A 57,671-nucleotide genomic window follows, 5' to 3' on the forward strand; every position below is an offset into this window, starting at 1 on the left:
CCACCGTGGGGCGGCGCGCGAACAGTGATGGCACGATGGTCTGCGCATGCCGGTTCGGCAGCCAGAGCGGTGCGCGGTACAACGACTCGACGGCTGCGGCCACGACACGCGCCGCGCCGGACGACATGGGCGCTGAATTGGTCAGAGTTTCCGCCGGCTCAGGATCGGGAGAATGCTTGCGGGGCGTGCTCATACCGGCTTCGAAGACAAAAGAACCAAGCCGAGCCGCACCTCAGTGCAGCGACCCCTGGCCGTGCCGCATCTTGGTGGCGAACTGGCTGGCGGCCTCGTTCGGCATGGGGCTCGCGTGAATGTGCGCGATGCGCCATTCGCCGCGTTCGTGAACCATCACGTAGGTCGTGAAAACCATGGCGGGCGTGGCCTTCGGGTCGGCCGGGCGGTGCGCTTCGGCGATTGCGTAGACGACCGTGCCGAGGCTGTCGTAGACGCGAATGTCGAGCGGTTCGATCGTGACGCGTGCGGTTTCGAGCTGGATCTGCAAGCCGGCGCGAATGCTGTCGAGGCCATGCAAATGGGAGCCGTCGGCGCAGATGCAACTGACGAACTCCTCATCGATCCACAGGCCCATCAAGCTGTCGATATTGACCTCGGAAATGGCCTGATAGTAGGCGTTGAGGGTATCGGCGGCGGCTTCGAAGATATGGGCAAAACGTGGCATGGCTCGTCAGTCTCTTGTGCGCGGCGCGCGGTTGCGGGGCAGCGGTCAGCGGGACGGTCCGGGACACCGGACCATCGCACCCGAGCGCCAGATTGCCCGCGCTGCAAGGCGCGAACATGACGCGACGCGCTCAGGGGCGTGCGGTGTTGCGTGCAAGTGTCAATCGGTCTCCGATGGATCTTCGATCGGCTCAGCGCTGCGTGAGCAGCATGCCGCGCAAATCGCTGAAGACCTGCTCGGCGCTCAACTGCTTCAGGCAGTTCAGGTGACCGAGCGGACACTCGCGCTCAAAACAGGGGCTGCATTCGAGATGAAGCCATTGTACCTTCGCGAGCTCGGACAAGGGCGGCGTATGGCGCGGATCGGTCGAACCGTACACGGCCACCAGCGGCCGGCGCAGCGCGGCGGTCACGTGCATCAGGCCGGAATCGTTCGTGACGACCGCGTTGGCCCGCGAGATCAGCGCGCAAGCCTCGCCCAGCGCGGTCTGGCCGCACAGGTTGCGCACGTTCGGCGCGCGTTCGGCGATGGCCTGCGCCAGCGGCGCGTCTTTCGGCGAACCGAGCGCGACGATCTGCGTGTACGGGAACGACTGGCCGACCATTTGCGCGAGCGCGGCGAAATGCTCGGGCGGCCAGCGTTTGGCGGGACCGTACTCGGCGCCCGGACAGAACACCAGCAGCGGCACCCGCGTATCCAGATTGAAGCGTGCCGATACCCGAGACGCTTCGTTCAGATCGGCGTCGAGGCGCGGCATCGGCAGGTCGTCGGGGACCTTGGCGCCGGGCGCGTAGGCGAGCGCGGCGTACTGGCCGACCATCGGCGGACGCTCGTCTTTACGCGGATTCGCGTGACGTACGTTGAGCAGGCCGTAACGGCTCTCGCCGGTGTAGCCGATGCGCAGCGGCACGCCCGCCAGCCACGGAATCAGCGCGGATTTGAGCGAATTCGGCAGCACGTAGGCCGCGTCGTAGCCGACATCGCGCAGATCGCTCGCCAGTTGCCAGCGGCGCAGCATTTGCAGCTTGCCGTGCGCGAGGTCGGTGGCGTAGACGTCGCGGATTTCCGGCATGCGTTCGAGCACGGGCGCAACCCACGAGGGCGCGACCGCATCGATCACGATGCGCGGATGCAATTTCACGAGGCGCGCAAACAGCGGCTGCGCCATCAATGCGTCACCGATCCAGTTCGGTGCGATAACCAACGCGCGACGCATCAGAGTGAGGTTCCGGTGTCGAAACGAAGCGCCGCGCGCGGGGTGCGCGTGGCGTTCGGGTGTGTCAAAGGGGAAGGGCCGCTAGCCGCATGGCGCGCTGCCGGTGTGGCCCGACGCGCCGCGGTGGCGGCCGTGCTGCGGGGTACCTGCCTGCATGCTGGTGTCATTGCGGCCTGCCGGCGCGCAATGAATGGGCAGGCAACACCGGCAAACATCGCCGACGAACAGCGTCGGCAAATAGCATCGGCAGACAGTGCCGCAATCGATCAGTGCTCAGCGGGACGGGTTCAATGACCCTTGACCACTTCGCCGTCACGCAGCTTGTAACGCGTGCTGCAATACGGGCAACGCGCTTCGCCGTGCGTGACGTCGATAAAGACGCGCGGATGCGCGCTCCAGCGCGGCATGGCCGGGTTCGGACAGTACGCCGGCAGGTCTTTCGCCGACAGTTCGACCAGCGGCATTTCCTTGATTTCGCTCATGGGACGTTCTCGTTGTATGCAGGGTTCGTGCGTTGCGCCTCAACTCGCCAGCGAGAGCCGGCGGACTTGGCGCAGCGCGCGTTAAATCTTGGTGAGCCAGTGCGCGTACTTGTCGCTCTTGCCGTTCACGATATCGAAGAAGCCCGATTGCAGCTTCTCCGTGATCGGGCCGCGCGTGCCCGAGCCGATCGTACGGTTGTCGAGTTCGCGGATCGGCGTGACTTCGGCGGCGGTGCCGGTGAAGAACGCTTCGTCGCAAGTGTAGACCTCGTCGCGCGTAATGCGCTTTTCGATCACCTCGATGCCCGCGTCGCGCGCCAGCGTGATGACGGTGTCGCGCGTGATGCCGTCGAGGCACGACGCCAGATCCGGCGTGTACAGCTTGCCGTTGTTGACGAGGAAGAAGTTCTCGCCCGAGCCTTCCGACACGTAGCCGTCCACGTCGAGCAGCAGCGCTTCGTCGTAGCCGTCGGTGATGGCTTCCTGGTTGGCGAGGATCGAGTTCACGTACCAGCCCGACGCCTTCGCGCGGACCATGGACACGTTCACGTGATGGCGCGTGAACGACGACGTCTTGACGCGAATGCCCTTGGCAATGCCGTCTTCGCCGAGGTAAGCGCCCCACGGCCACGCCGCGATCGCCACGTGGATCGTGTTGCCCTTGGCCGACACGCCGAGCTTTTCCGAACCGACCCAGATGATCGGGCGCAGATAGCAGGATTCGAGCTTGTTTTCGCGGACCACTTCGCATTGCGCGGCGGCGAGCGTTTCGTGGTCGAACGGCACGTCCATCTGGAAGATCTTGGCCGAGTTCAACAGACGCTTGGTGTGTTCCTGCAGGCGGAAAATCGCCGTGCCGCCGTCCGCCGTCTTGTAGGCGCGGACGCCTTCAAAAACGCCCATGCCGTAATGCAGCGTGTGGGTAAGCACGTGGATCTTGGCGTCGCGCCAATCGATGAGCTTGCCATCCATCCAGATCTTGCCGTCGCGGTCGGCCATTGACATACGATTCTCCAGCGGGTGCGTTGTGAGTCCCCAAACCCGCCGCCTGGCGGCAGGCCCACGAGGGCGCAAGACAACCGGCGGTCGGCCCGGCGGTTTGTCGTGGGGTGGGGCGAAGAGCGTCATTTTAGCGTCTTTTGCACACGAAACGGGCATTCGGGCGCAGGTCGGACGCTATAATCCAGCGCACGCATAATTCATCTCCGGATGCGCCAGCGGGTGCTTGACGACCTGGCGCCGACTTCCCACCGCAGCGGCGTTCTTTGGCGCCCTCGTATCGCCTCTCATGCTCGCTCGTCTGTCTGATACCGATCGCCGTGCCTTCCGTGAGGGCGCGCGCGATTATTCGCCGACGCTGATGGCGATTTTCTCGTGGGGTCTCGTCACCGGCATTGCCATGAGCAAATCGGTGCTCACGCTGCCGCAGGCGCTCACCATGTCGCTGCTGTGCTACGCCGGTTCGTCGCAACTGGCGGTGCTGCCGCTGCTCGCCGCCAAACTGCCGATCTGGACCGTGCTGCTCACCGCGGCCATGGTCAACACGCGTTTCGTGATCTTCAGCGTCGGCCTCGCGCCGCACTTCTCCTATCTGCCAATGTGGCGCCGCATCGTGCTCGGCTACTTCAACGGCGACGTGATCTATCTGCTGTTCCAGAAGAAGAGCTTCCCAGCCGGCTACCTGCCGGGCAAGGAGGCGTACTACTGGGGCATGGCGCTGTGCAGCTGGTTGTCGTGGCAGGTCTCGTCGATCGCGGGGATTCTGCTGGCGAGCCTGATTCCGGACAACTGGGGGCTCGCGCTGGCGGGCACACTCGCGTTGCTGCCGATCATGGTGTCGGCGATCGCGAGCCGCTCCACGCTGGTGGCGGTCAGCATTGCCGGCGTGGTGTCGCTGCTCGCATTCGACCTTCCTTACCGGCTCGCGTTGCCGCTGGCGGTGATCGCGGCAATCGTGGCCGGCAGCGCCGCCGACCTGATGGTCGAGCGCGCCGACTTGCGCCGCATCCGCAGCAGCGCCGGAGATTCCCGATGACCTCCACCCAGATCTGGCTCGCCATCTTCGGCATGACCTTCGTCACCGCGGTGACACGCGCCATGTTTCTAATCGGCGGCGAGCGCACGGTGTTGCCGCCGCGCGTGCAGAAGATGCTGCGCTACGCGCCGGCCGCGGCGCTCGCGGCGGTGGTGTTGCCCGACGTGCTGGCGACGCCCGACGGTCTGTCGTTCGCGCCCTCCAACCACGAGTTCTACGCGACGCTGGCGGGTCTCGGCTGGTTTTTATGGCGGCGCAGCATGCTCGGCACGATTGTCGTCGGCATGCTTGTGTTCACGTTGTTACGCCTCGTGCTGTAGCGGGCGGCCAGAAAAATGCTGCATTGCCGCATTCAACGGGCATTCAGCGCGCATTCTCCAAATACGGGACATTCGCCCGCTTGCGGGTCAGGAGGCAGTGTGGATCAGTTAAAATGCTTGTTTCCGGGATAAGCGCGCGGGTGCACGGCGCGCGAGCCGCGGCTTTGCCGCCGGCGCCCGATTCCGTGGAGCCGCAGCCGTGCCTTAGCGCTGGAGTTCGCCGCGCTGGGAAACGATAGCGCGCCGTCCGCCACCGCCTTCTTCTCAACTCGCACACAAACGCCCATGAACAAGGTATTGCGTCTCTCTGATCTGAACGCCGAAGGCAAGCTTTCCGGCAAACGCGTGTTCATCCGCGCCGATCTGAACGTGCCGCAGGACGATCAAGGCAACATCACCGAAGACACGCGCATCCGCGCCTCCGTGCCGGCCATCAAGGCCGCGCTCGACGCCGGCGCCGCCGTGATGGTCACGTCGCACCTGGGCCGCCCGACCGAGGGCGCTTTCAAGCCGGAAGACTCGCTCGCGCCGGTCGCCAAGCGTCTGGCCGACCTGCTCGGCCGCGATGTGCCGCTGGTCGCCAACTGGGTCGAAAACGGCGTGAACGTCGCGCCGGGCTCGGTCGTGCTGCTGGAAAACTGCCGCGTCAACAAGGGCGAAAAGAAAGATTCCGACGAGCTCGCGCAGAAAATGGCGAAGCTCTGCGACATCTACGTGAACGACGCGTTCGGCACCGCGCACCGCGCGGAAGCGACCACCCACGGTATCGCCAAATACGCGCCCATCGCGTGCGCCGGCCCGCTGCTGGCAGCTGAGCTCGAAGCGCTCGGCAAGGCGCTCGGCGCGCCGAAGCGTCCGTTGGTGGCGATCGTCGCCGGTTCGAAGGTGTCGACCAAGCTGACCATTCTGAAATCGCTCGCCGACAAGGTCGATCAACTGATCGTCGGCGGCGGTATCGCCAATACGTTCATGCTGGCCGCCGGCTTGAAGATCGGCAAGTCGCTCGCCGAACCCGATCTGCTGGACGAAGCCAAAGTCATTATCGAAGCCGCCAAGGCCCGCGGCGCCTCGGTGCCGATCCCGATGGACGTGGTCACGGCCAAAGAGTTTTCGCCGACCGCCAAGGCCGAAGTGAAAGCCGTCGCCGACGTGCAAGACGACGACCTGATCCTCGACATTGGACCGGAAACCGCCAAGGTGCTCGCCTTGCAACTGGAAAAAGCCGACACGATCGTGTGGAACGGCCCGGTCGGCGTGTTCGAATTCGATCAGTTCGGCAACGGCACGAAAACGCTGGCGGACGCTATCGCCAAGTCGTCGGCGTTCTCGATCGCAGGCGGCGGCGACACGCTCGCGGCGATCGCCAAGTACGGCATCCAGGACAAGATCAGCTATATCTCGACCGGCGGCGGCGCCTTCCTCGAGTTCCTCGAGGGCAAGAAACTGCCCGCTGTCGAAGTTCTGGAATCGCGGGCTTAACGTGACGGCGCGCTCCCCCATGACAAAGTCTGCAAAAACGCGTGGCGCCAAGGCGCCGCGCAACACCGAAGCAGCACAGGCAGGGGAGCGTGCAGCGCGCTCCGCGGCCACCCAGGCTGCGGCGGACCCGACCGCGGTGAACACCGCGGAAACGCCGCAACCCGAAGAATCCGGCTCGCCCCTCGCGCACGCGGAGTTGACCACTACCGGCGAAGCAGCGGACTTGTCCACCGGACAAGCCGCGCAATCGCAGGCAGAACTCCTGGACGACGAGGTCGCGCTCGCCGAACCGCCAGCACGCCCCGTGCTGGTGTCGAACACCGCTTCACCCCATAAAGCGACGCTGGTTTCAACCGGCGCGCAGCCCCCGGCAGCATCTTTCGGTGCGCAGCCTCCGCATCCGACTCGCAGCGCTATTCCCAGCGATCTCACCCAGACGAGGAGACTCATGCATCGCGCCACCAAGATTGTCGCCACCATCGGACCGGCTTCCAACACGCCGGAAATCCTGCTGCAAATGATTCAGGCAGGACTGGACGTGGTGCGGCTCAATTTCTCGCACGGCACCGCCGACGACCACCGCCAGCGCGCCGAATTCGTGCGCGAGGCGGCCCGCCAGGCCGGCCGTGAAGTCGCCATCATGGCTGACCTGCAAGGCCCGAAGATTCGGGTCGGTAAGTTTGAAAACGGCAAGATCATGCTGGTCGCCGGCGAGCCGTTTATCCTCGACGCCGAATGCGAACTCGGCAACGAGCAGCGCGCCGGTCTCGACTACAAAGACCTGCCGCGCGACCTGAAACCGGGCGACGTGCTGTTGCTCAACGACGGCCTGATCGTGCTGGACGTCGCGCGTGTGATCGGCAGCGAGATCCATACGATCGTCAAGATCGGCGGCGAGCTGTCGAACAACAAGGGCATCAACCGCCAGGGCGGCGGCCTGTCGGCGCCCGCGCTGACCGCGAAAGACATGGAAGACATCCGCACGGCCATGTCGCTCGGCGTCGACTATGTCGCGGTCTCGTTCCCGAAGAACGCCACCGACATGGAAATGGCTCGCCAACTGGCGAACATCGCCGGTGCGCCGTACGGCATCAAGCCGAAGATGATCGCCAAGATCGAGCGCGCGGAAGCGATTCCGGCGCTGCAAGGCATTCTCGACGCGTCGGACGGCATCATGGTCGCGCGTGGCGATCTGGCCGTGGAAGTGGGCAATGCCGCAGTCCCGGCGCTGCAAAAGCGCATGATCCGGATGGCGCGTGAATCGAACAAGTTCGTGATCACCGCGACCCAGATGATGGAGTCGATGATCTACGCACCGGTGCCGACCCGCGCTGAAGTGTCGGACGTCGCCAACGCGGTGCTGGACGGCACCGACGCGGTGATGCTGTCGGCGGAATCCGCGGCCGGCAAGTACCCGGTGCAGACCATCGAAACGATGGCGGCGATCTGTGTCGAAGCCGAGAAGTCGGAGCAGTCGGAACTGGACAAGGATTTCCTCGACCGCACGTTCACCCGCATCGACCAGTCGATCGCGATGGGCGCGCTCTTCACCGCCTACCACCTGGGCGCGAAGGCGATCGTGGCGCTGACCGAATCCGGTTCCACCGCGCTGTGGATGTCGCGTCACTGGACCCACGTGCCGATCTTCGCGCTCACGCCGCGGGTCGGCAGCGAACGCGCCATGGCGCTGTACCGCAACGTGACCTCGCTGCATCTGGACACCAACACCGACCGCGACACCGCGTTGCAACAGGCGCTGGAAACCGTGGTGAGCAAGGGTTACGCGTCGCGTGGCGACATGGTGGTGCTGACCGTCGGCGAGCCGATGGGTCAGGCCGGCGGCACGAATACGTTGAAAATCGTGCGAGTCGGCGAGCCGTATTGATTTGATTTGGCAGCCACTGTCCGGCATGGGACGAGAGCCGGCGCCGTAGGCGCTCACTCTCGTCGACAGCAGGCAGACTGCCCGATCGGCACGGAGAGGATTTAAGCGAAGCAGCTGCATGCCCCGCGAGAGGCGGCGCACTCGCTCCAATCGCGCATGGCGGCGTCCAGGAACGCCCGGCGCTTTAGGGCAGGTGTGGACAGGTGTACAGCGGGTATGCGGTTTGCTTCGCGATAAAATCGCCCAAAAGATGCCGACGGCACAAGAATTCGTTTCAATCTAAGGAGTTAAGCATGCCTCTCGTATCAATGCGTCAACTGCTCGACCATGCCGCCGAAAACGGCTATGGCTTGCCGGCATTCAACGTGAACAATCTGGAGCAGGTGCAGGCGATCATGATGGCGGCCGACAAGGTCAACGCGCCGGTCATCATGCAGGCTTCCGCCGGTGCGCGTAAGTACGCGGGCGAGCCGTTTCTGCGCCATCTGATCGAAGCCGCGGTCGAGTCGTATCCGCACATTCCGGTCGTGATGCACCAGGACCACGGCCAGTCGCCGGCGGTCTGCATGGCCGCGATCCGCAGCGGTTTCACCAGCGTGATGATGGACGGCTCGCTCGAAGCCGACGGCAAGACCGTCGCCTCGTACGAGTACAACGTCGAAGTGTCGCGCCGCGTAGTAGACGCCGCGCACTCGATCGGTATCACGGTGGAAGCGGAACTGGGCGTGCTCGGTTCGCTGGAAACCATGAAGGGCGACAAGGAAGACGGTCACGGCGCTGACGGCCTGATGACTCGCGAGCAACTGCTGACCGATCCGGAGCAGGCCGCCGACTTCGTCAAGCTGACGCAATGCGACGCTTTGGCGATCGCGATCGGTACGTCGCACGGCGCGTACAAGTTCAGCAAGAAGCCCACGGGCGACATTCTGTCGATCCAGCGCATCAAGGAAATCCACCAGCGCATTCCGAACACCCATCTGGTGATGCACGGTTCGTCGTCGGTGCCGCAGGAACTGCTCGCGGAAATCCGCGAATTCGGCGGCGACATGAAGGAAACCTACGGCGTGCCGGTCGAAGAAATTCAGGAAGGCATCAAGAACGGCGTGCGCAAGATCAACATCGACACCGATCTGCGTCTGGCGATCACCGGCGCGATCCGCCGCTACATGGCGACCAACCCGGGCAAGTTCGATCCGCGCGATTACCTGAAGCCGGCGCGCGACGCCGCCATGAAGGTCTGTATCGAGCGTTACACGCAATTCGGCTGCGAAGGCCAGGCGGGCAAGATCAAGCCGGTTTCGCTTGATAAAATCGCGGAGAAGTACAAATCGGGCGAGTTCGCGCAAGTCGTGCGCTAAGCCCGTTAAGTCCGCTAAGCTGATATCTGGCCCGACGCCCAGGCTTTATGCCTGGCCATCCGGCCAGGTTGTGGTTAGACCGCCGTTCCCGCATCATCCGGGGAACGGCCTTTCCCTTTTGTTCCGGTCACACTTTTTGCCCCACTTTTAGCGAACCACGACGATGTCTACCCTCTACGAATCCACGCTCCGCTCGCTGCCGTTGCTCGGCCGCGGTAAAGTCCGCGACAACTATGCGGTGGGCAACGACCAGTTGCTGATCGTCACGACCGACCGTCTGTCGGCGTTTGACGTCATCATGGGCGAGCCGATTCCGAATAAGGGACGCGTGCTCAACGAAATGGCGAACTTCTGGTTCGACAAACTCGCGCATGTAGTGCCGAATCACCTGACGGGCGTGGCGCCCGAATCCGTGGTGGCGGCTGACGAAGTCGAGCAGGTGAAGGGCCGTGCCGTGGTGGTGAAGCGCCTCGAGCCGATCCTCGTCGAAGCCGTGGTGCGCGGCTATCTGGCCGGCAGCGGCTGGAAAGACTACCAGGCCACCGGTTCGGTATGCGGCGTGGAACTGCCGGCGGGTCTGCAAAACGCGCAGAAGCTGCCCGAGCCGATCTTCACGCCGGCCGCCAAGGCCGAAATGGGTCATCACGACGAAAACATCACGTACAACGAGATGGAGCGTCGCATCGGCACCGAACTGTCGGCCACGATCCGCGACATCTCGATCAAGCTGTACAAGGAAGCGGCGGATTACGCGGCGACCCGCGGCATCATCATCGCGGACACCAAGTTCGAGTTCGGTCTGGACAACCATGGCAAGCTGTATCTGATGGACGAAGCGTTGACCGCGGATTCGTCGCGCTTCTGGCCGGCGGATCAGTATCAGGTCGGCACGAACCCGCCGTCGTTCGACAAGCAGTTCGTGCGCGACTGGCTCGAAACGCAAACGTGGAAGAAAGAACCGCCGGCGCCGAAGCTGCCGGACGAAGTGGTCACGAAGACGGGCGAAAAGTATCAGGAAGCGCTCGAACGCCTGACTGGCCAGAAGCTCGCCTGATTACGGTTTGCACGGATCGAGACACAAGGAAGCCGTAACATGAGTGAAGCTCAAACCGCCCATACGCATGGCGCGCCGGTTGTCGGCGTGCTGATGGGCTCCAGTTCCGACTGGGAAGTGATGAAAAACGCCGTGGCGATTCTGCAGGAATTCGGCGTGCCGTACGAAGCGAAGGTGGTGTCCGCGCACCGCATGCCCGACGAAATGTTCGCCTATGCTGAAAGCGCGCGCGAGCGCGGGATCCGCGCGATCATCGCGGGCGCGGGCGGCGCGGCGCATCTGCCGGGCATGCTGGCGGCCAAGACCACGGTGCCGGTGCTCGGCGTGCCGGTGGCGAGCAAGTACCTGAAGGGCGTCGATTCGCTGCATTCGATCGTGCAGATGCCCAAGGGCGTGCCGGTCGCCACGTTCGCAATCGGCGAAGCGGGCGCGGCGAATGCGGCGCTGTTCGCGGTGTCGATTCTGAGCGGCACGAGCGCCGAGTACGCAGAGAAACTGGCGGCGTTCCGCGTACGCCAGAATGAAGCGGCTCATGCGATGGTATTGCCGGCGCTGTAAGCGCCGAGATTGACCTTATAAAGACGTCCCCTGTCGACCAGAGTTAGCGCTTTGGCGCTTGCTCCGGTCCATACACTTGTTGCGGTCGACCGGCGTTAGCGCTAAGCACTGACTTTGGTCTCATGCAAGAAAGTTATTGTCCGAACCCCGGCCGGGTGCCTGCCTGTCTGTCCTAAGGCAAGCCCCCCGGCCGCGACCGACCACTAAGATGAACCCAGACAACACACCGGTTTCACCGATTCTGCCCGGCGCATGGCTTGGCATGGTCGGTGGCGGCCAGCTCGGCCGTATGTTCTGCTTTGCCGCTCAGGCCATGGGCTATCGCGTCGCCATACTCGACCCGGACGAAAACAGTCCGGCGGGCGCCGTGGCCGACCGCCATCTGCGCGCGGCTTACGACGACGAAGCGTCGCTGACCGAACTCGCGCGATTGTGCGCGGCGGTGTCGACCGAATTCGAGAACGTGCCGGCGGCGAGCCTCGATTTCCTCGCCAAGACCACCTTCGTTAGCCCGGCCGGCCGTTGCGTCGCCGTGGCGCAAGACCGCATTGCCGAGAAGCGCTTTATCGCGTCGTCGGGCGTGACGGTGGCGCCGCACGTGGTGATCGAATCGTCGGACGCGCTTGCCGCGCTCGACGACGCAGCGCTCGAAGCCGTGCTGCCCGGCATCCTCAAAACGGCCCGCATGGGCTACGACGGCAAAGGCCAGATTCGCGTGCGCAACGCGGAAGAAGTGCGCGAGGCGCATGCGTCGCTCGCCGGCGTGCCGTGCGTGCTCGAAAAGCGTTTGCCGCTGAAGTTCGAAGTCTCTGCGCTGATCGCGCGTGCGGCGAGCGGTGCGTCGGCGATTTATCCGCTCGCGCAGAACACGCATCGCGACGGCGTGCTGTCGCACACCATCGTGCCGGCGCCGGACGCGAGCCCGACGCTCGTCGAACAGGCGCAGCAGGCCGCGTTGCAAATCGCCGAGAAGCTCGGCTATGTAGGCGTGCTGTGCGTCGAGTTTTTCATTCTCGAAGACGGCTCGCTGGTGGCCAACGAAATGGCGCCGCGTCCGCACAATTCCGGCCACTACACGGTGGACGCCTGCGCGACCAGCCAGTTCGAACAGCAGGTCCGCGCCATGACCGGCATGCCGCTCGGCGACACGCGCCAGCACTCGCCGGCGGTGATGCTGAACATTCTCGGCGACGTGTGGTTTCCGGACGGCCCGAAGGGCGCGGCGGTCACGCCGCCGTGGCACGAAGTCGCCGCCATGCCGGCGGCGCGTCTGCATCTGTACGGCAAGGAAGAAGCGCGTTGCGGCCGCAAGATGGGCCACGTGAACTTCACGGCGGCGACGCTCGAAGAAGCCCGCACGGCCGGGCGCGATTGCGCGCGGCTTTTGCACATTCTCACGAGCTGACGCGCGCGCCATGCCGGATCAACCGAAACCCGCTGAAGCCGAAGGCGCCGCGAGCGTCTTGCCCGTGAGCGCCGCGCAGATCGAGCACGCGGCCGCGTTGCTCGACGCGGGCGGGCTGGTCGCGTTTCCCACGGAGACGGTGTATGGCCTCGGCGGCGACGCCGAGAGTCCGGACGCGGTCGCCCGCATTTACGCGGCGAAGGGCCGGCCGGCGAATCATCCGGTGATCGTGCATCTCGCACCGAATGGCGATCCGAACTACTGGGTCGAGCATTTACCGGCCGACGCGCAACGTCTGATCGACGCGTTCTGGCCGGGCCCGCTCACACTGATCCTGAAGCGCGCCGCGCATATCGATCCAGCCGTCAGCGGCGGCCAGGATTCGGTGGGCTTGCGTTGCCCGTCGCACCCGGTGGCGCAAGCGTTGTTGCAAGCGTTCAGCGCATTGCGCGGCGGACATGGCGGCGTGGCCGCACCGTCGGCGAACCGCTTTGGGCATGTCAGCCCGACCACCGCGCAGCATGTGCGCGACGAGTTCGGCGGGGCGATTCATGTGCTGGACGGCGGCGCGTCGGACGTCGGCATCGAATCGACGATTGTCGATCTGTCGCGCGGATTCCCAGCGCTGTTGAGACCGGGCCGCGTCACCCCGCAAGATATCGCCGACGTGCTCGGCGAAGCGCCGCGTCTGCCGGATGGATCGGACGCCACCGCGCCGCGCGCTTCGGGCACGTTGAAGGCGCATTACGCACCGCGCACGCCGCTGGCGCTATTGCCGTTCGGCGCGCTCGAGCCTCTGCTCGCTGCACGCGACGCGGGCGAGCGGGTCGCGCTGGTAGCGCGGGCATCGCGAGCGGGCCATTGGGCGGATGCCGAAGGCGTGCATTTCATCGCCGCGCCGGAAGATCCGCATCTCTATGCGCGCGAGTTGTATGGCTTGCTCAGAGCGCTGGATCGCGCGAACGTCACGCGTATTCTGATCGAGAAGCTGCCCGACACGATTGAATGGATCGCTGTCAATGACCGGTTAGGAAGAGCCGCCGCGGCATTCGAAGCGCAGGGGTAAGCGGCGGGTTTGATGCAAGCGGCTGCTTGCTCAGTGCCGAATAGCGCAGGGCTTGCACGGCGCACGAATCGCACGGCGAACACAAGCATGCACACACAAGCATGCTTTTCCACCCAGCCCAGCCCGCCAACCCAAGCACCAACAAAAACGCCCGGCTTGATCGCCAAGCCGGGCGTTTTCACATCTGCATCCATCATCGCCGCTACACGGCGACCGTCAACTTACTTGCCCAGACCCGTCGCCGCGATCTGTTGCGTGACGTACTGCGCGAACAACGCGTGCAGGTGCGTGCTCGGGTGAACCAGATCCGCGAACATGTAGGTCTGGTCAGCGCCGGCCACCGTATAGGTCTGCGGCGAGCAGAACAGCGACGAGCCGAACTGCGAACCGTACTGAGCCGGCGTCAGGCCGTTCGTGGCGCTCGGGTTCGCGGTTGCGTACGCGGTTGCATTCGCCACCATCGACGACAGGTTACACGCCGTGCCCGTGTTGGACACCGTGAAGCCCAGCGCCTGGTAGTTCGGCAATTGCTGGTCCAGCCACGTGAACGCATCGGCCACGATGACCTTGCCCGTACCCACCAGACCACGTGCCTGCAGGTTCTGCAGCAGGATGCCGTTATACGCCGCGGTAATGCCCGTCAGCAGTGCAGCCGCGCCGGGCGAGGCCGCGTTGGCCTGAACGCCTTGCGGCGTGTTGCCGATGTCCGGCACCGTCGAGACCACCACGTGCGTCGCGCCCGAGCCGACGATGGTTTGAATCTGCGCGGCGAGTTGCGCGGCCGCCGTAGCGATCTGCGGGTTCGGCAACTGCTGCAGGTAGCCGGCGATGAACGTCACCTGGCCCGCCGGCGTGTTCGGCAGTTGGCCCGCCGCGACGAGTTGCGGATATTGCGTAGCCAGCGCGGTGGCGAGCGCCGTCAGATTCGCCGTGGTGCCGGCGAATTGGAAGATGTCGTTCGCGCCGCCGTTGATCAGCACGAGCTGGTTCGCGTTGAAGCTCGTGTTCGCGCTCAGGTAGTTGGCCACCTGGGTCACGACCGGCACCGTCGTGGCTGCCATGCTGTTCGGCGCCCAGCCTTCGCCTTGCGGGTTGACGACGTCGGAGCCGCCTTGCGCGTAGCCGAAGCCGCCGGCTGCCACCAGCGGTTTGCCGAAGCCGCCCAGATACGCGGCGCTCAACGTGCCGCCGTAGTATTCCGCGACCTTCTGCGTCCACACTTCGCCCGGGTTGGTCGTGAAGCGGCCGCCGCCGAAGCTCGACTGGATCACCGGTGCGTACGTGCCGACGTCCGACAAGCTGTCGCCGAACGACACGACCTGCAGTTTCACGCCGCCCGCCGGCGTGCTGCTGGCGTTGTTGTTGTTGTCGCTGCCGCCGCCGCAAGCGACGAGCATGGCAAACGCCGTGCTGGCCATGGCGATCTGCGTGACGCGCAACCAGGCTTGTTTCTTCGATGTTGTTTGTTTCATGTTGACTACATCTCCTCGTATGTGTGGCCCTTGCGCCATGTGTTGCAGGCAGCGCCCACCGCGTCGGCGGCGTGACGACAGCTTACAGAATCTTCTACGGCCTGCGCGGCGTTTCAAACGCAGCCGTATGGTTTTCCTCTACCTCCGCCATGCGGCTCGAAGCGGCTGAGCCCGCGACGCGGCGCGCATGATAATCCGCGGCCCACGCGGGCGGCGCAAACAGCGCGCGCCACTTGTTGCGCCAGCCACGCACGCTCGCGAAGTCGGCGGCCATCGACGTCCATTCGTGAAACGTCGCCTTCAGCGGGTTGTAGGTGTGCAGCGGTTCGACGATGCCGTACACCGGCGCCTCGTGCGGATCTTCTTCCACGTAGCTGCCGAACAGGCGATCCCAGATCACCAGCACGCCGGCATAGTTGCGGTCGATGTAGCGATCGTTGCGCGCGTGATGCACGCGATGAATCGACGGTGTGTTGAACACGTATTCGAGCCAGCCGAGCTTGCCGATCGCCTGCGTATGAACGAAGAACTGGAAGCCGAGATTGATCAGCACGATCGCGACGATCTGCTTCGGCGGAAAGCCGAATACGGCGAGCGGAATCCAGAACAGCCACATGCCCGCGATCGGGTACATCAGGCTCTGGCGGAACGCGGTCGAAAAATTCATCCGCTCCGACGAGTGATGCACGACATGCGCGGCCCACAACCAGCGCACGCGATGGCTGCAACGATGGAACACGTAGTAGAGCAGATCCTGCGCGATGAACAGCACCACGAACGAGACCCAGTTGGCCTGCCACGTGGTGACGCGGTAGTGATCGTAGAAGAACGCGTAGACGGGAATGATGGCGAGCCACGCGAGCTTGTCGGCGGCTTGCTGCATCAGCGCGAGCGCGGCGTTGCAGAACGTGTCGCGCCAGCTATAAAGCTGCGCGCCCGGGCGTGTGCGCCGCAGGTGCCACGCCTCCCAGCCGATGCATGCGAGAAAGACTGGCGCCATGGCGAGCAGCAGCAATTCCGCATCGAATTGCATCGTGTCTTCCTCCGTGGTCCCTGGCCGCTGCGCGATACGCAGCGGGTCGTGTCGTTATCGTTTGATTAGGCCACGCGACCGCTACGGATGCATGGCTTGCGCGCCACGCGAGCGTTTTACGCGCACCTCAAACACTGCCCGACAGCGTACACGCTTGGGAGCATTGCGGCGCGCGGCTTCGCTAGAAGGAAACCTCAGTGGGCCGCGCGCTGGTGCGGGTTTTTCCTGGGCTTGCTGGTGCGGCTGCTGCGCGGTTCCGCGACGGGATCGGACACTTTCGTGAAGCCCTGGGACGGACCCTGGTAGACCCATTCGAGCAATGCGTCATGGGCCGCGCGCGCGGCTTCCGAATGCGGATCGTTGATCAGGCTGACGACCACGTAGCTGTTGCCATCCGCCGACGCCACGTAGCCGGCGATCGCACGCACGTCGCGCAAGGTGCCGGTCTTGATGTGCGCGTTGCCGCCCGCGCCCTGGTTGGTGAGGCGGTTGCGCATGGTGCCGTCCACGCCAGCGATGGGCAGCGACTCCACGAACACCTGGGCGACCGGACTCGCATTGGCCCGCTGCAACAGATCGGCGAGCGAGAGCGCGGTGACGTGCTCGTCGCGCGACAGACCCGAGCCGTTGTCGAGCGTCAGGTATTCCATGTCCACAGCGTCGCGGCGCAGAAACGCCTGGATCGCGCGCGCGGATTTGGCGGGCGTCGCAGGCGGCTTTTCTTCGGCGGCGCCGATGGTCAGGAACAGATTGCGCGCCATCGTGTTGTTGCTGAACTTGTTGATGTCGCGAACGATGTCGGCCAGCATCGGCCCGTCGTGCGTGGCGACCAGTTTGGCGCCGACCGGCACTGCGCCTTCGCGGGTCGCGCCGTTGAAGGTGCCGCCGGTTTGCTGCCACAGCGCGAGAAAGCCGCCCGCGAAAAACGCTGAATGATCGAGCACCGCGACGTTGATCGTGCGCGGGCCGCAGCGCACCGAATAGTCGCCGCTGAACGACGCGACGACCGTGCCGTTCGGCTGCGGCGTGACGCTCGGCGAGACCGTCGACGCATCGCCACGGCATGGGCCGTTGACCGCGTGCATCTGATTGTCGATCTGCAATTGCGCGAGCGCCGGCAGCACGTCGATCGCGACGCTGCCGTCGGGCGACGGCGTGAGCGTGAACGACAGCGATTTGAATGCATACAGCAGCGGATCGGGGCCGACGTTGTACGGTGCGGTGGCGTCGTCGTCGAACGGCGGCAGGTCGCGCGTGGACGGATCGAAGTAGCGCTTGTCGAGCACCAGCGCGCCATCGATTCCAGTGATGCCCGCCTTGTGGATCTTCTGCACGAGGTCGATCAATTCTTCCGGCACGAGCTTCGGATCGCCCGTGCCCTGAATGTAAAGATTGCCGTGCAGCACGCCGTTGGCGTCGACGTTGCCGTCCGCGTACGCACTGGTGCGCCAGCGATAATCGGGGCCGAGAATCGACAGGCCGGAATAGGTGGTGACGAGCTTCATCGTCGAGGCGGGCATCATCGGTTTGCCGGCGTTCAGTGCGACGATCGGCGTGCGGTCGCCGACCTTTTCGACGACCACGCTGATCGACGACAAGGGCACGTGCGCGCGCTGCAAGCCGAGCATGACCGACTGCGGCAGCACGGTGGTGACGTTGACGCTCGGATGCGTCGCCTTGACACGCGCCTGCGCGGCGAGTGGCAACGAAGCGGCCGCACCGCTACCGAGTAGGGCGCAGGCGAGCATCCACCCGGCCGCGGTCCGCTGCACGAAACGGCGCGGCATGCGGGCCGAAGCGGAAGCAGAAGCAGTAGCGGGAACAGGAGAAGAAAACCAGCGCGAGCGCAGCGCGACACGATGCAGGCGGCGTGCGAGAGAAGACAGAAAAGCGTGCGTCATGGACGGGCGAAAAAGCAAAATGTCAGGGCGTGGGGCACGCGGTAATCCGGGGATGCATCGAGGTGCGTCGCATACCAGCGCCGCGCGACGCAAAGCGCCCATTGTAGAGACATGCCGTGAGGCTGCGGTGAAAAAAGCGTCAAGCGGCGTGCACGGTGATGGCGGGCGCTAGAATGCGGCATCGCTTAACGTTTCGGAACGGATAACCATGCGCATCTTGCTAGTCGAAGACGACCGGATGATCGCCGAAGGTGTGCGCAAGGCGCTGCGCGGCGAAGGCTTCGCGGTCGACTGGGTGGAAGACGGCGAAGCGGCGCTCAGCGCGGCCGGCTCGCAACCTTACGATCTGGTGCTGCTCGATCTCGGTCTGCCCAGGCGCGACGGTCTCGACGTGTTGCGCACCCTGCGCGCGCGCGGCCATGCGCTGCCGGTGCTGATCGTCACCGCGCGCGACGCGGTGGCCGATCGCGTCAAGGGCCTCGACGCCGGCGCCGACGATTACCTTGTCAAACCTTTCGATCTCGACGAACTCGGCGCCCGCATGCGCGCGCTGATCCGCCGTCAATCGGGCCGCAGCGATTCGACGATTCGCCACGGCAATCTGACGCTCGATCCCGCGTCGCATCAGGTCACGCTCGACGGTGCGCCGGTGGCCTTGTCGGCGCGTGAATTCGCGCTGCTGGAAGCGTTGCTCGCGCGTCCCGGCGCGGTGCTGTCGAAGAGCCAGCTCGAAGAAAAAATGTACGGCTGGGGCGAAGAGATCGGCAGCAATACCGTCGAGGTCTACATTCACGCGCTGCGCAAAAAGCTCGGCGCGGAACTGATTCGCAACGTGCGCGGCCTCGGCTACATGATCGCGAAGGACGCCTGAGCCGATGCGTTCGATTCGTCGTCAATTGCTCATTTGGCTGCTTGCGCTGGTGTTGCTCGGCGTCGGCATTGCGGGGTGGCTGATTTACCGTCAGGCGCTGGCGGAAGCCAACGAACTGTTCGATTACCAGTTGGAGCAGATTGCCGCGGCGCTGCCGTCGGAACCGTTCTCGCAGGTGCTCGGTTCGCGCGATACCGGCGACGAAGGCATCGTGCTGCAGATCTGGAATCGCAACGGCGTGCTGATGTACTACTCGCGTCCGCGCGCGCCGCTCGCGCCGCGCGCCGAGCTGGGGTTTTCGACCGAGCACACGGAGCGTGGTGACTGGCGCGTGTATGGCGCGATCGTCGGTGATAACGTCGTGCAACTGGCGCAGCCGGTGTCGGTGCGCAACCGTCTCGCCGCGAGCGTCGCGCTGCGCACGCTGTGGCCGCTGATCGTGCTGCTACCGTTGATGGGCGTGGCGGTGTGGGTGATCGTCGGGCGCGGACTGAAGCCGCTACGGCGTGTCACCAGCGCGCTCGACACGCGCCATCCCGAAGCGCTCGATCCGTTGCCCGACCAGCGTCTGCCGCTTGAGGTGCAGCCGCTCGTGCGAGCCTTGAACGGCCTGCTCGAACGGCTCGCCACCGCGCTCGACATTCAGAAAGCATTCGTCGCCGATGCCGCGCATGAATTGCGCACGCCGCTCGCCGCCGTGCAGATTCAGGCGCAACTGGTGGCGCGCGCGAAAGACGACGCCTCCCGCAGCGAAGCGCTGACCGATCTGCAGGCGGGCGTGACGCGCGCCACGCGTCTCGCCGAGCAACTGCTGGCGCTCGCGCGCTCCGAACCGGACGGCCTCGCCGCCACCGACGCGATCGATCTGCGTGCGTTGCTGCAGGACTGCGTGGTGAAGTACGCGCCGCTCGCGCAGAATCGCGGCGTCGATCTCGGCATCGAAGCGAGCGAAGCCGCCACGGTGATCGGCGACGCCGACGCGTTGCGCGTGATGTTCAACAACCTCGTGGACAACGCAACCAAATACACGCCGCGCGGCGGCCGGGTGGACGTCAGTCTGCATGTCGAGGAAGGGCACCCCACCGTGCGGATCGCCGATAGCGGTCCGGGCATCGAGCCGGCCGAACGCGATCGCGTGTTCGACCGTTTCTATCGCGCGGGCGCCAGTGCGAATCGCGTGCGCACCGATGTCGCGGGCAGCGGCCTGGGACTGGCGATCGTGCGCCGGATCGCCACGCAACACCATGCGGCCGTGTCGCTCGACGAGTCGCCTGCGGGCGGCTTGCAGGTCAACGTGCGCTTCTGAAGAAGCTGAGGCTTTCTGTTCGTAAAGTGGCTTAAACGGGGCTTAAAGCTGCCCTAACGAGGGGCTTGAAGCGATCTGGCGCTGCTTAAGACTCTTTTAAGCGATGCCCCGTACGCTTCGAGTCATCCAGTAGCCTCTTTCTCCCAGTCAGGAGTACACGATGAACGCGAAAACCTTGTCCCGCAGCGCTGTTGCAGTAGCTGTCGCCGTGGCGCTGTCCGCCGGCTATGTGGCGGGGCATCGCGACGTGCCCGCGCCGCAGGTGATCACGCCGGCGCAAGCCGCGATGATGCCCGCTGAAGCCGCGGCCAAAACCGGCATTCCCGACTTCTCGGGCCTGGTCGAAACCTACGGCCCGGCCGTCGTCAACATCAGCGCGAAGCACGTGGTCAAGCAGACGGCGCTGCGCGGTAACGGCAACGGCGGCAACGCCGGCGGCAATCAGTTGCCGATCGATCCGAGCGATCCGTTCTACCAGTTCTACAAGCACTTCTTCGGCGGTATGCCGGGCATGCAAGGCGGCGACGGCGGCGATGCGGCCGATCAGCCGAGCGCAAGCCTGGGCTCGGGCTTTATCGTCAGCAGCGACGGTTACATCCTGACCAACGCGCATGTGGTGGACGGCGCCAACGTCGTCACCGTGAAGCTCACCGACAAGCGCGAATTCAGGGCCAAGGTGATCGGCGCCGACAAGCAGTCCGACGTCGCCGTGCTGAAGATCGACGCGAGCAATCTGCCGACCGTGAAGATCGGCGATCCGCGTCAGAGCAAGGTCGGTCAGTGGGTGGTCGCGATCGGCTCGCCTTATGGTTTCGACAACACCGTGACCTCGGGCATCATCAGCGCGAAGTCGCGTTCGCTGCCCAACGAGAACTACACGCCGTTCATTCAGACCGACGTGCCGGTGAACCCCGGTAATTCGGGCGGTCCGCTGTTCAATCTGGAAGGCGAAGTGATCGGCATCAACTCGATGATCTACTCGCAGACTGGCGGCTTCCAGGGGCTGTCGTTCGCGATCCCGATCAATGAGGCGATCAAGGTCAAGGACGACATCGTCAAGACCGGCCACGTCAGCCGCGGCCGTCTCGGCGTCGCGGTGCAGGGCATGAACCAGACGCTGGCGAATTCGTTCGGCCTGCAGAAGCCGCAAGGCGCGCTGGTGAGCTCGGTCGATCCGGGCGGTCCGGCCGCGAAGGGCGGCTTGCAGCCGGGCGACGTGATTCTGTCGGTGAACGGCGAGACGGTCGGCGATTCGACGGATCTGCCGGCGCAGGTCGCGGGTCTGGCGCCGGGTAGCTCGGCCACCGTGCAGGTGTGGCGCGACAAGGCCACCAAGGATCTGAAGGTGACGATCGGCTCGTTGTCGGATGCGAAGGTCGCCGCCGACAAGGTGGATCAGCCGACCCAGTTGCAGGGCCGCCTCGGCGTGGCGGTGCGGCCGCTGACGCCGGAAGAGAAGAGCGGCGCCTCGATCTCGCACGGTCTGCTGGTGCAGCAGTCGGGCGGCGCGGCGGAAAGCGCCGGCATCCAGCCGGGCGACGTGATTCTCGCGGTCAACGGCCGGCCGATCACCACGGTCGATCAGTTGAAGCAGATGATCGCCAGCGCCGGCAGCAGCATCGCGCTGCTGATCCAGCGCGACAACGCGCAGATCTTCGTGCCGGTGGATCTGGGCTGATCGTTGGGCGGGCAGGGCGTGGCCGTGTCGCGTCCTGCTGACCGATCGGTTGACGGACTGGCGGACCGGTTGGCCGATTTGCCCCGGGAATTGAAGTAACGCTTGCCGGTCCTTGCACTTACTGCCTGCGGACCGGCATTTTTTATCCGTCTTTATCGCTGTTTTTATCGCGGGTTTTACCCGTCAAGCAGTACCGAAGCAAGGCGCTGTGCGCCGTGCAGTGCGGCGCGACAGCGGTTTCCGGACGACGCGATCTGCCTTGTGGCACGCAGGTTGCGTCTGCCTTGGTCCGGGCCGTCGCGGGACGGCGCCGGAAGGGATACGACCTCAACAAGGAGCGAACCGATGAAAACCCAACGCAATCAGCGAAGGATCGTAGCCGCCGCGCTGTGCGCAGCGCTCACGCTCGGTCTGGCGGGCGGCGCGTATGCACAGCAGTCGAACGGCACCACCGGCGGCACGACCACCGACGACACCAGCGCGGGCAACGACAACGGCGGCGGCATGCCGCAAATCCAGCACAAGGGCGACGTCGCGTTCGTGTCGGGCGGCGTCGGGCAGGACGAATCGAAGGCGCTGCAGCATGCGCAAAGCCAGTGGCCGTTGTCGTTGCGCTTCACGGGCCCAGGCTCCGACTTTCTCGCGGACGTTCACGTGCGAGTCGTTGACGCGCATGACGGCGAGGTGCTGAGCGCCACGTCGCGTGGACCGTACATGCTGGTCAAGCTGCGCCCGGGCCGCTACACGGTGCATGCACAGTACAAGGACCGCGACCAGAGCAAGGCGGTGACGATCCCGGCCAAGGGCTCCGCGAAGGCGGACTTCTACTGGACGACGCAGTAAAGCGGGCGATCGGACCGCCCGGCGGGGAGATCGCCCCGGGAGACAGCTCAGTTGCGCGACTCAGGAAGCTCGCGCACTTGTCGGAAGTTTGGTCGATAATGAAGCCACGGGCGCGCCCCGTGGCTTTTCCGTTTGTACGACCCGTTTGTGCGACCCGTTCGTACGACCGCACCTCATCACGGAGCCGGGACATGAGCGATGCCTTGACACCTCACGGAAGCCCCGGCGCGGGCGCGGGCGGACATGCCATCTCGATCACCGGCAACAGCCACCGGGTGCGGATGATTCACGGCGGCGTTACCATGGCCGATACCCAGGCCGGGCTCACGCTCTCGGAAACCGGCCTGCCGGACGTGTTCTATTTCCCGCGCGCGGACGTGAACATGGCCCGCCTCGAACGCTCCACGCATACTTCGCACTGCCCGTTCAAGGGCGACGCGTCATACTTCCATCTGCGCACCGAAGACGGCCTGATCGAGAACGCCGTCTGGAGCTATGAAACGCCGCTCGAGCCGGCGCAACAGATCAAAGGGTATCTGGCGTTTTACGCATCGCGCGTGGATCGCATCGATCAGACTTCCTGATCGGGCCGCGCGTTTATCGGGGAGGCTGCAATGGAATTGAACGACGCGTTAAGAATTCCGCTTGGCGCCTCCGACGTCTGGGAAGCGCTGCAAGACCTCGCGCTGTTGCGCGCCAGCCTCGATAACTGCGAGTCGTTCACGCGCCTCGCCCACGGCGAATACGAACTGGTGCTGACGGTGCCGCTCGGGCCATTGCGTGCGCGATACGAAGCGCGTGCTCACGTGGCGGGCCAGGATTCGGGACCGGCGGACGCGCAGCGCCGCACCATCAACTTCAAAGCCCGTGCCGAAGGCATCGGTGCGTTGCGCGGTCAGATCGAAGTGCGTTTGCGCGCGGACGAAAGCACGCTCGGCGCCGGCAAACAGCGCGGCACGCGAATCGATTACACGATCTGGGCGACCTCGTCCGGACCGCTCGCCGAACTGCCGACGCGCCAGCTCGAAAACGCGCTGCATCAGTTGGCGGATGATTTCTTCGCCGAATTCGACGCGGTGGTGCGGGCGAAATATGGAGAAGGTCCGAATCGTGCGCGAGGGTCGGCGGCGCGTCGGCAGCATGTGTTTTTGCGGCCGATCAACCTCGGCGGCATCGCGCGGCGCACGCGTGCGGATCACAACACGCTGACCGGGCGGGCGGCGAGTGCGTCGCATGGCGCATCGCACGGGGCGTCGCATGGGGTCTCGCGGCATGAGTCCAGTCCACATGCGCTGCCGTATTGGGCCTGGGCGGCGATGATTTTTCTGGTCGCGTTGTTGTTGTATGTGGCGCGCTGGATTAGCGAGCATTGAGGGGTGGGTTTTTCGTTTGGGTTGTCGTTTGGGTTGTCGCGCCGACGCGACTACGAAATCCAGGCGGCTGACTACGAAACGCCGTTGGCGGCGTGGGGTCTCGCACGTCGCCGGATCTGCGGTCTACCTCTTCACACGCTCCTGCTTCGCGATAATCTTCCGGCCTGCTGGAAACGAAGCGAGCACTTTCCGCGATCGGCTTGAGCCGCGTTCAACCTTCCCCGCCTTCACGCTCCGCGAAACTCCCGCCGCCAGGCGGACGGCGACGTGCGAAACGCTTCCGCGAAATGCTGCCGTAACGAAGCGGTCGAACCAAACCCCGCGATCGCCGCGATCGCTTCCACCGATTCATCGCTGCTCTCCAGCAGTTGCTGCGCGCGCGCGAGCCGTTGCGCCAGCAGCCACGCGCCGACGGTCGCGCCGGTGGCGAGCCGGAAACGTCGTGTGAAGGTGCGGCGGCTCATCAACGCACGCGCGGCCAGCGTGTCGAGCGTGTGCGGCGCGTCCAGATTGCCGCTCACCCAATCGAGCAGGCCGGATAGCCGGTCGCCGCGCACGTTCGGTGGAATCGGCTGCTGGACGTATTGCGCCTGACCGCCTTGCCGATGCGGCGACACCACCAGCCGGCGCGCTACGTAGTTCGCCACTTCCGCGCCGCACATCTTGCGCAGCACGTGCAGACAACAGTCGAGGCCGGCGGCGGTGCCGGCGGAGGTCAGCACGTTGCCGTCGTCGACGTAGAGCACGTCGGGGTCGAGCCGAACCCGCGGGTAGCGGCGCGCGAAGTCGTCGGCGCAGGCCCAGTGCGTGGATGCCGGTCGGCCGTCGAGAATGCCGGCGGCAGCCAGCACGAATGCGCCCAGACATAGTCCGACCAGTTGCGCGCCGCGTGCGTGCGCCGCGCGCAGGGCGGCGAGCAACTCGGCGGGCGGCGTCTCGTCCGGATCGCGCCAGCTTGGGACGATGATCGTGTCGGCATCGGCGAGCGCTTCGAGTCCATGTGTGACGGCAATCGAGAAGCCGGCGGTCGTGGTGAGCGGGCCGGTTTCGGCGGCGCAGACGCGAAAATCGAAATCGGGCAGGCCGCCGTCGCTGCGGTCTTCGCCGAATACCACGCAGGGCACGGACAGGTGGAACGGGCTGATGCGGTCGAACGCGACGACGGCGACGACGTGGCGAGGTGGAGTGGCCGAAGCCGAAGCCAAACCGGACGCGAGAACAGAAACCGCCATCAATCACCTCGAAAATTCGACAATGGCCCGATTCTATCGATTCCTGTCATCCGGGTCACTGTCATGAAACACCCCGCCGACCAACAATGCAGTCATCGCCGCCACTCATGAAGCACCGCCCACCCGGGCAGGCGCCAGCGGTGCGAATAATTGAACCCCCGAACCCTTTCCGACAGGAGTCTTGCCATGACCACACCACGCCGTGCGCTGATCGTTATCGACGTGCAGAACGAATACGTGACCGGCGATCTGCCGATCGAATATCCGGACGTGCAGACCTCGCTCGCCAACGTCGGCCGTGCGATGGATGCGGCCCGCGCCGCCGACATCCCGGTCGTGGTCGTCCAGCACTTGTCGGCGGCGACCTCGCCGCTGTTCGCCCGCGGTAGCGGCGGGGCGGAACTGCATCCGGTGGTGGCCTCGCGGGCTCGCGATCACCTCGTGGAGAAGTCGATGGCGAGCGCGTTCACCGGGACCGACCTCGCCGACTGGCTGGCCGCGCGGCAGATCGATACGCTGACGATCGTCGGATACATGACGCATAACTGCGATGCGTCGACGATCAACCATGCGGTCCACGCCGGTCTGGCCGTCGAATTCCTGGAAGACGCGACCGGCTCGGTGCCGTACGAAAACAGCGCGGGTTTTGCCAGCGCGAAGGACATTCACCACGCGTTCAGCGTGGTGTTGCAGTCGACGTTCGCGGCAGTGGCGAGCACGGACGCGTGGCTCGCGGCAGTGAAGAACGGCACGCTGCTGGAGAAAGGCGATATCTATTCGTCGAACCAGAAGGCGCGGGCGCGCCGCAACGCGGCGTAAGCAGGCGGGCGTAAAAAAGCGGCCGGGTTTGCTCACCCGTCCGCTTTTTTGCATCGCCCGTTACGCGCTTCTTAATTAGCGAGCTGGCCCATCCGCCAACTTACCTGGCTGACTCGTCCGCCAACCCTTCCACCGGGGTCTTCAACAACGCCGGACTCATCCGCAACGCGTCGAACATGCCATCCACCATGCGCTGCGCGTAAGCACCGAAATCCGTCGCGTCGGGCAGGAACAGCATGTCGCGCAACGACCCGCTGACGAACGCATGCACCATCGCCGCCGCGAGGCGCGTATCGAGTTCCGCCGGCATTTGTCCTTTGGAGATCGCGTTGCGCAGACCCCCTTCGATTTTCATCAGCCCTTCGCGCATGTTGGTCTGATAGCGGATCCGCACCGGGCCCATGTCCTCGACCAGCTCGCATTTCAGGAACAGGATGTCGAACACGCGACGGCGGTGTGGGTCGTTGGCGGTGTCGCGCAGGCAGACCACGCAGATTTCCATCAGACGGCCAAGCGGATCGGGCTCGTTGGGGTCCAGCGACGCGGCTTTGAGTTCGTCCAGCGGCAGCAGCACGCGGTCGAACATTTCAGTAAACAGATCGCTCTTATGCGCGAAGTGCCAGTAGATCGCGCCGCGCGTGACGCCCGCCGCCTGCGCAATGTCGGCCAGCGACGTGCGCGATACGCCCTTCTCGAAAAAGACCCGCTCGGCTGCGTCGAGAATGCTGGTGCGCGTCTCAAGCGCCTCTTCTTTGGTTCTTCTGACCATATTCGTGTGACTCGCCGTGATTGTGGGGTTTTCCCGAGGGCTATTAAGTCCGTGGGATGACAATCTGTCTGCCGTTAAGCGAATTGCGAAGCGTTCCTGCAGGCCCCCCGCCCACAAGAGAAGTAAACGCACTTATACATGCATTCGTGAATGTATATATAATAGCATCCCACGATCGGATAGCCCAAGCCGTGACGACCGGTTAATATCCGTCACTGTTGCCTTTCAAAACGCTCTTGCGCCGTGCCTGGATGGGCGGCGCCGTGCGGCATTTCCCAGGTATGGCGCATTTTGCTCAGGGTGCCCAGCAGCTTCGGTTTGCATTCACGGGCTTTCGGTCAAGCGTCGCAAGACGCATGTGTGCGCTGTCGTCCCCGGGGTAGGGATGCGCGCACTTTTTCATTCTCAGTCTTTGACAGAGGTCGCTCCATGCGCGTCGAACGGGTTCCATTCCGCTTAATCAGTGCCGCGACGGCTGCCGTATTGCTGGCAGCGTGCGGACCAAAACAATCTGCCCCGCCGCAACAAACGCCCGAAGTGGGCGTCATCACCGTTCAACCGACTTCGGTACCCGTCGTCACCGAGCTGCCCGGCCGCACCAGCGCCTTCCTCGTCGCGCAAGTGCGCGCACGGGTCGACGGCATCGTGCTGCGCCGCGAGTTCACGGAAGGCGGCGAGGTCAAGGCGGGTCAGCGTCTGTACAAGATCGATCCGGCGCCGTACATCGCCACGTTGAACAATGCGAAGGCCACGCTGGCCAAGGCGCAAGCCAACCTCGTATCGACCACCGCGCAAGCTAACCGCTACAAGGTGCTGGTGGCCGCGAACGCAGTCAGCAAGCAGGACTACGACAACGCGGTCGCCTCGGAAGGCCAGGCAGCGGCGGACGTCGCCGCCGGCAAGGCAGCGGTCGACACGGCGCAGATCAATCTCGGCTATACGGACGTGACCTCGCCGGTGAGCGGCCAGATCGGCGTGTCGCAAGTCACGCCGGGCGCGTATGTGCAGGCGAGCGCCGCCACGCTGCTGGCTACCGTCCAGCAACTCGATCCGGTCTATGTGGACTTGACGCAATCGAGCCTCGACGGTCTGAAGCTGCGCCGCGAAGTGCAAGAGGGCAAGCTGAAGACGAGCGGCCCGGACGCTGCCAAGGTCTCGCTGATTCTCGAAGACGGCCGCACGTATTCGGAAAAGGGCAAGCTGCAGTTCACCGACGTCACGGTCGACCAGAGCACCGGCTCGGTCACGGTGCGCGCGCTCTTCAAGAACGCGGACAAGGTGTTGCTGCCGGGCATGTTCGTGCGCGCGCGGATCGAAGAAGGCGTCAACGATAACGCGCTGGTGGTGCCGCAGGTCGGCGTCACGCATGACCAGAAGGGTCAGCCGACCGCGCTGGTCGTCGGCGACGACAACAAGGTCGCGTTGCGTCAGCTCGTCACGTCGGGCACGTACGGTTCGAACTGGGTGGTCGAAGGTGGCCTGAAGGCTGGGGACCGCGTGATCGTCGCGGGCACCGAGAAGGCGCGTCCGGGTCAGCAGGTCAAGCCGGTTGCCGCGCAACTTCCCGCCACACCCGCTTCCGACGCATCCGCTCAGGGTGCGCCGGCCGCCAGCGGTGCTGCACAGACGGCTCAACCCGCCTCTGCGGCATCGGGCGCGTAATAACAGGGAGCCCGCCTCATGGCAAAGTTCTTTATTGATCGCCCAATTTTTGCATGGGTGATCGCCATTATTCTGATGCTCGCGGGTATCGCGTCGGTCTTCACGTTGCCGATCGCGCAGTACCCGACGATCGCGCCGCCGGCCGTGCAGATCAGCGCAACGTACCCGGGCGCCTCGGCGAAGACGGTGGAAAACACCGTCACGCAGGTGATCGAGCAGCAGATGAGTGGTCTCGACCATTTGCTGTACCTGTCGTCCACGTCGGACGACTCGGGTACGGCAACCATCACGCTGACGTTCGCGGCCGGCACCAATCCTGACATTGCGCAGGTGCAGGTGCAGAACAAGCTGCAACTGGCCACGCCGCTGCTGCCGCAAGCCGTGCAGCAGTTGGGCACCAAGGTCACGAAGTCGAGCAGCAGCTTCCTGATGGTCCTCGCGTTCAACTCCGAAGACGGCAGTATGAACAAGTACGACCTGGCGAACTACGTCGCGTCGAACATCGAAGATCCGCTCAGCCGGATCGACGGCGTGGGTACCGTGACGCTGTTCGGCTCGCAGTACGCCATGCGGATCTGGCTGGACGCGAACAAGCTCACCAACTTCGGCTTGACGCCGGTGGACGTGCAAACCGCGTTGACGGCCCAGAACGTGCAGGTCGCGGGCGGTTCGCTCGGCGGCACGCCGTCGGTGCCGGGTCAGGTGCTGCAGGCCACCATCACGGAAGCCACGCTGCTGAATACGCCTGAACAGTTCGGCAACGTGCTGCTGAAGGTGAACCCTGACGGCTCGCGAGTCCGTATCAAAGATGTGGCCCGCATCGAGCTGGGTGGCGAAAACTACAACTTCGACACCAAGTACAACGGCCAGCCGACGGCAGGCTTCGGTATTCAGCTCGCGACCGGCGCTAACGCGCTGGCCACCGCCAAGGCCGTCCGCGCGAAGATCGACGACCTGTCGAAGTACTTCCCGCACGGCCTGGTCGTGAAGTATCCGTACGACACCACGCCGTTCGTGCGCCTGTCGATCGAAGAAGTGGTCAAGACGCTGCTCGAAGGTATCGTGCTGGTGTTCCTGGTCATGTACCTGTTCCTGCAGAACCTGCGCGCCACGCTGATCCCGACGATCGCCGTGCCGGTGGTGCTGTTGGGCACGTTCGCGGTCATGGGTCTGGTGGGTTTCTCGATCAACACGCTGTCCATGTTCGGGCTCGTGCTGGCCATTGGCTTGCTGGTGGACGATGCGATCGTGGTGGTGGAAAACGTCGAGCGGGTCATGCAGGAGGAGGGCTTATCGCCTCGAGACGCGACCCGCAAGGCGATGGACCAGATTACCGGCGCGCTGGTCGGCGTGGCGCTCGTGCTGTCGGCGGTGTTCGTGCCGGTGGCGTTCTCGGGCGGCTCGGTCGGCGCGATTTACCGGCAGTTCTCGCTGACCATCGTGGCGGCCATGGTGCTGTCCGTGCTGGTTGCGTTGATTCTGACACCGGCGCTGTGCGCGACGATTCTCAAGCCGGTCGAAAAGGGTCACCAGGAACGCACCACCGGCTTCTTCGGCTGGTTCAACCGCAACTTCAACAAGAGCCGCGACAAGTATCACTCGGGCGTGCACCACGTGATCAAGCGCTCGGGCCGTTGGCTGATCATCTATATGGTGGTGATCTTCGCGGTCGGCCTGCTGTTCGTGAAGCTGCCGAAGTCGTTCCTGCCTGACGAAGACCAGGGCACGATGTTCGTGCTGGTGCAAACGCCGTCGGGCTCGACGCAGGAAACCACGGCGCGCGCGCTGAAGGACGTGTCGGACTACCTGTTGAATACCGAGAAGGACATCGTCGAATCGACCTTCACGGTGAACGGCTTCAGCTTCGCCGGTCGCGGTCAGAACGCGGGTCTCGTGTTCGTGCGGATGAAGGACTACTCGGTGCGTCAGCATACGGACCAGAAGGTGCAGTCGCTGGTCGGCCGTCTGTTCATGCATTTCGGCGGCTACAAGAATGCGCTGGTGTATCCGGTGAATCCGCCGTCGATTCCTGAACTCGGCACCGCTGCGGGCTTCGACTTCGAACTGCAGGATCGCGCGGGTATCGGCCACGACAAGCTGATGCAAGCACGCAATATGCTGCTCGGCATGGCGGCGAAAGATCCGACGCTGGCCCAGGTGCGTCCGAACGGCCTGAACGATACGCCGCAGTTCAAGGTGGATATCGATCACGAGAAGGCTTCGGCGCTCGGCGTGTCGCTGTCGACGATCGACCAGACGTTCTCGATCGCATGGGCATCGCAGTACGTGAACAACTTCCTCGATACCGACGGCCGGATCAAGAAGGTGTATCTGCAAGGCGACGCACCGTTCCGCATGACCCCGGAAGACCTGAACGCCTGGTACGTGCGCAATTCGGCGGGCACCATGGTGCCGTTCTCGTCGTTCGCCAGCGGCACGTGGACCTACGGTTCGCCGAAGCTCGAACGCTACAACGGTATTTCGGCCGTGGAAATCCAGGGCGCGGCTGCACCGGGCAAGTCGACCGGTCAGGCCATGACGGCAATGGAAGCACTCGTGGCGAAGCTGCCGGCGGGTATCGGCTACGAATGGACCGGCTTGTCGTTGCAGGAACGCCAGTCCGGTTCGCAGGCGCCGATTCTGTACGGCATCTCGATCCTCGTCGTGTTCCTGTGTCTCGCGGCGTTGTATGAAAGCTGGTCGATCCCGTTCTCGGTGATCATGGTGGTGCCGCTCGGCGTGATCGGCGCACTGCTGGCCGCTACGCTGCGCGGGCTCGAGAACGACGTGTTCTTCCAGGTGGGTCTGTTGACCACGGTGGGGCTGTCGGCGAAGAACGCGATTCTGATCGTGGAATTCGCCCGCGAGTTGCAGCAAGGTGAAGGCATGGGGCCGGTCGAAGCGGCGCTGGAAGCAGCGCGTCTGCGGCTGCGTCCGATTCTGATGACCTCGCTCGCGTTCATTCTCGGCGTGATGCCGCTCGCGATCAGCAACGGCGCGGGTTCGGCCAGCCAGCACGCGATCGGTACCGGCGTGATCGGCGGGATGTTGACGGCGACCTTCCTCGCGATTTTCATGATCCCGATGTTCTTCGTCGTGATCCGCGCGAAATTCGGTGGTGAGACGGAAGATCCGGATGCAGCGTTCGAACATTCCAACCAGCTCCATCCGCACGATCCGCAAGGTGGTGCGTCGGGCGGTAACGGCTCGGGCAAGGACGGACATTGAGATGCAAAAACACTCTTTGATTGCAGTGGCGGTCGCGTTGTTCGCCGCGGGTTGCACGATGGCGCCGCATTACCAGCGTCCGGCGGAACCCGTGACGTCGACGTTCCCGACCGGCGGCGTGTACGACACGCAACCGGGCGCGACCCAGCCGGGGGCCGAAGCGGGCCAGCAAAAGCCCGGCGCGACGGCCGCCGCGCGTAGCGCGAACGGTGTGGCCGCGGCCGACATCGGCTGGCGCGAATTCTTCGTCGATCCGCGCATGCAGCGGCTGATCGAGATCGCGCTGAAGAACAACCGCGATCTGCGTGTGTCGGTGCTGAACATGCAGGTGTCGCAGGCGCAGTACCGGATCGTTCGCGCCGGCCTGTTCCCGACGCTGGATGCCGCGGGTTCGCAAACCAAGTCGCGTACGCCGAAAGATCTGACGTCGACCGGACTGACGATCTCCAACTCGTACTCGGTCGGTCTGAACGCATCGTGGGAAATCGACTTCTTCGGGCGGATTCAAAGCCTGAAGGATCAGGCGTTGGCGACCTACCTCGGCACGGCGCAGGCGCGCAAGGCGGCGGAAATCGCGCTGGTCTCGCAGGTGGCGAATCAGTATCTGACGGTGCTCGAACTGGACGATCTGCTGAAGGTCACGCAAGACACGCTGAAGACCGCGCAGGAGTCGTATCGGATCACCAAGCTGCAGTTCGACAACGGCACAGGTTCCGAGCTGGATCTGCGCCAGGCGCAAACGGTGGTCGAGACGGCCAACGCCAACCTGCAGGCGCAGGCGCGTTTGCGGGCACAGGGCGAGAATGCGCTGGTGCTGCTGCTAGGCGAGCCGCTGCCGGCTGATTTGCCGCCGGGTCTGACGCTGGACGACCAGAATCTCCTCACGGATATTCCGGCCGGTCTGCCGTCCGATCTGCTGACACGTCGTCCGGACATCATGGAGGCCGAGGAGAACCTGCTCGCGGCCAACGCGAATATCGGCGCGGCACGCGCGGCGTTCTTCCCGAAGGTCTCGCTGACCGGCAATTTCGGCACGCTGAGCCCGTCGCTCGGTGGTCTGTTCAAGCCGGGTTCGGCTGCGTGGGGCTTCGGTCCCTCGATCACGGTGCCGATCTTCGAGGGCGGTCAGAACATCGCCAACCTCGACGTCGCCAACCTGCAGAAGAACGTCCAGATCGCTACGTACGAAAAGGCGATCCAGACGGCCTTCCGCGAAGTGGCGGACGGTCTGGCGGCGCGCGGCACGTACGACCAGCAGATCCAGGCGCTGGAGCGCAATACGTTTGCGGAACAGCGTCGTCTGGATCTGTCGAATCTGCGTTATACGAACGGTGTCGACAGCTATCTGTCGGTGCTGACCGCGCAGACCGATCTGTACACGTCGCAAACGTCGCTGATCACCGCGCGCATGGAGCGCCTGCAGAACCTGGTGACGTTGTACCAGGCACTCGGCGGTGGCTGGGTCGAGCACAACGGCGATCAGCCGCGTCCGGCCGACGCACCGGTGAATTACGGTGCGGCAAGCGCGCCGGTGGCGGCTTCGGCGGCGACGGCGGGTTAGGTCGGAGTCGTCGCGTAGCGGCCAACGCGCAGGACGGCATTCGGTGTCACGGAAGCCGTTCTACGCAGCCGGCACAAGACACACGGCAGCAAACAGCAGTACAAAGCTGAAAACAAAAACGCCACGGCATGCCGTGGCGTTTTTGTTTGTCCGCAGAGGACGAGATGCAATGATTACATTTGCCGCAATTCAGTCACTCAATGCAGATCGGCGGCACGCAGCATTTCATCGTGCGGCGGTTCATTCCCACCGCGTCCGTCGAAATCGTGACCGGCCTTGCGAATCTCGCATTGCGCCTTCTTCTCGCTCTTCACACCGTTGAAGATCAGATTCAGCAGGACGGCAGACACGGAAGCCAGCAGAATCCCGCTGTGCAGCAGCGGCGTCAGTGCGGCCGGCAGCTTCGAGAAGAAGTGCGGCGACACCACCGGCACCAGACCCAACCCGACGCTCACCGCGACGATGAACAGGTTGTGCTGGTTCTTCACGAAGTCGACGCGCGACAGCACCTTCATGCCGTTCGCCGCGACCATGCCGAACATCACGATGCCCGCGCCGCCGAGCACGAAGGCCGGCACCGACGCGACCACTTGCGCCATCTTCGGGAACAGGCCCAGCAGCACCAGAATCACGCCGCCCATGGCGCAGACGAAGCGGCTCTTCACACCGGTCACGCCGATCAGGCCGACGTTCTGCGAGAACGACGTATGCGGGAACGAGTTGAAGATGCCGCCGATCAGCGTGCCCAGACCGTCCACGCGCAGACCGCGCACCAGCGCTTTCTGATCGACCGGGCGATCCACCATGTCGCCGACCGCGAGGAACATGCCGGTCGATTCGATGAAGGTGACGAACATCACGGTGACCATCGTTGCGATCGACAACGGATCGAAGTGCGGCAGGCCGAAGTGGAACGGCATCACGAAACCGACCCACGGTGCGTGCGTGACGCCGTCCATGTTGACGCGGCCGAGCACCAGCGCGATCACGAAACCGGAGACGATGCCGAGCAACACCGAGATATTGGCGAGGAAGCCCTTGGCGAACTTGTTGATCAGCAGAATCAGCGTCAGCACGATGAACGACAGGCCGAGATAGATTGGATTGCCGTAGTCGGGATTGCCCACGCCGCCGGCTGCCCAGTTGATGCCCACTTCCATCAGCGACAAACCGATCACCGAGATCACCACGCCGATCACCACCGGCGGGAAGAATCGCAGCAACTTGCCGACCGCGGGCGCGAGCAGAATGCCGACCACGCCGGCCGCGATCGTCGAACCGAAGATGTCGAGAATGCCGAGCGAAGGATTGGTGCCGATCGCGACCATCGGACCGACGGCCGCGAACGTGCAGCCCATGATGACCGGCAGGCGGATACCGAAGATCCACAGACCGAGCGTTTGAATCAGCGTGGCGATGCCGCAGGAGAACAGATCGGCGCTAATCAGGAAGGCGATCTGATCCTTCGGCAATTTGAGCGCCGCACCGACGATCAGAGGCACTGCGACGGCGCCGGCATACATCACCAGAACGTGCTGGATGCCGAGGGTCAGCAACTGGCCCGCGGGCAGTCGCTCGTCGCACGGGTGAACCGTGTTCGATTGCATATCTTCTGTCTCCACCATCTAGTTTTTGAGATGACTCCAAGGTATCGGGGACGATAAAGTGCAACAAGACCACTGGGGCCTATTCCGGCATTCCCGGTGACGATATGCGTCGTGCCGGTTTGAAAGGCAATTTAAAGCTGCGCGTTTGTCCCATCGGAGGACAGCCCTTTGTAGCGGCGGTGCGGGGCGTTAAGCCGTGCGCGCCATCGCCGGACCGATATGTGTGAGAATCAATGAGGTGTATCTCACTCGACGCATAGTGCTGTTTTCATGCGGCTCGCGGCGCGGCGGGGTTAACCCGCGATCCGGCAAGATCGGCGTGTTTTTGGATGCGCCCTCCGGGGCGCGTCACGGTGACGAAAAAACCGCCTTCGGGGCACCTTTCGCGTGCGCCTCGCGACCCTCATTTTCACCCCTCTTTTGACGTGCAATCGCCCATGAGTTTTCTTGGCATCGACCTCGGCACCGGTTCCCTCAAAGTAGCAATCGTCGATGAACACGGCCGCGAACTCGCGGTCGCGAGCGTCGCTTATACGTTGGAGACACCGCACGCGGGTTGGGCGGAGATGTCGGTGCAAACGTGGTGGCGCGCGCTGTGCGAAGCGGCGTCGCGCTTGCCGCAAGCGTTGCGCAGCGACGTGCGCGCGATCGGCTTCTCCGGGCAGATGCACGGCGTCGTGCTGATCGACGCCGCGGGCGACGCCGTGCGGCCCGCGATGCTGTGGCCCGATACGCGCGCGCTGGGTTTGCTCGACGCGTGGCGCGAGCCGCAAGCGAATCCGGTGGCGCCCGGCATGGCCGGGCCGCTGCTGCGCTGGATCGTGCTGAACGAACCGCACGCCGCGCACAGAACGCGCTGGGCGTTGCAGCCGAAAGACTGGCTGCGCGTGGCGTTGGGCGGCGCGGTGTTGACCGATCCGTCGGACGCCTGCGCGACCGCGCTCGCCGATCCGGCCGGCGTATGGGATACCGCGCTGCTGGCTCGTCTGGAGATTCCGCGCGAATGGTTCGCGCCGTTGGCGCCTTCGTATGCGGCGGGCGGCGTGCTGTCGCAGACGGCGGCGCAGGCGCTGGGCTTGCGCTCCGGCATCGTGCTCGCGACCGGCGCCGCCGACACGCCGTGCGCGGCGCTCGGCAGCGGACTCGCGCGCGATGGCGATGCGTTGCTCACCACCGGCACGGGCGGACAGATCGTCGTGCTGGCGGGGCAAGAGCCGACGGCGGCGAAGGGCCTGCATCGCTATCGGGCGGCTAGCGATCACTGGTATCGGATGGCGGCGATGCAAAACGTCGGCATTGCGCTGGAACGCGTGCGCGGTTGGCTGTCGTATGAGTGGGCCGATGCTTATCGGGAGGCGTTCGGCGAGGCCAACGCGATTGCGCTGAACGGCGCGTCTGTCGACGTCACTACCAGCGCGTTTGGCGAGGCGGGCAGCGCGACCTCCGGCCGTGCCTCAGAACATACCCACGGCGCTGTAGCGCACGCAACCAGCCTGACCTTCCTGCCTTATCTCACCGGCGAACGCACGCCGTGGCTCAACCCATCGGCGCGCGGCGGCTGGCTCGGCCTCGCGCTCGAACACACGCGCGGCACGATGATGCGCGCCGCGTTCGAAGGCGTCGCATTCTCGCTGCGCGCCGGGCTCGACGCGATTCGCGCGAGCGGTGCGACGGTCACGACATTGAAGCTCGCGGGCGGCGGCTCGGTCGACGCGCGCTGGCGGCAGTTGTTGGCCGATGCGCTGGACGTCGAACTGTATGCGGTCGATTGCCCCAACGCGGCGCCACGTGGCGCGGCGATTCTCGGCGGTCTGGCGAGCGGCCATTGGCACGCGAACGATCTCGCGGCGCTTGCGCCAGGCGCCACGCGGGTCGCCGGTCCGCAAGGCGATTCGGCACTGGCCGAACGCTACGCACGCTTTCTCGATCTTTACGGCCGGGTCGAAACCTGGTTCGGCGGCACGGCGGATCGGTGACGCGGCCGGCGCTCGTCGACGCTGGCCGACGATGAGCGCGCCGATGTCCGGTACGGACAATGCCGTGACGCACTTTGCAATACCATTACGCTTTTCGCGCGCTAAGTTAGAGCGCGGCACATCATGCCGGACGCGCGTCGCACTCACAGACCTCAAGGAGCATTCACGATGAAAACCAAAGCCGCCATTGCATGGAAAGCCGGCGCCCCATTGACGATCGAGGAAGTGGATCTGGAAGGCCCGCGCGCCGGTGAAGTGCTGATCGAAGTGAAGGCGACGGGCATCTGCCACACCGACTACTACACGCTGTCAGGCGCGGACCCGGAAGGCATTTTCCCGGCGATTCTCGGCCATGAGGGCGCGGGCGTGATCGTCGATACCGGGCCGGGCGTCGGCACGCTGAAGAAGGGCGATCACGTGATTCCGCTGTACACGCCGGAATGCCGTCAATGCAAGTTCTGCCTGTCGCGCAAGACCAACCTGTGTCAGGCGATCCGTTCGACGCAAGGCAAGGGTTTGATGCCCGACGCCACCTCGCGCTTCTCGCTGGACGGCAAGCCGCTGTTCCACTACATGGGCACGTCCACGTTCTCGAACTACATCGTCGTGCCGGAAATCGCGGTCGCGAAGGTCCGTGAAGACGCGCCGTTCGACAAGATCTGCTACATCGGCTGCGGCGTGACGACGGGCGTCGGCGCGGTGGTGTATTCGGCAAAGGTCGAAGCGGGCGCGAACGTGGTCGTGTTCGGCCTCGGCGGTATCGGCCTGAACGTGATTCAGGGCGCGAAGATGGTCGGCGCGGACAAGATCATCGGCGTCGACATCAACCCGGGCCGGGTTGAGCTGGCGAAGAAGTTCGGCATGACGCACTTCATCAACCCGAACGAAGTCGAGAACGTGGTCGACCACATCGTGCAACTGACCGATGGTGGCGCGGACTACTCGTTCGAATGCATCGGCAATACCAAGGTGATGCGCCAGGCGCTCGAATGCACGCACAAAGGCTGGGGCCAGTCGTTCATCATCGGCGTGGCGGCGGCGGGCGAGGAGATCAGCACGCGTCCGTTCCAGCTGGTGACCGGCCGCGAGTGGAAGGGCTCGGCGTTCGGCGGCGCGCGCGGGCGTACGGATGTGCCGAAGATCGTCGATTGGTACATGGAAGGCAAGATCAATATCGACGATCTGATCACCCACCGTCTGCCGCTCGAACGCATCAATGAAGGCTTCGACCTGATGAAGAAGGGCGAGTCGATCCGCTCGGTCGTGCTGTACTGATGCGGAACGCAACCCACGCAACCCATAAAAAGGAGCAGGGCGATGCTTGAACTTCTGTCGTCGCATGCCTGCCATGGCGGCGAGCAGCGTATCTACCGGCACGACTCGCAGACCGTCGGCCTGCCGATGCGTTTCTCGGTCTATCTGCCGCCGCAGGCGTTGCAAGCGAACGCGAACGTGCCCGCGCTGTTCTATCTGGCGGGTCTCACGTGCACGGAAGAAACCTTTCCGATCAAGGCCGGCGCGCAACGTTTCGCGGCACAGCACGGCATCGCGCTGATTTCGCCCGATACGAGTCCGCGCGGCGCGGGCGTGCCGGGCGAAAGCGCGGCGTGGGACTTCGGTGTGGGCGCGGGTTTCTACGTCGATGCGACACAGCAACCGTGGGCGCAGCACTATCGGATGTACTCGTACGTGCGTGACGATCTGCGCGAAACGGTGCTGGCGAATCTGCCGGTGGACGGTGCGCGCCTCGGTATTTTCGGGCACTCGATGGGCGGTCACGGCGCGTTGATGCTGGCGCTGCGCAATCCGGAGATTTATCGCTCGGTATCCGCGTTCGCGCCGATTGCCGCGCCCACGCGTTGCCCGTGGGGCGAGAAAGCGTTCGGCGGGTATCTCGGCGACGATCGCGAAGCGTGGAAGCAGTACGACGCGAGCGAGCTGGTCGCGCATGCGTCGCGCAAGTTCGCGGCGGGGATTCTGGTGGATCAGGGGCTGGCGGATCAGTTCCTGGCGGAACAGCTGAACCCGGATGTATTCGAGGCCGCCTGCCAGGCGGCGGGTCAGCCGCTGACGCTGCGCCGCCACGCGGGCTACGACCATGGGTATTACTTCATCTCGACGTTCATCGAGGATCATCTCGCGCATCACGCGAAGGTGCTGCTCGGCTGAGTGTGTTGTCGCATGGCGATGACGGTAGCGCGTAAGAGTGCCCGCCGTCATCGCTCTCCACTCAACGCCGCTTCAACAAACTCCCGCCGTACACCACTGCCGACAGCACGGTGATCCAGAAGCTCGTGGGCCAATCGGTATAGAACGCCAGCGTCAAGCCGAGCCACGCCTGCAGCAGCGCAAACACCGCGGCCAGCACGAGTCCGGTCGACAAACGCGTCGTCATGTTTTGCGCGGCGGCAGCCGGCCCGACCATCAACGTGAACACCAGCAGCACGCCGACGATCTGCGTACACGCGGCTACCGCCAATGCGGCAATCGCCAGAAACAGCACTGACACGAGCCGCAGCGACACACCCTTTGCTTCGGCCAGTTCAGGCTGCAACGAAGCGAACAGCAACGGCCGCATGATCGCCGCCAGCGCCAGCAAACTGACTACGCCCAACGCCGCCAGCACGCCCAACGTCGACGTGTTCACGCCGAGCACATTGCCGAACAGCAGCGCGGTGACTTGCGTCGCGTACGCGGTGAAGAAGTGCAGGAACAGCAAACCGAAACCGAGCGACAGCGACAGGATCACGCCGATCGCCACGTCGCGTCCGGCAAGGCGTTCGCCGAGCGCGCCCATGCCGACGCCCGCCGCGAGCGTGAAGCCGATCATCCCCCAGATCGGCGAGATGCCGATCAGCACCGCGCCGGTCGCGCCGGTGAAGCCGACGTGCGACAACGCGTGGCCCGCGAAGGTCTGTCCGCGCATCACCAGAAAATAGCCCACGATACCCGCCAGCACCGCGACGATCCCCGACGCCGCGAACGCGTTGACCATGAAATCGTATTCAAACATCGTGCGTGTGTCCGTCGCGTGAGTCGTGCTGGTGTGAGTGGCCGTGGCCGTGCGAGTGGCCGTGCGCGCCGTGCGAATGGCCGTGGCTATGGCCGCCGTCTTCGTCGTGTTCGTGCTCGTGATCGTGTTTCTCGACCTCGACGTCGCCCGACATCACGAAGATGCGGCCGTTCACCCGCATCACGTCGATCGGCGAGCCGTACAGGCGCGACAGGACCGGGCGGGTGATCACTTCGTCGACGGTGCCGAGCGCGGCCACGCCGCTGCCGAGATACAGCACGCGATCGATCGAGTTCAGCAGCGGATTCAATTCGTGCGCCGAAAACAGCACGGCAATGCCGAGTTCCTGCTGCACGCGCCGCACCAGTTCGACCACGCTCTTCTGATGATGCGGGTCGAGACTGATCAGCGGTTCGTCGAGCAACAGCAGTTTCGGATTGCCGAGCAGGCATTGCGCGAGCAGCAGGCGCTGCCGCTCGCCACCCGATAGTTCCGACAACGGCCGCTCGGCCAGCTTGCGGCCGCCCACCAGATCCAGCACGCGCTCGACATCGGCGCGGGTGTGGGCGTCCGCATGCGGCAAGCCCCAACGATGACCGTCGGCGGCCATCGCGACGAAATCGCGGCCGCGCACGCGCCGCCCAGCGAGCGCGCTGCGCGTCTGCGGCATGTAGCCGATCGACGCATTGCCGCGCTCGACCGGCTGCCCCAGCACGCGGATCGTGCCGCTCGCGGCCGGCACGAGGCCGAGCACCGCGCGCATCAAGGTGGTCTTGCCCGCGCCGTTCGGCCCGAGCACGCCGATGAATTCGCCCTGATTCACCACGAAGCCGGTGTCGCGCAGAATCGTGCGGTCGCCGAGTTCGAGCGTGACCTGCTCGAGTTCGAGCACGGGCGCGTTGGACGGCGCGCCCGAGGGCGCACTTGCTGCAAGGGCTGGCGCGTTGCGGCCAGTCAGAGTCATGGTGTCTTTCCTTTGCTGCCGGAAGCTGCCACCTCGCCCGCGCCGTTCGCTTCGCCCGCGATCAGCGCGGCGTTCAGCGCGTCGAGCTGCGTCAGCATCCACGTCTGATAGGTCTTGCCGGCCGGTTCGGTCTCGGTGACGCTCATGGACGGCACCTTCGATTGCTGCGCGAGCTTCAACATGCGTTTGGTCAGGGCCTCGGTTGCCTGGCTGTTATAGATCAGAACGCGCACGCGCTTTTCGCGCAGGTCGCGTTCGAACGCGGCGATATCGGCCGCGCTGGCTTCGGTGTCGTTCATCGTGGCGAGCTGGAAGCGCAGGTTGCGCATACTCAGCCCGATCGCGTCCGACATATAGCCGAACACCGGCTCGGTCGCCGTGACCGGCACGCCCGCGTAGCGGCCATGCAACTCGGCGACTTTGGCGTCGATCGGCTTCAGCGAATCGAGAAACTTCGCGAGGTTCGCATCGTACGCCGACTTGTGCGCCGGGTCAGCCGCGACGAGCGCTTCGCTCACCGCGCGCGCGACCTTCGGCATGGTGGCCGGGTCGTACCAGAGGTGCGGATTATCGCCGCCTTTCTTGCCGGTGAGGTCGGCGGCGACGATCGTCACGCGCTTCGTGCCCTTCGAGGCGGCCAGCAATTTTGCCATCCACGGATCGTAGTCGGCGCCGTTGTACACCACAAGGCTCGCATGCTGCAACGCGCGCGCCGTCTTCGGGCTGGCTTCGAACAGATGCGGATCCTGGTCCGGGTTGCTGAGAATGCTGGTCACGTCGACACGATCGCCGCCCAGTTGCTGCACCACGTCGCCGTAGAAATTCTCCGCCGCGACCACCGGGATTTTCGCATCCGCGGCGAACGCGCTGTGACCGATCGCGAACGCGGCCGTGGCCGCCGCAACGTATTTCGACAGCTTCAGCGCGCGGTGCGCACCGTTGAACATCGAGCCGAGTTTCTTCATCGTTGTTTCCTGCTGCGTGAGAGTTGAGTGAATCACTAACGTTAGGAGAGGGCGTTGCGACCGGTCGCGCGAAGCCGCGCGCGGCCAATGAAGCGCGGTCGAAATGATATAACGTATCTCAAATAAATGTCAGCGCCTTATGCAGAAAGCGACTTGGCCTTGCCTGATTTCTCGTATTAGTGTTGTTCAGAGCGGGGACGAGGGCGCGCGCGTCCTGCCGCGCTGCACCATCGAAATCTGCGCGGGTGCCTTGACATGACCCTGTCCGTATCCGATCATTCGATCACTAACAGAGCAATTGTTCGCGTAATGAGCGTTCGCTCACTGCGAAACAAAACGCAATGAACCGGAGACAGGCAGTGGCGGCACGATTGCAAGACAAGGTGGCCATTCTGACGGGCGCGGCAAGCGGAATCGGCGAGGCCGTGGCGCGCCGCTATCTGGACGAAGGCGCGCGCTGCGTGCTGGTGGACATGAAGCCGGCCGACAGTTTCGGCGACACGCTGCGCGCCGACTATGGCGACCGTGTGCTGAGCGTCAGCGCCGACGTCACGCGCCGTGAAGATATCGACCGTATCGTCGCGAGCACGCTCGAGCGTTTCGGCCAGGTCGACATTCTGTTCAACAATGCGGCGCTGTTCGATATGCGCCCGCTCCTCGACGAGTCCTGGGACGTGTTCGACCGCCTCTTCGCGGTCAACGTGAAGGGCCTGTTCTTCCTGATGCAAGCCGTCGCGCAAAAAATGGTCGAGCAGGGTCACGGCGGCAAGATCATCAATATGTCGTCGCAAGCGGGGCGGCGTGGCGAGGCGCTCGTGTCGCATTACTGCGCGACCAAGGCGGCCGTGCTCAGCTACACGCAATCTGCGGCTCTGGCGCTCGCGCCGCACAAGATCAATGTGAACGGCATCGCGCCGGGCGTCGTCGATACGCCGATGTGGAAGGAAGTCGACGCGCTCTTCGCCCGTTATGAAAACCGTCCGCTCGGCGAGAAGAAGCGCCTGGTCGGCGAAGCGGTGCCGCTCGGCCGCATGGGTGTGCCGGACGACCTGACCGGCGCCGCCCTGTTTCTCGCGTCGGCGGATGCCGACTACATTACCGCGCAAACGCTGAACGTCGACGGCGGCAACTGGATGAGTTGACGCAGCAGGCACGTCACGGCGGTCGCGACGTGCGCATCATCCTCGTCATTTTCGTAGAACAAACGCAGCATCACATAACGTACGAGAAAGGAGACAACACATGAAGCCAATCCTCAAATCCGCGCTGAAAGCGGCTAGCGTCGGCGCCATGGCGTGCTTCGCGCTGAGCGCGTCGGCGGCGACGGTGACGATCGCCACGTTGAACAACCCGGACATGATCGAGCTGAAGAAGCTCTCGCCCGCTTTCGAGCAGGCGAATCCGGACATCAAGCTGAACTGGGTGATTCTCGAAGAAAACGTGCTGCGTCAGCGCGCCACCACCGACATCACGACCGGCAGCGGCCAGTTCGACGTGATGACGATCGGCGCCTATGAAACGCCGCAATGGGGCAAGCGCGGCTGGCTCACGCCGCTCACCAACCTGCCCGCCGATTACGATCTGAACGACGTCGTGAAGACGGCCCGCGACGGCCTCTCGAGCGGCGGCCAGTTGTACGCGCTGCCGTTCTACGTCGAAAGCTCCATGACGTATTACCGCAAAGACCTGTTCGCGGCCAAGGGTCTGAAAATGCCCGACCAGCCGACCTACGACCAGATCGCGCAATTCGCGGACAAGCTCACCGACAAGGCCAACGGCATGTACGGCATCTGTCTGCGCGGCAAGGCGGGCTGGGGCGAGAACATGGCGTTCGCGACGACGGTGGTGAACACCTTCGGCGGCCGCTGGTTCGACGAGAAGTGGAACGCGCAACTCACCACGCCGGAATGGAAGAAGGCGATCAGCTTCTACGTCGACCTGCTGAAGAAAGACGGCCCTCCGGGAGCGAGCTCGAACGGCTTCAACGAAAACCTGACGCTGATGTCGTCGGGCAAGTGCGCGATGTGGATCGATGCGACGGTCGCGGCCGGCATGCTGTACAACAAGCAGCAATCGCAGATCGCCGACAAGGTTGGTTTCGCTGCCGCACCGATTGCTGTCACGCCGAAGGGTTCGCACTGGTTGTGGGCGTGGGCGCTGGCGATTCCGAAGTCGTCGAAGCAGACGGACGCGGCGAAGAAGTTCATCGCATGGGCGACGTCGAAGCAATACATCGAGCTGGTCGCGAAAGACGAAGGCTGGGCCTCGGTGCCGCCGGGAACGCGTCATTCAACGTACGCGCGTCCTGAGTACAAACAGGCCGCACCGTTCGGCGACTTCGTGCTGAAGGCGATCGAAACGGCGGACCCGGATCACCCGACGCTGAAGCCGGTGCCGTACACCGGTGTGCAATTCGTGGGTATTCCTGAGTTCCAGTCGTTCGGTACCGTGGTCGGTCAGAGCATTTCCGGCGCAGTGGCCGGTCAGATGACGGTCGATCAGGCGCTGGCCGCCGGCAATGCGACCGCGAATCGCGCGGTGCAACAGGCCGGCTACCAGAAGTAATCGAAGTGATTGCGGTAACCCGCCACCTGAAGCACGTGGCACGCGCCGGCTGACGCCCGTCAGCCGGCCCACGCAGCACAGCGGGCTGTCCTGGATCGCGCGGCGCGCCGCGATGCCTGCGAGGTGTCGCGCCGGCCGGCGCGCTTCACGCTGCGAGCAGTTTGCAGCGGACAGTCCGCGCATTACCGAACAGGTGGTCCACCATGCGTCCTCTGCGCCTACCTCTCATGCAAGCACATCCCCAGACAGAAAAAGAACGCGAAATCCGCAAAGCTAATTCCGCCCGCTGGCTAGTCACGCCCTCGGTGGCCGTGCTGGTGTTGTGGATGGCGATCCCGCTCGCGATGACCATCTGGTTTTCGTTCCGGCGCTACAACCTATTGAACCCGGACCTCAAAGGTTTCGCCGGCTTCGACAATTACAAATACCTCGCGACCGATCCGTCGTTCGGCCCCTCGATCGGCCACACACTCGAGCTGATTATCTCGGTGCTGGTGATCACCGTGGTCGGCGGCGTGCTGATGGCGATTCTGTTCGACCGCAAGTTCTACGGTCAGGGTATCGCGCGGCTGCTCGCCATCGGCCCGTTCTTCGTGATGCCGACGGTCAGTGCGCTGATCTGGAAGAACATGATCCTGCACCCGGTGTACGGCCTGATCGCGCAGGGCATGCGCGCGATGGGCATGCAGCCGATCGACTGGTTCGCCGACTATCCGCTCACTGCCGTGATCATGATCGTCGCGTGGCAGTGGTTGCCGTTCGCGTTCCTGATTCTGTTCACCGCGATCCAGTCGCTCGATCAGGAGCAGAAGGAAGCGGCAAAGATCGACGGTGCGGGTCCGTTCTCGATGTTCTTCTACATCACGCTGCCTCACCTGAAACGGGCGATCGCGGTGGTGGTCATGATGGAGACGATTTTCCTGCTGTCGATCTTCGCCGAAATCTACACGACCACGGGCGGCGGTCCGGGCACCGCGACGACCAATCTGTCGTACCTGATCTATTCGCTCGGCCTGCAACAGTTCGACGTCGGCCTTGCTTCTGCCGGCGGCATTCTCGCGGTCGTGCTGGCTAATGTCGTGTCGTTCTTCCTCGTGCGCATGCTCGCGAAGAACCTGAAAGGGGAGTACGAAAAATGAGCCAGGTTGCCTCTACACCGGTGTCGAGCTCGACACCGATGACCGTGCCGGCGAAGTCGCCGTTCGCCGCAATTCGCCGCGGCATTCCCGGCGTGATCGCCTGGCTGGTCGCGTTGCTGCTGTTCTTTCCGATCTTCTGGATGACGATCACCGCGTTCAAGACGGAACAGCAGGCTTATTCGTCGTCGCTGTTTTTTATTCCGACGCTCGATAGCTTCCGCGAGGTGTTCGCGCGCAGCAATTACTTTTCGTTCGCGTGGAATTCGGTGCTGATCTCGGCCGGCGTCACGGTGCTGTGTCTGCTGCTCGCCGTGCCGGCCGCGTATGCGATGGCGTTCTTCCCGACCCGCCGCACGCAGAAGGTGCTGCTGTGGATGCTGTCCACCAAGATGATGCCGTCGGTCGGCGTGCTGGTGCCGATCTATCTGCTGTGGAAGAACACCGGCCTGCTCGATTCGGTGTCGGGTCTGGTGATCGTCTACACGCTGATCAATCTGCCGATTGCGGTGTGGATGTCGTTCACGTACTTCGCCGAAATTCCGCGCGACATTCTCGAAGCCGGGCGGATCGACGGCGCGAGGACGTGGCAGGAAATCGTCTATCTGCTGATGCCCATGTCGCTGCCGGGGCTCGCTTCGACCGCGCTGCTGCTCGTGATCCTGTCGTGGAACGAGGCGTTCTGGAGCATCAACCTGTCGAGCTCGAACGCGGCGCCGCTGACGGTGTTCATCGCGTCGTATTCGAGCCCTGAAGGCTTGTTCTGGGCCAAGCTGTCGGCCGCTTCGCTGCTGGCGGTCGCGCCGATCCTGATCGTCGGCTGGCTGTCGCAGAAGCAACTGGTGCGCGGCCTCACGTTCGGGGCGGTCAAATGACAGCGGGGTCGAATGGGGGTTCCGGTGTGGCTTCCGGTGTCGGTCAATTTGCGCTGATCTGCGATTGCGACGGCGTGCTGATCGACAGCGAAGCCGTGGCGGCGCGCATGCTGGTGCACGAACTCGAAGCGCGCTGGCCCGACACCGACGTCGAGCCGGTGGTGTTGCCGCTACTCGGCTTGCGCATCGAAACGGTGTTGCAAGGCACGGCGACGCAGCTCGGCAAGCGTCTGTCCGTCGCCGATATCGACGCGATCCGTCGCGCGGTGGAAGCGGCGGCGATGCAGGCGCCAACGGTGGAAGGCATCGAGGCGGCCCTCGCCCAGGTGCCACTCGCCAAAGGGTGCGCGAGCAACAGTTTCCGGCCGTACGTGGAAGCGGTGCTGGCCCGCACGGGGCTGGTGAAGTTCTTCGGCGACCGGTTGTTTTGCGCCGACGCGGTGCCGAATCCGAAGCCCGCGCCCGACGTCTATCTGGCGGCGGCGAAAGGGCTCGGACTCGCGCCGTCGGCGTGCCTCGTGGTGGAGGACAGCGTGACCGGCGTGACGGCGGCGACCGCGGCGGGCATGACGGTGCTGGGCTTTATCGGCGGCGGTCACGCGAGTGATGCGCAGATCGACAAGCTGCATGCGGCCGGCGCGCAGCACGTGTTCGACGACATGCAGCAACTGCCGGAACTGGTCGCGCAATGGACGCTGAGCGCGACGGCGGCCACGCCGCCGTGAATCGGCTGCGTGAGCGCGGCTGCACGAGCATGAGCGGCGTAGCGGCCGTCAATTAGAGAAGCGGAGCTGCTGAAACTCATCCAGGCAGCGCAAGCAACGGACAAGCAACACATAGCATTACACGGAGACACATCATGGCAAGCGTAACTCTGCGCAACATCAGAAAGGCCTACGACGAAAGTGAGGTGATGCGCGACATCAACCTCGATATCGCGGACGGCGAGTTCGTCGTGTTCGTGGGCCCGAGCGGATGCGGTAAATCGACGCTGATGCGAATGATCGCCGGCCTCGAAGACATCACCGGCGGCGACCTTACCATCGACGGCATGCGCGTGAACGACGTGGCGCCCGCCAAACGCGGCATCGCGATGGTGTTCCAGTCGTACGCGCTGTATCCGCACATGACGCTGTACGACAACATGGCGTTCGGCCTGAAACTCGCCGGCACCAAGAAGCCGGAAATCGACGCGGCCGTGCGTAACGCAGCGAAGATCCTGCACATCGATCATCTGCTGGATCGCAAGCCGAAGCAGTTGTCCGGCGGTCAGCGTCAGCGTGTGGCGATCGGCCGCGCGATCACGCGCAAGCCGAAGGTGTTCCTGTTCGACGAACCGCTGTCGAATCTCGACGCCGCGCTGCGCGTGAAAATGCGCCTCGAATTCGCGCGTCTGCACGACGAGCTGAAGACCACGATGATCTACGTGACGCACGATCAGGTCGAAGCCATGACGCTGGCCGACAAGATCGTCGTGCTGTCGGCGGGCAATCTGGAGCAGGTCGGCAGTCCGACCATGCTGTATCACGCGCCCGCCAACCGTTTCGTCGCCGGCTTTATCGGCTCGCCGAAAATGAACTTCATGGAAGGCGTGGTGCAGTCGGTCACGCACGACGGCGTCACGGTGCGCTACGAAACCGGCGAGACGCAGCGCGTCGCGGTGGAGCCGGGCGCGGTCAAGCAGGGCGACAAGGTGACGGTCGGCATTCGCCCCGAGCATCTGCACGTGGGCAATAGCGACGACGGCATCTCGGCTCGTACGATGGCACTCGAATCGCTCGGTGACGCGGCTTATTTGTACGCTGAATCCAGCGTCTCACCGGACGGCCTGATCGCGCGGATTCCGCCGCTCGAACGGCATACGAAAGGCGAGATGCAGAAGCTGGGCGCGACGCCGGAGCACTGCCATCTGTTCGACAGCGCGGGGAAAGCATTCCAGCGTAAGATCGTCGAGGTGCTGGCCGCCTGACCGCGTGATGTTGGCGAAAGCGGCGGGCGCGCCGCTTTCCTTTCAACCACGCCGGGAAACGCTCATGTCCGCCTACGTTGTCATTACGCGCGAGAAAACGCTCGACCAGGCCAAGCTCGACGAATACAGGCAGGTTGCGCCCGCAACCTTCGAGCAGCATCCGGTCACCATGCTGGCGAGCCACGGGCGCAAGGAAGTGGTGGAAGGGCCGGCGATCGAAGAGATTCTGATTCTCGAATTCGCCGGCTATGACGAGGCGATCGCGTGGTATCGCAGCCCGGCGTATCAGGCGGTCAGCGAGACACGTCTGCAGGGCGGCGATTACCGGATCATCATTACCGAAGGTTTGCCGCTGGTGTAGTGCGGGGCGCGAATCAATTCGCCGCAGCGGTGTGTACCGCTCGAACTGCACAAAACGCTCGGCCCCTAAGCGCTCTCAAGCCTCAAGCCTCAAGCCTCAAGCGCCGCCCGCGCGCACAGCTCGTCGGTCACCAACCCCGACAACCATCCGCCTTTCAGCACTGCGATCAGCGCTTCCCGCTTGCGCTCGCCGCCCGCGAAACCAATTGTCGGGCGCCGCGGCGGCGAATCGAGTGCGAGGCTGGTCACGCGCCGGCCGGTCGGCGACTCGACGCGCGCGCCGGTCGCATCGATCGGCAAGCCGAGCATTTCGGCCACGGCGCCGCCTTGCATCATGTCCTTCACTTCCGCCGACGTAATGAAGCCGTCTTCATGCAACGGGCAGGTCGGCCCGATATTGCCGACGCCGACGAACGCGACATCCGCGTCCGCCGCCAGCGTTTCGACGATCCGGTACAGCCGGTGATTGCACCATTGCGAGCGCTCCGCCTCGGTATCGGCGAGCAACGGAGCCGGCAACAGAAAATGCTTGCCCCCTGTCTTCTCGGAGATGTGCAGCGCGACGTCGTAGCGGTTCGAGGAGCCGTCCTGGGCGATCGCCCCGACCAACGACACCAACCGGTGCTGCGGACGGTCTAGCTGCGCGATCTGATCGACCGACGCCTTCAGCGTCCGGCCGCTGCCGACCGCGACCACCATCGGCTTTTCTTCGTTCAGATGGCGCTCCATCACCTGCGCGCCGGCCACCGCGAGTTTGCGGTCGACTTCCTCTGACGTATCGCTGTCCACCGGCACGACTTCGCACATGGAGAGTCCGTAGCGCTTGGACAGTTGATCGGCGAGCGACAGACAGTCGGCCAGTTTGTGATCGACGCGCACGCGAATCAGGTTCTTCTCGACGGCGAAGGCGACCAGGCGCTGCGCGACCGGACGCGACACCTGCAGCTTCTCGGCGATCTCGTTCTGGGTGTTGCCGGCGACGTAGTAAAGCCACGCGGCGCGGGTAGCAAGATCTAATTTTTCTGTGGACTTGGGCACGGTGACGGCTCGCTTATAGTGCGCCGATGATAGCAGCCGGCTCTCCTGTCTCTTCGGAGAGCGGCTGCGGCTTGCCGTCGCTCAGGCGAGCGGCGTGCGTGCCGGATCGAATAGCGGCCGCACGTGGCGATACAGCGCGCGATACGCTTCGAGCCGCGCGCGCAGTTCGGCATGGCGGCGCGGATTCGGCGTGAATTCCTTTTCGATGGGCGGCTTGGTCAGCACCGTGGCCGGATCGCCGCCCGCGGCCAGCCAGCCGAGACGGGCCGCGCCGAGCGCCGCGCCGGTTTCGCCGCCGCCGTGTTTGCGGGTGGCGGTGTCGAGCGCGTCGGCCAGCAACTGCGCCCAGTAATCGCTGCGCGCGCCGCCGCCGAGCAGCGACAACGCCTTCGCTTCGGTGCCGGCCGCGCGCAGCGCGTCGAGGCCGTCGGTGAGCGCGAGCGTCACGCCTTCGAGCACCGCATAGCCGAGCAGCGCGCGATCGGTCGCGTGGTTCATGCCGAAGAACACGCCTTGCGCGTACGGGTCGTTGTGCGGCGTGCGTTCACCGGACAGATAGGGCAGGAAAAGCGGCGCGGTGTTCAACGCGTCGGCGGGCAGCGCTTCGATTTCCGCGAGCAATGTCGGTTCGTCGGTCGAGGTCAGTTTGCAGACCCAGCGCAGGCAACTCGCCGCCGAGAGCACCACGCTCATCTGATGCCAGCGATCCGGAATCGCATGACAGAACGCATGCACGGCGGACGCCGGGTTCGGCCGGAAACTGTCGCCGACCACGCACAGCACGCCCGAGGTGCCGAGCGACACGAAGCCGTCGCCCGGTTGCGTCGCGCCGATTCCGATCGCGCTGGTGGCGTTATCGCCGCCGCCGGCCGCGACGATCACGCCGTCGCTCAGACCGAATTCGCGTGCTACTTCGGGCAACAACGTGCCGGACGGCGCGCTGCCTTCACAAAGGCTCGGCATTTGCGCGCGCGTCATGTTGCAGGCTGCCAGCAACGAATCGGACCAGTCGCGTTTGGCGACGTCGAGCCACAACGTGCCGGCCGCGTCCGACGGATCGGACACCTTGCCGCCGGTCAGTTGCAGACGCAAGTAATCCTTCGGCAGCAGCACGCAGGCGGTCCGCGCGAAAATCTCCGGCTCATGGCGCGCGACCCACAGCAGCTTCGGCGCGGTGAAACCCGGCATGGCCAGATTGCCGGCCACGCTGTGCAGATCGGGCGCGCGCTCGGTCAGCTCCGCGCATTCCTTGTCGCTGCGCATGTCGTTCCACAGAATCGCGGGACGCAGCACGCGGTTTTCCGCATCGAGCAGCACCGCGCCGTGCATCTGCCCCGACAGGCCGATGCCGCGAATCTGCGCGAACTCGTCGGGGTGTTTGGCGCGCAACGCGGCGAGCGCCGTGCGCGTGCCGGCCCACCAGTCTTCGGGATTCTGTTCGGCCCAGCGCTGATGCGGACGTGAAACGGTAAACGGGGAGCCCGCGGTGCCGATTACGCGTCCGTTGGAGGCGAGCAGCAGGACTTTCACTTCGGACGTGCCGAGGTCGATGCCGAGATACATGGGCGCGGAACCTTCGTCGTTGGAGATGCGCTACTTTAGCCGCACACCGCGCGCGCTGCCATGCGCATTAAGCCTGGCAGCGGCGCGCTTCGCTGTTGCGTTTTAGGGGTGCCGCGTTGCCGCGGCTGGTGCGGGCGGTGCGTTCAGGCCGCGCCGCGTTTGGCGAGCCACACGTCGACACGCGCGAGTGCGCCTTCCAGCGCCGACTCCAGTTCCGGCGTCTGCGCCATGCTGCCCCACAGCAGGCGGTCGGCGGCGAACGCTTTCAGCGGATCGGGCGCGGCGAAGAAACCGCGCGCGACCTTCTCGTCCATCACGCCGTCCTGATACGCGTACGGCAATTCGCCCGACTGCCAGCGTTGCAGAAAGCGGAAGAACAGCGCGGGCAGCATGGCCGTGGCCGCCGGGGTGACGCCACGTTCGAAACACTCGGCCAGCGTCGGCGCGATAAAGCCGGGCAGCTTCGAAAAACCGTCGGCCGCGACGCGCTGATTGGTGTCCTGGATATACGGATTGCTGAAGCGTTCGAGCACCACGTCGCGATACCGGTCGAGATCGAGCGGACTCGGCGTGAGGCACGGAATCACGTCTTCGGTCACGTAGTCGAACGCGAACTTGTTGATGTCGGCGTCGAGCGTGCCTTCGTGAATGTAGTCCAGCCCGACCAGCGTGCCCGCCCACGCAATGCAGCTATGCGGCGCGTTCAGAATGCGGATCTTCGCTTCCTCGTACGGCATCACCGAGTCGACCAGTTCCGCGCCGACCTTTTCCCAAGCGGGGCGGCCAGCAATGAAGCGGTCTTCGATCACCCATTGAATGAACGCTTCGCCCATCACCGGGCACGCATCGTCGACGCCGGTCGCGGCCTTCACGCGCTCGCGCACATCTGGCGTGGGACGCGGCGTAATACGGTCGACCATCGAACTCGGGCACGCGGTGTTGTCGTCGAACCATTGCGCGAGTTCGTTCGCGCCGCGTCGTTCGAGAAACTCGCTCATGCCCGCATGAAAGCGCTCGCCGTTGCTGCGCAGGTTGTCGCAGGTTTGCAGCGTGACCGGGCCTGCGCCGCGCTTCATGCGCGCGTCGAGAATCGCCGCGAGTGCGCCGTAGATCGTGCCGTGGCCGCCGTTGAGGTCGGCCGCGAGATCGGCGTTCGCGGTATCGAGTTCGTCTTCTTCGTCGAGGTAATAGCCGCCTTCGGTCACCGTGAACGCGATGATCTTGCAGGCCGGATCGGCGCCCGCTTCAATCAACCCGTCGAGGCTCTCGGTCCACGGCAACACGCGCTCGATCGAACGGATCGTCTCGTACGCGCGTTCGCCTTGCGGCGTGACGGTTTCGAGCGTGTACACGCCTTTCTGAGCGGCGAGCGCGTCGAGCACCGCGTTCATGTCGCTGCGAATATTGCCGACGGTGAGCGACCAGTGCGGCTCGCCGGGCACCTTCGCTTCGTTCAAACGGTGCAGATACCACGCCTGATGCGCGCGATGAAACGATCCCGCGCCGATGTGCAGGATCACGTGTGCGGCCGCGCCGCTGCCTTGTCCGCTGTTCATGTACGTCTCCTGAATGTCCTGGCTCGCACGGCTTGAAGCCGGCGTTTCTTGTGATGGAGCATTTGCTCTTCGTGTGAGCGAATGATCGTACCCGGCGAAACGAATGTCAAGGCGAGGTCGCTGGGTTTTCGTGGCGCAGCGCGGCGTGGCGGGGCTTGCGGGCGAGCTTCACGAGGTACGGTTGCATGACGGACGTGCTTTGCCGTGCGGATCACCGCGTATTGCATTGCATCAAATTTGACCTTTTCCGGGTCAGGACTAACCCGAATGCAAAAAAGTATCGGTTCGCGGTTTCATTTTTAGTGGTGGCGAGCGCGTTTGAGGGCTACTTTTCGCTATAGAAGACAACAAGACGAAGCGTTGGCGACGCCCCCGGCGAGCCGCTTCATGGAGGCAGACAGTGCAACCCGATCTCGAACTCGTGGCCGTGCGCCGCGACGAATCGTTCAAAGTGTGGTCGCATGGCTATCCGTATCGCACGGTGCGCTGGCATTTCCACCCGGAGTACGAGATTCACCTGATCGTCGCGACGACCGGCAAGATGTTCGTCGGCGATCACATCAGCAGCTATACGCCCGGCAATCTCGTGCTGATGGGGCCGAACCTGCCGCACAACTGGGTCAGCGACGTGCCGGAAGGCGAGACCATCGCGCAGCGCAATCTGGTCGTGCAATTCGGCCAGGAGTTCGTGTCGAGCTGCGTCGACAGTTTTCCGGAGTGGCGTCAGGTCGAGGCGTTGCTCGCCGACTCGCGCCGTGGCGTGTCGTTCGGCGCCTCGACCAGCGAGACGGTCAAGCCGCTGTTCCTCGAATTGCTGACCGCGCGCGGCTTGCGCCGGCTGGTGCTGTTCATGTCGATGCTTGAAATCCTGATGAACGCCGAAGACCGCGAAGCGCTCGCAAGCCCTGCGTATCAGGCCGACTCGACCGGATTCGCGTCGACGCGGATCAATCATGCGCTGTCGTATATCGGCAAGAACCTCGCGAACGATCTGCGCGAATCGGATCTGGCGCAGCTCGCGGGTCAGAGCGTCAGCGCGTTCTCACGCTATTTCCGCCGTCATACCGGGCTGCCGTTCGTGCAGTACGTGAACCGCATGCGGATCAACCTCGCGTGCCAGTTGCTGACCGACGGCGAACTCAGCGTGACCGATATCTGTTTCAAGGCGGGTTTCAACAACCTGTCGAATTTCAACCGGCAGTTTCTCGCGGTGAAGGGCATGGCGCCTTCGAAATTCCGCCGCTATCAGCAACTCAACGACGCGAGCCGCGACGCCTCCGAACAGGCCGCCGCGCGCGGCGTGGGCATTGACGACGCGCCCGCCATCGTGCTCGCGCCGGGGCTCCCGCGCCCGGCCGCCGCCGCTTATCCACCGACGTAGTTTCCCGCTTCGACCAGGTTGAAACCTTAGCCGAAGCGTTCCACTTCACCCGCGTTGCAACACGTATCGCGCTGTCCGACGACAGCGTGAGGGACGTGCTTACTTTTAATAACGGAGACAACCATGACGCAATCCCTTTCGAAGCCCGCCTCGTTGAAAAGCTTCACTCGCGACGCGGCGGCCATCGCGGCGTTCGCCTTCGGCCTGTCGTTCATCGCTGCGCCGGCCGCGCAAGCCGCACCGCTGAAAATCGGCATGACGTTTCAGGAGCTGAACAACCCGTACTTCGTGACGATGCAAAAGGCGCTCAACGACGCAGCCGCGTCGATCGGCGCGACCGTGGTCGTGACCGACGCGCATCACGACGTCAGCAAGCAGGTCAGCGACGTCGAAGACATGCTGCAGAAGAAGATCGACATTCTGCTCGTGAATCCGACCGACTCGACCGGCATTCAATCGGCGGTGACGTCGGCGAAGAAGGCGGGCGTGGTCGTGGTCGCGGTGGATGCGAACGCCAACGGTCCGGTCGATTCGTTCGTCGGCTCGAAGAACTTCGACGCGGGTGAAATGGCTTGCGACTATCTGGCGAAGGCGATTGGCGGCAGCGGTGAAGTGGCGATTCTCGACGGCATTCCGGTCGTGCCGATTCTGGAACGCGTGCGGGGTTGCAAGGCGGCGCTCGCGAAGGTGCCGGGCATCAAAGTCGTCGATACGCAGAACGGTAAGCAGGAACGCGCAACCGCGCTGTCGGTTACCGAGAACATGATTCAGGCGCATCCGAACCTGAAGGGTGTGTTCAGCGTGAACGACGGTGGCTCGATGGGCGCGTTGTCGGCGATCGAATCGTCGGGCAAGGACATCAAGCTGACCAGCGTCGACGGTGCGCCGGAAGCAATCGCGGCGATCCAGAAGCCGAACTCGAAGTTCATCGAAACGTCCGCGCAATTCCCGGCCGACCAGGTGCGTATCGCGCTCGGCATTGCGCTCGCGAAGAAGTGGGGCGCCAATGTGCCGAAAACGATTCCGGTCGACGTGAAGATGATCGACAAGAGCAATGCCAAGGGTTTCAGCTGGTAAGACGACAGGCGCGCCGCACCGTGTTTGCGTTGTCTGACACGCGACACGGCGGCGCGCCGCAGAGGAGCACCCGATGGACACCATTCTCAAACTCGACAACATCACCAAAAGCTTTCCCGGCGTGAAAGCGCTGCAAGGCATTCATCTCGAGATCGCGCGCGGCGAGATCCACGCGTTGCTCGGCGAAAACGGCGCCGGCAAATCGACGCTGATGAAAATCCTCTGCGGCATCTATCAGCCGGATGAAGGCGCGATCACGATCGCGGGCGAGGCGCGACACTTCACGAACTATCACGACGCGGTGGCGGCGGGCGTCGGCATCGTGTTCCAGGAGTTCAGCCTGATTCCGTATCTGAACGCGGTGGAGAACATGTTTCTCGGCCGCGAATTGAAGAACGGCCTGGGCCTGCTCGAACGCGGCAAGATGCGTCGCATGGCAGCGGCGATTTTTCAGCGACTCGGCGTGACGATCGATCTGTCGGTGCCGATTCGCGAGCTCTCTGTCGCGCAGCAGCAGTTCGTCGAAATCGGCAAGGCGTTGTCGTTGGAAGCCCGCATTCTGATTCTGGATGAGCCGACCGCGACGCTCACGCCTGCCGAGGCCGAGCATCTGTTCGCGATCATGCGCGATCTGAAACAGCAGGGCGTGGCGATGATTTTCATCTCGCACCACCTCGAAGAGATATTCGAAGTGTGCGACCGCATCACGGTGCTGCGCGATGGGCAATACGTCGGCATGATGGAAGTGGCCGATTCCGACGTGGGGCGTCTGGTGGAAATGATGGTGGGCCGCCGCATTGAAAGCAGCTTTCCGCCGAAGCCGCCGTTGCATGCCGACGCGAAAATCGTACTGGAGGTTCAGAAGCTGCAATTGCTGAAGGACAGTCCCGTGTTGAGTTTCACGCTGCGTGAAGGCGAGATTCTCGGTTTCGCGGGTCTCGTCGGTTCAGGCCGCACCGAAACCGCGCTCGCCGTGATCGGCGCGGATCCGGCGTACATGAAGGAGATTCGCATCAACGGTGCAGCCGCGAAGCTGTCCGATCCCGCCGACGCGTTGCGCGCCGGCGTGGGCATTCTGCCGGAGAGCCGCAAGACCGAAGGTCTGATCACCGACTTCTCGATCAAGCAGAACATCTCGATCAACAACCTCGGCAAGTATCGCTCGTTGCGTTTCTTCATCGACCAGCGCAGCGAAGCGCGTGCCACCGCCGACATCATGAAACGCGTGGGCGTCAAGGCGCCGACCATGCACACCGAAGTCGCGACGCTGTCGGGCGGCAACCAGCAGAAAGTAGTGATTGCCCGCTGGCTGAATCATCACACCAACATCCTGATCTTCGACGAACCGACACGCGGCATCGACGTCGGCGCCAAAGCCGAAATCTATCTGCTGATGCGCGAACTCACCGCGCGCGGCTACTCGATCATCATGATCTCGTCCGAACTGCCGGAGATCGTCGGCATGTGCGACCGCGTCGCCGTGTTCCGCCAGGGCCGCATCGAAGCAATGCTCGAAGGCGATGCGATCGACTCCAATGCCGTGATGACCTATGCCACCGCCGGCTCCCTGGGAGCAAAACATGAACACGCCTAATCCTTCTTCGTCACCGAAAACTTCCACGGTCAGCAGCGACACGCCAGGTGCGCCGGTGCGCTTTACGTGGGCCGCGTTGAAACGCTCCACCTTGTTCTATCCGTTCATCGGCCTGCTGGTGGTCTGCATCGTGATGGTGTTTGCGAGCGACAGCTTTCTCTCCGCCGCCAACATCGAAAACGTGCTGCGCCAGGTGTCGATCAACGCCATCATCGCCGTGGGGATGACGTGCGTGATTCTGACCGGCGGGATCGATCTGTCGGTGGGGTCGGTGATGGCGCTGGCGGGCACGCTCGCCGCAGGCTTGATGGTTGCCGGCATGAACGCCGTGGCCGCGTTGGCAGTTGGCATTGCCGTCGGTCTCGGCTTCGGCGCGGCGAACGGCTTCTTCGTCGCGTTCGCCGGCATGCCGCCGATCATCGTCACGCTCGCGACGATGGGCATCGCGCGCGGTCTCGCGTTGATCTACACGGGCGGCTATCCGATCGACGGTTTGCCCGACTGGGTCGCGTTCTTCGGCAGCGGCAAGATTCTCGGCGTGCAGGCGCCGGTCGTGATCATGGTGGTGATCTACGCGATCGCGTGGGTGCTGCTCGAACGCATGCCGTTCGGCCGCTACGTGTACGCGATCGGCGGCAACGAACAGGCGACGCGTTTGTCCGGCGTGCGCGTGGCGCGCGTCAAGCTGATCGTCTACTCGATCGCCGGCTTGACCTCGGCGTTTGCCGCCATCGTGCTGACCGCGCG

General features: G+C 64.2%; 50 protein-coding genes (2 of these 50 cut by a window edge). 33 read left to right on the forward strand and 17 right to left on the reverse strand.

What is annotated here, in order from left to right:
• The 5 genes from GGD40_RS15985 to GGD40_RS16005 all read right to left on the reverse strand — a co-directional run.
• Positions 1–127 carry the beginning of a hydrolase gene (locus tag GGD40_RS15985; protein WP_257030515.1) on the reverse strand. It extends 893 nt beyond the left edge of the window, so only the first 127 of its 1,020 coding nucleotides appear in the window; its start codon is at positions 125–127; its stop codon lies off the left edge, out of view.
• A 105-nt stretch (positions 128–232) separates the two neighbouring features.
• Positions 233–679, reverse strand: coding sequence for a nuclear transport factor 2 family protein (locus GGD40_RS15990; protein WP_179744210.1), 447 nt, complete (start codon positions 677–679; stop codon positions 233–235).
• Positions 680–869: 190 nt separating this feature from the next.
• Positions 870–1,895 (reverse strand): lipopolysaccharide heptosyltransferase II, encoded by a 1,026-nt coding sequence (gene waaF / locus GGD40_RS15995; RefSeq protein ID WP_179708491.1) that lies wholly within the window; start codon positions 1,893–1,895, stop codon positions 870–872.
• Positions 1,896–2,182: 287 nt separating this feature from the next.
• Entirely contained in the window at positions 2,183–2,377 is a 195-nt protein-coding gene (locus GGD40_RS16000; protein ID WP_064268765.1) for a zinc-finger domain-containing protein, read from the reverse strand.
• 81 nt (positions 2,378–2,458) lie between these two features.
• Positions 2,459–3,382: a branched-chain amino acid transaminase gene (locus GGD40_RS16005; protein WP_179744211.1), complete on the reverse strand. Its 924-nt coding sequence runs from the start codon at positions 3,380–3,382 to the stop codon at positions 2,459–2,461.
• Positions 3,383–3,665: 283 nt separating this feature from the next.
• Between GGD40_RS16005 and GGD40_RS16010 the strand changes: the two genes are divergently transcribed.
• The 9 genes from GGD40_RS16010 to GGD40_RS16050 all read left to right on the forward strand — a co-directional run bounded on the left by GGD40_RS16010 (position 3,666) and on the right by GGD40_RS16050 (position 13,537).
• Entirely contained in the window at positions 3,666–4,412 is a 747-nt protein-coding gene (locus GGD40_RS16010) for an AzlC family ABC transporter permease (protein WP_105509333.1), read from the forward strand.
• Complete coding sequence (locus GGD40_RS16015) at positions 4,409–4,732, forward strand: AzlD domain-containing protein (RefSeq protein WP_105509332.1); 324 nt, start codon at positions 4,409–4,411, stop codon at positions 4,730–4,732. The genes GGD40_RS16010 and GGD40_RS16015 overlap by 4 nt, the downstream gene beginning before the upstream one ends.
• Positions 4,733–5,017: 285 nt before the next feature.
• Entirely contained in the window at positions 5,018–6,211 is a 1,194-nt protein-coding gene (locus tag GGD40_RS16020) for a phosphoglycerate kinase (RefSeq protein ID WP_179744212.1), read from the forward strand.
• 448 nt (positions 6,212–6,659) lie between these two features.
• Positions 6,660–8,096, forward strand: coding sequence for a pyruvate kinase (gene pyk / locus GGD40_RS16025; RefSeq protein ID WP_176058868.1), 1,437 nt, complete (start codon positions 6,660–6,662; stop codon positions 8,094–8,096).
• Between the two features lie 293 nt (positions 8,097–8,389).
• Positions 8,390–9,454, forward strand: a complete 1,065-nt coding sequence (gene fba, locus GGD40_RS16030; protein ID WP_179744213.1) for a class II fructose-bisphosphate aldolase — start codon at positions 8,390–8,392, stop codon at positions 9,452–9,454.
• 163 nt (positions 9,455–9,617) lie between these two features.
• A complete protein-coding gene (locus GGD40_RS16035) occupies positions 9,618–10,508 on the forward strand; it encodes a phosphoribosylaminoimidazolesuccinocarboxamide synthase (RefSeq protein ID WP_179703163.1) in 891 nt (296 codons plus the stop codon).
• 39 nt (positions 10,509–10,547) lie between these two features.
• Positions 10,548–11,066 carry a 5-(carboxyamino)imidazole ribonucleotide mutase gene (purE, locus tag GGD40_RS16040; RefSeq protein WP_029968172.1) on the forward strand — a complete coding sequence of 173 codons (519 nt, stop codon included), beginning with the start codon at positions 10,548–10,550 and terminating at the stop codon, positions 11,064–11,066.
• A 208-nt stretch (positions 11,067–11,274) separates the two neighbouring features.
• A complete protein-coding gene (locus GGD40_RS16045; protein ID WP_179744214.1) occupies positions 11,275–12,471 on the forward strand; it encodes a 5-(carboxyamino)imidazole ribonucleotide synthase in 1,197 nt (398 codons plus the stop codon).
• 10 nt (positions 12,472–12,481) lie between these two features.
• Positions 12,482–13,537 carry an L-threonylcarbamoyladenylate synthase gene (locus tag GGD40_RS16050; RefSeq protein WP_179703166.1) on the forward strand — a complete coding sequence of 352 codons (1,056 nt, stop codon included), beginning with the start codon at positions 12,482–12,484 and terminating at the stop codon, positions 13,535–13,537.
• A 221-nt stretch (positions 13,538–13,758) separates the two neighbouring features.
• Here the strand turns inward: GGD40_RS16050 and GGD40_RS16055 are convergent, their stop codons facing one another.
• The 3 genes from GGD40_RS16055 to dacB all read right to left on the reverse strand — a co-directional run bounded on the left by GGD40_RS16055 (position 13,759) and on the right by dacB (position 17,943).
• Positions 13,759–15,009, reverse strand: coding sequence for an SGNH/GDSL hydrolase family protein (locus tag GGD40_RS16055; RefSeq protein WP_179703167.1), 1,251 nt, complete (start codon positions 15,007–15,009; stop codon positions 13,759–13,761).
• A gap of 94 nt (positions 15,010–15,103) precedes the next feature.
• Positions 15,104–16,042 carry a sterol desaturase family protein gene (locus GGD40_RS16060; RefSeq protein ID WP_179744215.1) on the reverse strand — a complete coding sequence of 313 codons (939 nt, stop codon included), beginning with the start codon at positions 16,040–16,042 and terminating at the stop codon, positions 15,104–15,106.
• Between the two features lie 194 nt (positions 16,043–16,236).
• Positions 16,237–17,943, reverse strand: a complete 1,707-nt coding sequence (gene dacB, locus GGD40_RS16065; RefSeq protein ID WP_179744216.1) for a D-alanyl-D-alanine carboxypeptidase/D-alanyl-D-alanine endopeptidase — start codon at positions 17,941–17,943, stop codon at positions 16,237–16,239.
• A 208-nt stretch (positions 17,944–18,151) separates the two neighbouring features.
• On the opposite strand from dacB, the gene GGD40_RS16070 reads away from it, so the two are divergent.
• From GGD40_RS16070 to GGD40_RS16095, 6 genes are all read left to right on the forward strand, one after another.
• Positions 18,152–18,814 carry a response regulator gene (locus GGD40_RS16070; RefSeq protein ID WP_179703170.1) on the forward strand — a complete coding sequence of 221 codons (663 nt, stop codon included), beginning with the start codon at positions 18,152–18,154 and terminating at the stop codon, positions 18,812–18,814.
• A 4-nt stretch (positions 18,815–18,818) separates the two neighbouring features.
• Positions 18,819–20,120, forward strand: a complete 1,302-nt coding sequence (locus GGD40_RS16075) for an ATP-binding protein (protein ID WP_179703171.1) — start codon at positions 18,819–18,821, stop codon at positions 20,118–20,120.
• Between the two features lie 160 nt (positions 20,121–20,280).
• Positions 20,281–21,798: a DegQ family serine endoprotease gene (locus GGD40_RS16080; protein ID WP_179744217.1), complete on the forward strand. Its 1,518-nt coding sequence runs from the start codon at positions 20,281–20,283 to the stop codon at positions 21,796–21,798.
• A gap of 345 nt (positions 21,799–22,143) precedes the next feature.
• Positions 22,144–22,641, forward strand: coding sequence for a carboxypeptidase-like regulatory domain-containing protein (locus GGD40_RS16085; RefSeq protein WP_179703173.1), 498 nt, complete (start codon positions 22,144–22,146; stop codon positions 22,639–22,641).
• A 191-nt stretch (positions 22,642–22,832) separates the two neighbouring features.
• Positions 22,833–23,225: a DUF427 domain-containing protein gene (locus GGD40_RS16090; protein ID WP_179744218.1), complete on the forward strand. Its 393-nt coding sequence runs from the start codon at positions 22,833–22,835 to the stop codon at positions 23,223–23,225.
• A gap of 30 nt (positions 23,226–23,255) precedes the next feature.
• Positions 23,256–24,014 carry a CoxG family protein gene (locus GGD40_RS16095; RefSeq protein WP_179744219.1) on the forward strand — a complete coding sequence of 253 codons (759 nt, stop codon included), beginning with the start codon at positions 23,256–23,258 and terminating at the stop codon, positions 24,012–24,014.
• 227 nt (positions 24,015–24,241) lie between these two features.
• Here the strand turns inward: GGD40_RS16095 and GGD40_RS16100 are convergent, their stop codons facing one another.
• Complete coding sequence (locus tag GGD40_RS16100; RefSeq protein ID WP_179744220.1) at positions 24,242–25,246, reverse strand: helix-turn-helix domain-containing protein; 1,005 nt, start codon at positions 25,244–25,246, stop codon at positions 24,242–24,244.
• 186 nt (positions 25,247–25,432) lie between these two features.
• On the opposite strand from GGD40_RS16100, the gene GGD40_RS16105 reads away from it, so the two are divergent.
• The gene (locus GGD40_RS16105) at positions 25,433–26,065 is read left to right on the forward strand and encodes a cysteine hydrolase family protein (RefSeq protein WP_179744221.1); all 633 of its coding nucleotides are present in this window, start codon (positions 25,433–25,435) and stop codon (positions 26,063–26,065) included.
• Between the two features lie 100 nt (positions 26,066–26,165).
• Here the strand turns inward: GGD40_RS16105 and GGD40_RS16110 are convergent, their stop codons facing one another.
• Entirely contained in the window at positions 26,166–26,834 is a 669-nt protein-coding gene (locus GGD40_RS16110; protein WP_179744222.1) for a TetR family transcriptional regulator, read from the reverse strand.
• A 429-nt stretch (positions 26,835–27,263) separates the two neighbouring features.
• On the opposite strand from GGD40_RS16110, the gene GGD40_RS16115 reads away from it, so the two are divergent.
• From GGD40_RS16115 to GGD40_RS16125, 3 genes are read left to right on the forward strand one after another with little or no spacing between them, the layout of a single operon-like run.
• Positions 27,264–28,496 (forward strand): efflux RND transporter periplasmic adaptor subunit, encoded by a 1,233-nt coding sequence (locus tag GGD40_RS16115; protein WP_179703177.1) that lies wholly within the window; start codon positions 27,264–27,266, stop codon positions 28,494–28,496.
• Between the two features lie 18 nt (positions 28,497–28,514).
• The gene (locus GGD40_RS16120) at positions 28,515–31,724 is read left to right on the forward strand and encodes an efflux RND transporter permease subunit (RefSeq protein WP_179703178.1); all 3,210 of its coding nucleotides are present in this window, start codon (positions 28,515–28,517) and stop codon (positions 31,722–31,724) included.
• 1 nt (position 31,725) lies between these two features.
• The gene (locus tag GGD40_RS16125) at positions 31,726–33,285 is read left to right on the forward strand and encodes an efflux transporter outer membrane subunit (RefSeq protein WP_179744223.1); all 1,560 of its coding nucleotides are present in this window, start codon (positions 31,726–31,728) and stop codon (positions 33,283–33,285) included.
• 197 nt (positions 33,286–33,482) lie between these two features.
• On the opposite strand, the gene GGD40_RS16130 is transcribed toward GGD40_RS16125, so the two are convergent.
• Positions 33,483–34,892, reverse strand: coding sequence for a nucleobase:cation symporter-2 family protein (locus GGD40_RS16130; RefSeq protein WP_179703180.1), 1,410 nt, complete (start codon positions 34,890–34,892; stop codon positions 33,483–33,485).
• Positions 34,893–35,329: 437 nt separating this feature from the next.
• Here GGD40_RS16130 and GGD40_RS16135 point away from each other — a divergent pair, with 437 nt between their 5' ends.
• The 3 genes from GGD40_RS16135 (at position 35,330) to fghA (ending at position 39,037) form a co-directional block, all read left to right on the forward strand.
• Entirely contained in the window at positions 35,330–36,868 is a 1,539-nt protein-coding gene (locus GGD40_RS16135; RefSeq protein WP_179744224.1) for a xylulokinase, read from the forward strand.
• Between the two features lie 168 nt (positions 36,869–37,036).
• A complete protein-coding gene (locus GGD40_RS16140) occupies positions 37,037–38,143 on the forward strand; it encodes an S-(hydroxymethyl)glutathione dehydrogenase/class III alcohol dehydrogenase (RefSeq protein WP_020069206.1) in 1,107 nt (368 codons plus the stop codon).
• A gap of 42 nt (positions 38,144–38,185) precedes the next feature.
• The gene (gene fghA, locus GGD40_RS16145) at positions 38,186–39,037 is read left to right on the forward strand and encodes an S-formylglutathione hydrolase (RefSeq protein WP_179744225.1); all 852 of its coding nucleotides are present in this window, start codon (positions 38,186–38,188) and stop codon (positions 39,035–39,037) included.
• A gap of 61 nt (positions 39,038–39,098) precedes the next feature.
• Here fghA and GGD40_RS16150 read toward each other — a convergent pair whose 3' ends face one another.
• From GGD40_RS16150 to GGD40_RS16160, 3 genes are read right to left on the reverse strand one after another with little or no spacing between them, the layout of a single operon-like run.
• Complete coding sequence (locus GGD40_RS16150; protein ID WP_179703183.1) at positions 39,099–39,881, reverse strand: metal ABC transporter permease; 783 nt, start codon at positions 39,879–39,881, stop codon at positions 39,099–39,101.
• Complete coding sequence (locus tag GGD40_RS16155) at positions 39,874–40,845, reverse strand: ABC transporter ATP-binding protein (RefSeq protein ID WP_179744226.1); 972 nt, start codon at positions 40,843–40,845, stop codon at positions 39,874–39,876. The genes GGD40_RS16150 and GGD40_RS16155 overlap by 8 nt, the downstream gene beginning before the upstream one ends.
• Positions 40,842–41,810, reverse strand: coding sequence for a metal ABC transporter solute-binding protein (locus GGD40_RS16160; protein ID WP_179744227.1), 969 nt, complete (start codon positions 41,808–41,810; stop codon positions 40,842–40,844). The genes GGD40_RS16155 and GGD40_RS16160 overlap by 4 nt, the downstream gene beginning before the upstream one ends.
• Positions 41,811–42,151: 341 nt before the next feature.
• On the opposite strand from GGD40_RS16160, the gene GGD40_RS16165 reads away from it, so the two are divergent.
• From GGD40_RS16165 to GGD40_RS16195, 7 genes are all read left to right on the forward strand, one after another.
• Positions 42,152–42,952, forward strand: coding sequence for an L-iditol 2-dehydrogenase (locus GGD40_RS16165; RefSeq protein WP_179703186.1), 801 nt, complete (start codon positions 42,152–42,154; stop codon positions 42,950–42,952).
• A 100-nt stretch (positions 42,953–43,052) separates the two neighbouring features.
• A complete protein-coding gene (locus GGD40_RS16170) occupies positions 43,053–44,375 on the forward strand; it encodes an ABC transporter substrate-binding protein (RefSeq protein ID WP_179703187.1) in 1,323 nt (440 codons plus the stop codon).
• A 203-nt stretch (positions 44,376–44,578) separates the two neighbouring features.
• Positions 44,579–45,514, forward strand: a complete 936-nt coding sequence (locus GGD40_RS16175; RefSeq protein WP_179703188.1) for a carbohydrate ABC transporter permease — start codon at positions 44,579–44,581, stop codon at positions 45,512–45,514.
• 38 nt (positions 45,515–45,552) lie between these two features.
• Entirely contained in the window at positions 45,553–46,386 is an 834-nt protein-coding gene (locus GGD40_RS16180) for a carbohydrate ABC transporter permease (RefSeq protein WP_257030516.1), read from the forward strand.
• Complete coding sequence (locus GGD40_RS16185; protein ID WP_179744228.1) at positions 46,383–47,111, forward strand: HAD family hydrolase; 729 nt, start codon at positions 46,383–46,385, stop codon at positions 47,109–47,111. The genes GGD40_RS16180 and GGD40_RS16185 overlap by 4 nt, the downstream gene beginning before the upstream one ends.
• Positions 47,112–47,245: 134 nt before the next feature.
• Positions 47,246–48,355, forward strand: a complete 1,110-nt coding sequence (locus GGD40_RS16190) for an ABC transporter ATP-binding protein (RefSeq protein WP_179703191.1) — start codon at positions 47,246–47,248, stop codon at positions 48,353–48,355.
• A gap of 64 nt (positions 48,356–48,419) precedes the next feature.
• On the forward strand, positions 48,420–48,716 hold the full coding sequence (locus GGD40_RS16195; protein ID WP_179744229.1) for a DUF1330 domain-containing protein: 297 nt from the start codon (positions 48,420–48,422) through the stop codon (positions 48,714–48,716).
• Positions 48,717–48,805: 89 nt separating this feature from the next.
• Here the strand turns inward: GGD40_RS16195 and GGD40_RS16200 are convergent, their stop codons facing one another.
• The 3 genes from GGD40_RS16200 to dalD form a co-directional block, all read right to left on the reverse strand.
• A complete protein-coding gene (locus tag GGD40_RS16200) occupies positions 48,806–49,753 on the reverse strand; it encodes a sugar-binding transcriptional regulator (RefSeq protein WP_179703193.1) in 948 nt (315 codons plus the stop codon).
• A gap of 81 nt (positions 49,754–49,834) precedes the next feature.
• Positions 49,835–51,316, reverse strand: coding sequence for a xylulokinase (gene xylB, locus GGD40_RS16205; protein ID WP_179744230.1), 1,482 nt, complete (start codon positions 51,314–51,316; stop codon positions 49,835–49,837).
• 143 nt (positions 51,317–51,459) lie between these two features.
• Positions 51,460–52,872 carry a D-arabinitol 4-dehydrogenase gene (gene dalD / locus GGD40_RS16210; RefSeq protein WP_179744231.1) on the reverse strand — a complete coding sequence of 471 codons (1,413 nt, stop codon included), beginning with the start codon at positions 52,870–52,872 and terminating at the stop codon, positions 51,460–51,462.
• Between the two features lie 400 nt (positions 52,873–53,272).
• Between dalD and GGD40_RS16215 the strand changes: the two genes are divergently transcribed.
• The 4 genes from GGD40_RS16215 to GGD40_RS16230 form a co-directional block, all read left to right on the forward strand.
• Positions 53,273–54,253 (forward strand): AraC family transcriptional regulator, encoded by a 981-nt coding sequence (locus tag GGD40_RS16215; protein WP_179703196.1) that lies wholly within the window; start codon positions 53,273–53,275, stop codon positions 54,251–54,253.
• A gap of 123 nt (positions 54,254–54,376) precedes the next feature.
• Complete coding sequence (locus GGD40_RS16220) at positions 54,377–55,330, forward strand: ABC transporter substrate-binding protein (protein WP_179744232.1); 954 nt, start codon at positions 54,377–54,379, stop codon at positions 55,328–55,330.
• 73 nt (positions 55,331–55,403) lie between these two features.
• A complete protein-coding gene (locus GGD40_RS16225; protein WP_179744233.1) occupies positions 55,404–56,924 on the forward strand; it encodes a sugar ABC transporter ATP-binding protein in 1,521 nt (506 codons plus the stop codon).
• Positions 56,911–57,671, forward strand: the 5' portion of a protein-coding gene (locus tag GGD40_RS16230) for an ABC transporter permease (protein WP_179744234.1). The gene runs 247 nt beyond the window's last position; 761 of the gene's 1,008 nt are visible here — the first part of the coding sequence; the start codon lies at positions 56,911–56,913; the stop codon falls past the right edge of the window. The genes GGD40_RS16225 and GGD40_RS16230 overlap by 14 nt, the downstream gene beginning before the upstream one ends.

Origin of the sequence: Paraburkholderia bryophila (assembly GCF_013409255.1) — a bacterium.
Classification (GTDB): Bacteria; Pseudomonadota; Gammaproteobacteria; order Burkholderiales; family Burkholderiaceae; genus Paraburkholderia.

Coding starts and splice junctions, on each gene's coding strand:
- xylB (WP_179744230.1), bottom strand. CDS start 51,316: ATGTATCTCGGCATCGACCTCGGCACGTCCGAAGTGAAAGTCCTGCTG.
- GGD40_RS16080 (WP_179744217.1), top strand. CDS start 20,281: ATGAACGCGAAAACCTTGTCCCGCAGCGCTGTTGCAGTAGCTGTCGCC.
- GGD40_RS16100 (WP_179744220.1), bottom strand. CDS start 25,246: ATGGCGGTTTCTGTTCTCGCGTCCGGTTTGGCTTCGGCTTCGGCCACT.
- GGD40_RS16070 (WP_179703170.1), top strand. CDS start 18,152: ATGCGCATCTTGCTAGTCGAAGACGACCGGATGATCGCCGAAGGTGTG.
- GGD40_RS16090 (WP_179744218.1), top strand. CDS start 22,833: ATGAGCGATGCCTTGACACCTCACGGAAGCCCCGGCGCGGGCGCGGGC.
- GGD40_RS16170 (WP_179703187.1), top strand. CDS start 43,053: ATGAAGCCAATCCTCAAATCCGCGCTGAAAGCGGCTAGCGTCGGCGCC.
- GGD40_RS16055 (WP_179703167.1), bottom strand. CDS start 15,009: ATGAAACAAACAACATCGAAGAAACAAGCCTGGTTGCGCGTCACGCAG.
- GGD40_RS16000 (WP_064268765.1), bottom strand. CDS start 2,377: ATGAGCGAAATCAAGGAAATGCCGCTGGTCGAACTGTCGGCGAAAGAC.
- GGD40_RS16185 (WP_179744228.1), top strand. CDS start 46,383: ATGACAGCGGGGTCGAATGGGGGTTCCGGTGTGGCTTCCGGTGTCGGT.
- GGD40_RS16010 (WP_105509333.1), top strand. CDS start 3,666: ATGCTCGCTCGTCTGTCTGATACCGATCGCCGTGCCTTCCGTGAGGGC.
- fba (WP_179744213.1), top strand. CDS start 8,390: ATGCCTCTCGTATCAATGCGTCAACTGCTCGACCATGCCGCCGAAAAC.
- GGD40_RS16050 (WP_179703166.1), top strand. CDS start 12,482: ATGCCGGATCAACCGAAACCCGCTGAAGCCGAAGGCGCCGCGAGCGTC.
- GGD40_RS16220 (WP_179744232.1), top strand. CDS start 54,377: ATGACGCAATCCCTTTCGAAGCCCGCCTCGTTGAAAAGCTTCACTCGC.
- GGD40_RS16135 (WP_179744224.1), top strand. CDS start 35,330: ATGAGTTTTCTTGGCATCGACCTCGGCACCGGTTCCCTCAAAGTAGCA.
- GGD40_RS15990 (WP_179744210.1), bottom strand. CDS start 679: ATGCCACGTTTTGCCCATATCTTCGAAGCCGCCGCCGATACCCTCAAC.
- waaF (WP_179708491.1), bottom strand. CDS start 1,895: ATGCGTCGCGCGTTGGTTATCGCACCGAACTGGATCGGTGACGCATTG.
- GGD40_RS16180 (WP_257030516.1), top strand. CDS start 45,553: ATGACCGTGCCGGCGAAGTCGCCGTTCGCCGCAATTCGCCGCGGCATT.
- purE (WP_029968172.1), top strand. CDS start 10,548: ATGAGTGAAGCTCAAACCGCCCATACGCATGGCGCGCCGGTTGTCGGC.
- GGD40_RS16085 (WP_179703173.1), top strand. CDS start 22,144: ATGAAAACCCAACGCAATCAGCGAAGGATCGTAGCCGCCGCGCTGTGC.
- GGD40_RS16160 (WP_179744227.1), bottom strand. CDS start 41,810: ATGAAGAAACTCGGCTCGATGTTCAACGGTGCGCACCGCGCGCTGAAG.
- GGD40_RS16035 (WP_179703163.1), top strand. CDS start 9,618: ATGTCTACCCTCTACGAATCCACGCTCCGCTCGCTGCCGTTGCTCGGC.
- GGD40_RS16130 (WP_179703180.1), bottom strand. CDS start 34,892: ATGCAATCGAACACGGTTCACCCGTGCGACGAGCGACTGCCCGCGGGC.
- GGD40_RS16150 (WP_179703183.1), bottom strand. CDS start 39,881: ATGTTTGAATACGATTTCATGGTCAACGCGTTCGCGGCGTCGGGGATC.
- GGD40_RS16045 (WP_179744214.1), top strand. CDS start 11,275: ATGAACCCAGACAACACACCGGTTTCACCGATTCTGCCCGGCGCATGG.
- GGD40_RS16015 (WP_105509332.1), top strand. CDS start 4,409: ATGACCTCCACCCAGATCTGGCTCGCCATCTTCGGCATGACCTTCGTC.
- GGD40_RS16005 (WP_179744211.1), bottom strand. CDS start 3,382: ATGTCAATGGCCGACCGCGACGGCAAGATCTGGATGGATGGCAAGCTC.
- GGD40_RS16105 (WP_179744221.1), top strand. CDS start 25,433: ATGACCACACCACGCCGTGCGCTGATCGTTATCGACGTGCAGAACGAA.
- GGD40_RS16175 (WP_179703188.1), top strand. CDS start 44,579: ATGCGTCCTCTGCGCCTACCTCTCATGCAAGCACATCCCCAGACAGAA.
- fghA (WP_179744225.1), top strand. CDS start 38,186: ATGCTTGAACTTCTGTCGTCGCATGCCTGCCATGGCGGCGAGCAGCGT.
- GGD40_RS16225 (WP_179744233.1), top strand. CDS start 55,404: ATGGACACCATTCTCAAACTCGACAACATCACCAAAAGCTTTCCCGGC.
- dalD (WP_179744231.1), bottom strand. CDS start 52,872: ATGAACAGCGGACAAGGCAGCGGCGCGGCCGCACACGTGATCCTGCAC.
- pyk (WP_176058868.1), top strand. CDS start 6,660: ATGCATCGCGCCACCAAGATTGTCGCCACCATCGGACCGGCTTCCAAC.
- GGD40_RS16115 (WP_179703177.1), top strand. CDS start 27,264: ATGCGCGTCGAACGGGTTCCATTCCGCTTAATCAGTGCCGCGACGGCT.
- dacB (WP_179744216.1), bottom strand. CDS start 17,943: ATGACGCACGCTTTTCTGTCTTCTCTCGCACGCCGCCTGCATCGTGTC.
- GGD40_RS16075 (WP_179703171.1), top strand. CDS start 18,819: ATGCGTTCGATTCGTCGTCAATTGCTCATTTGGCTGCTTGCGCTGGTG.
- GGD40_RS16155 (WP_179744226.1), bottom strand. CDS start 40,845: ATGACTCTGACTGGCCGCAACGCGCCAGCCCTTGCAGCAAGTGCGCCC.
- GGD40_RS16165 (WP_179703186.1), top strand. CDS start 42,152: ATGAACCGGAGACAGGCAGTGGCGGCACGATTGCAAGACAAGGTGGCC.
- GGD40_RS16120 (WP_179703178.1), top strand. CDS start 28,515: ATGGCAAAGTTCTTTATTGATCGCCCAATTTTTGCATGGGTGATCGCC.
- GGD40_RS16110 (WP_179744222.1), bottom strand. CDS start 26,834: ATGGTCAGAAGAACCAAAGAAGAGGCGCTTGAGACGCGCACCAGCATT.
- GGD40_RS16140 (WP_020069206.1), top strand. CDS start 37,037: ATGAAAACCAAAGCCGCCATTGCATGGAAAGCCGGCGCCCCATTGACG.
- GGD40_RS16020 (WP_179744212.1), top strand. CDS start 5,018: ATGAACAAGGTATTGCGTCTCTCTGATCTGAACGCCGAAGGCAAGCTT.
- GGD40_RS16060 (WP_179744215.1), bottom strand. CDS start 16,042: ATGCAATTCGATGCGGAATTGCTGCTGCTCGCCATGGCGCCAGTCTTT.
- GGD40_RS16095 (WP_179744219.1), top strand. CDS start 23,256: ATGGAATTGAACGACGCGTTAAGAATTCCGCTTGGCGCCTCCGACGTC.
- GGD40_RS16125 (WP_179744223.1), top strand. CDS start 31,726: ATGCAAAAACACTCTTTGATTGCAGTGGCGGTCGCGTTGTTCGCCGCG.
- GGD40_RS16195 (WP_179744229.1), top strand. CDS start 48,420: ATGTCCGCCTACGTTGTCATTACGCGCGAGAAAACGCTCGACCAGGCC.
- GGD40_RS16190 (WP_179703191.1), top strand. CDS start 47,246: ATGGCAAGCGTAACTCTGCGCAACATCAGAAAGGCCTACGACGAAAGT.